At 66.7% G+C, this 55617-nt stretch carries 49 protein-coding genes, 2 pseudogenes and 1 riboswitch (2 of these 52 only partly in view); of the genes and pseudogenes, 16 read left to right on the forward strand and 35 right to left on the reverse strand.

Annotated features, from left to right (window positions below; all coding sequences use genetic code 11):
• The 10 genes from ribD to RDU24_RS06005 form a co-directional block, all read right to left on the reverse strand.
• Window positions 1-1025: the 5' portion of a bifunctional diaminohydroxyphosphoribosylaminopyrimidine deaminase/5-amino-6-(5-phosphoribosylamino)uracil reductase RibD gene (ribD, locus tag RDU24_RS05960; protein ID WP_308734830.1), read on the reverse strand. It extends 136 nt beyond the left edge of the window; only the first 1025 of its 1161 coding nucleotides appear in the window; it begins with the start codon at window positions 1023-1025; its stop codon lies off the left edge, out of view.
• Complete coding sequence (locus RDU24_RS05965) at window positions 991-1455, reverse strand: deoxycytidylate deaminase (protein WP_308734831.1); 465 nt, start codon at window positions 1453-1455, stop codon at window positions 991-993. The genes ribD and RDU24_RS05965 overlap by 35 nt, the downstream gene beginning before the upstream one ends.
• Before the next feature lie 94 nt (window positions 1456-1549).
• The gene (gene glyA, locus RDU24_RS05970) at window positions 1550-2788 is read right to left on the reverse strand and encodes a serine hydroxymethyltransferase (RefSeq protein WP_308734832.1); all 1239 of its coding nucleotides are present in this window, start codon (window positions 2786-2788) and stop codon (window positions 1550-1552) included.
• Between the two features lie 40 nt (window positions 2789-2828).
• The gene (fabF, locus tag RDU24_RS05975) at window positions 2829-4067 is read right to left on the reverse strand and encodes a beta-ketoacyl-ACP synthase II (protein ID WP_308734833.1); all 1239 of its coding nucleotides are present in this window, start codon (window positions 4065-4067) and stop codon (window positions 2829-2831) included.
• A 121-nt stretch (window positions 4068-4188) separates the two neighbouring features.
• Window positions 4189-4419, reverse strand: a complete 231-nt coding sequence (gene acpP / locus RDU24_RS05980; RefSeq protein WP_308734834.1) for an acyl carrier protein — start codon at window positions 4417-4419, stop codon at window positions 4189-4191.
• A 32-nt stretch (window positions 4420-4451) separates the two neighbouring features.
• The gene (fabG, locus tag RDU24_RS05985; protein WP_308734835.1) at window positions 4452-5195 is read right to left on the reverse strand and encodes a 3-oxoacyl-[acyl-carrier-protein] reductase; all 744 of its coding nucleotides are present in this window, start codon (window positions 5193-5195) and stop codon (window positions 4452-4454) included.
• A gap of 105 nt (window positions 5196-5300) precedes the next feature.
• On the reverse strand, window positions 5301-6299 hold the full coding sequence (locus RDU24_RS05990) for a beta-ketoacyl-ACP synthase III (protein ID WP_308734836.1): 999 nt from the start codon (window positions 6297-6299) through the stop codon (window positions 5301-5303).
• An 82-nt stretch (window positions 6300-6381) separates the two neighbouring features.
• On the reverse strand, window positions 6382-7419 hold the full coding sequence (gene plsX, locus RDU24_RS05995; protein ID WP_308734837.1) for a phosphate acyltransferase PlsX: 1038 nt from the start codon (window positions 7417-7419) through the stop codon (window positions 6382-6384).
• On the reverse strand, window positions 7412-7591 hold the full coding sequence (gene rpmF, locus RDU24_RS06000; RefSeq protein ID WP_308734838.1) for a 50S ribosomal protein L32: 180 nt from the start codon (window positions 7589-7591) through the stop codon (window positions 7412-7414). The genes plsX and rpmF overlap by 8 nt, the downstream gene beginning before the upstream one ends.
• Window positions 7592-7647: 56 nt before the next feature.
• Complete coding sequence (locus RDU24_RS06005) at window positions 7648-8169, reverse strand: YceD family protein (protein ID WP_308734839.1); 522 nt, start codon at window positions 8167-8169, stop codon at window positions 7648-7650.
• Window positions 8170-8348: 179 nt separating this feature from the next.
• Here RDU24_RS06005 and rpmB point away from each other — a divergent pair, with 179 nt between their 5' ends.
• The 3 genes from rpmB (at window position 8349) to RDU24_RS06020 (ending at window position 11825) form a co-directional block, all read left to right on the forward strand.
• Window positions 8349-8564: a 50S ribosomal protein L28 gene (gene rpmB / locus RDU24_RS06010; protein ID WP_308734840.1), complete on the forward strand. Its 216-nt coding sequence runs from the start codon at window positions 8349-8351 to the stop codon at window positions 8562-8564.
• Window positions 8565-8800: 236 nt separating this feature from the next.
• The gene (locus RDU24_RS06015) at window positions 8801-9967 is read left to right on the forward strand and encodes a C-GCAxxG-C-C family (seleno)protein (protein ID WP_308734841.1); all 1167 of its coding nucleotides are present in this window, start codon (window positions 8801-8803) and stop codon (window positions 9965-9967) included.
• 1 nt (window position 9968) lies between these two features.
• Complete coding sequence (locus RDU24_RS06020; protein ID WP_308734842.1) at window positions 9969-11825, forward strand: chorismate-binding protein; 1857 nt, start codon at window positions 9969-9971, stop codon at window positions 11823-11825.
• A gap of 528 nt (window positions 11826-12353) precedes the next feature.
• Here RDU24_RS06020 and RDU24_RS06025 read toward each other — a convergent pair.
• The 4 genes from RDU24_RS06025 to RDU24_RS06040 are packed head-to-tail and all read right to left on the reverse strand — an operon-like array spanning window position 12354 to window position 17826.
• The gene (locus tag RDU24_RS06025) at window positions 12354-13826 is read right to left on the reverse strand and encodes a sensor domain-containing diguanylate cyclase (RefSeq protein WP_308734843.1); all 1473 of its coding nucleotides are present in this window, start codon (window positions 13824-13826) and stop codon (window positions 12354-12356) included.
• A 20-nt stretch (window positions 13827-13846) separates the two neighbouring features.
• Complete coding sequence (glmS, locus tag RDU24_RS06030) at window positions 13847-15673, reverse strand: glutamine--fructose-6-phosphate transaminase (isomerizing) (RefSeq protein ID WP_308734844.1); 1827 nt, start codon at window positions 15671-15673, stop codon at window positions 13847-13849.
• A 20-nt stretch (window positions 15674-15693) separates the two neighbouring features.
• Window positions 15694-16326 carry an XTP/dITP diphosphatase gene (locus RDU24_RS06035; protein WP_308734845.1) on the reverse strand — a complete coding sequence of 211 codons (633 nt, stop codon included), beginning with the start codon at window positions 16324-16326 and terminating at the stop codon, window positions 15694-15696.
• Between the two features lie 9 nt (window positions 16327-16335).
• Window positions 16336-17826, reverse strand: a complete 1491-nt coding sequence (locus tag RDU24_RS06040) for a two-component system sensor histidine kinase NtrB (RefSeq protein WP_308734846.1) — start codon at window positions 17824-17826, stop codon at window positions 16336-16338.
• Window positions 17827-17969: 143 nt separating this feature from the next.
• Between RDU24_RS06040 and rimO the strand changes: the two genes are divergently transcribed.
• Window positions 17970-19274 carry a 30S ribosomal protein S12 methylthiotransferase RimO gene (rimO, locus tag RDU24_RS06045; RefSeq protein WP_308734847.1) on the forward strand — a complete coding sequence of 435 codons (1305 nt, stop codon included), beginning with the start codon at window positions 17970-17972 and terminating at the stop codon, window positions 19272-19274.
• Between the two features lie 190 nt (window positions 19275-19464).
• Here the strand turns inward: rimO and RDU24_RS06050 are convergent, their stop codons facing one another.
• The 11 genes from RDU24_RS06050 to RDU24_RS06100 form a co-directional block, all read right to left on the reverse strand.
• On the reverse strand, window positions 19465-19665 hold the full coding sequence (locus RDU24_RS06050; protein ID WP_308734848.1) for a YgaP family membrane protein: 201 nt from the start codon (window positions 19663-19665) through the stop codon (window positions 19465-19467).
• Between the two features lie 152 nt (window positions 19666-19817).
• On the reverse strand, window positions 19818-23114 hold the full coding sequence (locus RDU24_RS06055) for an efflux RND transporter permease subunit (protein WP_308734849.1): 3297 nt from the start codon (window positions 23112-23114) through the stop codon (window positions 19818-19820).
• A gap of 9 nt (window positions 23115-23123) precedes the next feature.
• The gene (locus RDU24_RS06060; RefSeq protein WP_308734850.1) at window positions 23124-24428 is read right to left on the reverse strand and encodes an efflux RND transporter periplasmic adaptor subunit; all 1305 of its coding nucleotides are present in this window, start codon (window positions 24426-24428) and stop codon (window positions 23124-23126) included.
• A 203-nt stretch (window positions 24429-24631) separates the two neighbouring features.
• The gene (gene nhaB / locus RDU24_RS06065; protein WP_308734851.1) at window positions 24632-26134 is read right to left on the reverse strand and encodes a sodium/proton antiporter NhaB; all 1503 of its coding nucleotides are present in this window, start codon (window positions 26132-26134) and stop codon (window positions 24632-24634) included.
• A 205-nt stretch (window positions 26135-26339) separates the two neighbouring features.
• Entirely contained in the window at window positions 26340-27410 is a 1071-nt protein-coding gene (locus RDU24_RS06070) for a formylglycine-generating enzyme family protein (protein WP_308734852.1), read from the reverse strand.
• A complete protein-coding gene (locus RDU24_RS06075) occupies window positions 27410-29641 on the reverse strand; it encodes an ATP-binding protein (RefSeq protein ID WP_308734853.1) in 2232 nt (743 codons plus the stop codon). Before RDU24_RS06075 ends, RDU24_RS06070 begins: the two co-directional genes overlap by 1 nt.
• A 198-nt stretch (window positions 29642-29839) precedes the next feature.
• Window positions 29840-31312, reverse strand: a complete 1473-nt coding sequence (locus tag RDU24_RS06080) for a sigma-54-dependent transcriptional regulator (protein ID WP_308734854.1) — start codon at window positions 31310-31312, stop codon at window positions 29840-29842.
• A 94-nt stretch (window positions 31313-31406) separates the two neighbouring features.
• On the reverse strand, window positions 31407-31775 hold the full coding sequence (locus tag RDU24_RS06085; protein ID WP_308734855.1) for an Hpt domain-containing protein: 369 nt from the start codon (window positions 31773-31775) through the stop codon (window positions 31407-31409).
• 446 nt (window positions 31776-32221) lie between these two features.
• Window positions 32222-33706 (reverse strand): hypothetical protein, encoded by a 1485-nt coding sequence (locus tag RDU24_RS06090; protein WP_308734856.1) that lies wholly within the window; start codon window positions 33704-33706, stop codon window positions 32222-32224.
• A gap of 210 nt (window positions 33707-33916) precedes the next feature.
• Entirely contained in the window at window positions 33917-35194 is a 1278-nt protein-coding gene (serS, locus tag RDU24_RS06095; protein WP_308734857.1) for a serine--tRNA ligase, read from the reverse strand.
• A 100-nt stretch (window positions 35195-35294) separates the two neighbouring features.
• A complete protein-coding gene (locus RDU24_RS06100; RefSeq protein ID WP_308734858.1) occupies window positions 35295-35753 on the reverse strand; it encodes a hypothetical protein in 459 nt (152 codons plus the stop codon).
• 66 nt (window positions 35754-35819) lie between these two features.
• Here RDU24_RS06100 and RDU24_RS06105 point away from each other — a divergent pair, with 66 nt between their 5' ends.
• The 4 genes and pseudogenes from RDU24_RS06105 to RDU24_RS15950 all read left to right on the forward strand — a co-directional run.
• The gene (locus RDU24_RS06105) at window positions 35820-36353 is read left to right on the forward strand and encodes a CinA family protein (RefSeq protein WP_308734859.1); all 534 of its coding nucleotides are present in this window, start codon (window positions 35820-35822) and stop codon (window positions 36351-36353) included.
• A gap of 8 nt (window positions 36354-36361) precedes the next feature.
• A complete protein-coding gene (thpR, locus tag RDU24_RS06110; protein ID WP_308734860.1) occupies window positions 36362-36952 on the forward strand; it encodes an RNA 2',3'-cyclic phosphodiesterase in 591 nt (196 codons plus the stop codon).
• Between the two features lie 478 nt (window positions 36953-37430).
• Window positions 37431-38735, forward strand: a pseudogene (locus tag RDU24_RS15945) (cache domain-containing protein); the annotation flags it as partial.
• 306 nt (window positions 38736-39041) lie between these two features.
• Window positions 39042-39641, forward strand: a pseudogene (locus tag RDU24_RS15950) (methyl-accepting chemotaxis protein); the annotation flags it as partial.
• Window positions 39642-39758: 117 nt separating this feature from the next.
• On the opposite strand, the gene RDU24_RS06120 reads toward RDU24_RS15950, so the two are convergent.
• Window positions 39759-40256: a hypothetical protein gene (locus RDU24_RS06120; protein ID WP_308734862.1), complete on the reverse strand. Its 498-nt coding sequence runs from the start codon at window positions 40254-40256 to the stop codon at window positions 39759-39761.
• 327 nt (window positions 40257-40583) lie between these two features.
• Between RDU24_RS06120 and RDU24_RS06125 the strand changes: the two genes are divergently transcribed.
• From RDU24_RS06125 to cmk, 3 genes are all read left to right on the forward strand, one after another.
• On the forward strand, window positions 40584-41027 hold the full coding sequence (locus RDU24_RS06125) for a universal stress protein (protein WP_308734863.1): 444 nt from the start codon (window positions 40584-40586) through the stop codon (window positions 41025-41027).
• A gap of 215 nt (window positions 41028-41242) precedes the next feature.
• Window positions 41243-42343: a histidinol-phosphate transaminase gene (gene hisC / locus RDU24_RS06130; protein ID WP_308734864.1), complete on the forward strand. Its 1101-nt coding sequence runs from the start codon at window positions 41243-41245 to the stop codon at window positions 42341-42343.
• On the forward strand, window positions 42336-43013 hold the full coding sequence (gene cmk / locus RDU24_RS06135; RefSeq protein WP_308734865.1) for a (d)CMP kinase: 678 nt from the start codon (window positions 42336-42338) through the stop codon (window positions 43011-43013). Before hisC ends, cmk begins: the two co-directional genes overlap by 8 nt.
• 227 nt (window positions 43014-43240) lie before the next feature.
• Here cmk and cobT read toward each other — a convergent pair whose 3' ends face one another.
• Window positions 43241-44308 (reverse strand): nicotinate-nucleotide--dimethylbenzimidazole phosphoribosyltransferase, encoded by a 1068-nt coding sequence (gene cobT, locus RDU24_RS06140; protein WP_308734866.1) that lies wholly within the window; start codon window positions 44306-44308, stop codon window positions 43241-43243.
• A 111-nt stretch (window positions 44309-44419) separates the two neighbouring features.
• A riboswitch (cobalamin riboswitch) is annotated at window positions 44420-44624 on the reverse strand.
• Between the two features lie 289 nt (window positions 44625-44913).
• Between cobT and RDU24_RS06145 the strand changes: the two genes are divergently transcribed.
• From RDU24_RS06145 to RDU24_RS06165, 5 genes are all read left to right on the forward strand, one after another.
• The gene (locus tag RDU24_RS06145) at window positions 44914-45582 is read left to right on the forward strand and encodes a hypothetical protein (protein WP_308734867.1); all 669 of its coding nucleotides are present in this window, start codon (window positions 44914-44916) and stop codon (window positions 45580-45582) included.
• 142 nt (window positions 45583-45724) lie between these two features.
• Window positions 45725-46573: a WcbI family polysaccharide biosynthesis putative acetyltransferase gene (locus RDU24_RS06150; RefSeq protein WP_308734868.1), complete on the forward strand. Its 849-nt coding sequence runs from the start codon at window positions 45725-45727 to the stop codon at window positions 46571-46573.
• Between the two features lie 8 nt (window positions 46574-46581).
• Window positions 46582-47634: a glycosyltransferase gene (locus RDU24_RS06155; RefSeq protein WP_308734869.1), complete on the forward strand. Its 1053-nt coding sequence runs from the start codon at window positions 46582-46584 to the stop codon at window positions 47632-47634.
• 224 nt (window positions 47635-47858) lie between these two features.
• Entirely contained in the window at window positions 47859-49070 is a 1212-nt protein-coding gene (locus RDU24_RS06160; protein WP_308734870.1) for a murein transglycosylase domain-containing protein, read from the forward strand.
• 105 nt (window positions 49071-49175) lie between these two features.
• A complete protein-coding gene (locus tag RDU24_RS06165) occupies window positions 49176-49412 on the forward strand; it encodes a hypothetical protein (protein WP_308734871.1) in 237 nt (78 codons plus the stop codon).
• Between the two features lie 218 nt (window positions 49413-49630).
• Here RDU24_RS06165 and RDU24_RS06170 read toward each other — a convergent pair whose 3' ends face one another.
• From RDU24_RS06170 to argJ, 8 genes are all read right to left on the reverse strand, one after another.
• Entirely contained in the window at window positions 49631-50125 is a 495-nt protein-coding gene (locus RDU24_RS06170; protein WP_308734872.1) for a metallophosphoesterase family protein, read from the reverse strand.
• Between the two features lie 26 nt (window positions 50126-50151).
• The gene (locus tag RDU24_RS06175; protein ID WP_308734873.1) at window positions 50152-50988 is read right to left on the reverse strand and encodes an MlaA family lipoprotein; all 837 of its coding nucleotides are present in this window, start codon (window positions 50986-50988) and stop codon (window positions 50152-50154) included.
• Window positions 50989-51019: 31 nt separating this feature from the next.
• A complete protein-coding gene (locus RDU24_RS06180; RefSeq protein WP_308734874.1) occupies window positions 51020-51643 on the reverse strand; it encodes an MlaC/ttg2D family ABC transporter substrate-binding protein in 624 nt (207 codons plus the stop codon).
• 38 nt (window positions 51644-51681) lie between these two features.
• On the reverse strand, window positions 51682-52125 hold the full coding sequence (gene mlaD / locus RDU24_RS06185; RefSeq protein WP_308734875.1) for an outer membrane lipid asymmetry maintenance protein MlaD: 444 nt from the start codon (window positions 52123-52125) through the stop codon (window positions 51682-51684).
• 86 nt (window positions 52126-52211) lie between these two features.
• Complete coding sequence (locus tag RDU24_RS06190; protein WP_308734876.1) at window positions 52212-53045, reverse strand: ABC transporter ATP-binding protein; 834 nt, start codon at window positions 53043-53045, stop codon at window positions 52212-52214.
• A 10-nt stretch (window positions 53046-53055) separates the two neighbouring features.
• Entirely contained in the window at window positions 53056-53862 is an 807-nt protein-coding gene (locus RDU24_RS06195; RefSeq protein ID WP_308734877.1) for an MlaE family ABC transporter permease, read from the reverse strand.
• A 189-nt stretch (window positions 53863-54051) separates the two neighbouring features.
• The gene (locus RDU24_RS06200) at window positions 54052-54732 is read right to left on the reverse strand and encodes an HD domain-containing protein (protein WP_308734878.1); all 681 of its coding nucleotides are present in this window, start codon (window positions 54730-54732) and stop codon (window positions 54052-54054) included.
• A gap of 20 nt (window positions 54733-54752) precedes the next feature.
• On the reverse strand, window positions 54753-55617 hold the 3' portion of the coding sequence (gene argJ, locus RDU24_RS06205; protein ID WP_308734879.1) for a bifunctional glutamate N-acetyltransferase/amino-acid acetyltransferase ArgJ. 320 nt of this gene lie beyond the right edge of the window; only the last 865 of its 1185 coding nucleotides appear in the window; the start codon falls outside the window, past its right edge — the gene reads right to left on this strand; its stop codon occupies window positions 54753-54755.

Raw genomic sequence — 55617 nt, forward strand, 5'->3', positions numbered from 1 at the left:
ACGCGCGGGGCCAGGTACAGCACGAACTCGTCCACCAGCTGCTGGCGCGCAAGGGAGAGGGCCAGCTGGCCGCCGCCCTCGCACAGGGTGCGGTAACAGCCGAAGTCCTGGCGCAGCCGCGCGAAAGCCCCGGCGAAGTCCAGGCCCTCGCCGTTGCCAAGGCGCATCTCCGGCAGGCCCCAGATGAGCGTGCCGCGCTCGCGCAGCTCGTCGGCCAGCGGGGTCTTGGCCGAGTACTCGCTGGTCCAGAACAGCACCTGCTCGGGCCGCTGGCGCAGCAGGTTGAAGGTGGAGTAGGCCTTGGGCAGGGTGCTGGTGACCACCACCGCCAGGGGCTGGCAGAAGCCTTTCAGCACGCCGTCGCCGTCCAGGCGGCAGGTGAGCTGGGGGTTGTCGCCGTAAAAAGTGTTGCCGCCCACGATGACCGCCTGGACCTGGGCGCGCAGCCTGTGCACGTCGGCCTGGGATTCCGGGCAGCTCACGGGTTGGGGGCGGCCGCCGCGCGCGGCGATCTTGCCGTCCAGCGTGCTCGCCATTTTCAGGATGGAGTAGGGGCGGTTGGTGGTCTGCCAGATGCGGAACTCGTCGATGAGGTCCTGGCACAGGGCTTCCTGCACGCCCAGGACGACCTCGACTCCGGCGGCGCGCAGGGCCTTGGCCCCGCCGCCCGTCACGTGCGGGTTGGGGTCGGCGCAGCCCACGACGACGCGCTTGATCCCGGCGTCCAGGATGGCCTTGGTGCAGGGCGGGGTCTTGCCCTGGTGGTTGCAGGGCTCAAGGGTCACGTAGAGGGTGCAGGCGGAAGGGTCCACGCCCTTGGCGCGCGCGTCGGCCAGGCATTCCACCTCGGCGTGCGGACCGCCACAGGCCTTGTGCCAGCCCTCGGCCTTGATCTCTCCGTCTTTTGCCAGCACCGCGCCCACGCAGGGGTTCGGAGCAGTCGAGCCGCGTCCGCGCAGGGCCAGTCTGGCCGCGCGCAGCATGAACCGGTCATGCGGACCGGTAGTCTCCAGGCAGGTAGGCATGTTCCACCCCCGCTTCTTTGAGCATGTCGTTGGCCAGTTCGTCCGGGTAGCTTTCCGCGAAATAGATGGCCTTGACCTGGCAGTTGATGAGCATCTTGGTGCAGATGAGGCACGGCTCGGTGGTGCAGTAGATCTCCGCCCCGGCCAGCGAGAGCCCGTGCAGCGCGCATTGGATGATGACGTTCTGCTCCGCGTGCAGCCCGCGGCACAGCTCATGGCGCTGGCCCGAGGGGATCTGCATGCGCTCGCGGATGCAGCCGACCTCGGCGCAGTGGGCGACGTTGGTGGGGGTGCCGTTGTAGCCGGTGGCGATCATGCGCTTGTCGCGCACGGCAACGGCGCCCACACGGCGGCGCAGGCAGGTGGAGCGCTCGGCCACCAGGTGGGCGATGCGCATGAAATAGATGGGCCAGGGGACGCGGTCGTTCATCTGCCAAAGCCTCCCGAAGCCGTTGGTTCTCGCCGCCCGGCCCGAAGCCCTCGCTTCAGGCCGGGTGGCGGGGATGGTCGATTACCAGGCCTGTCTACCAGGCAAAAAGGGGGAACTCGCGCGCGAAGTCTTCCACCTCGAGGCGGATCTCGTCCAGCACGGTGTCGTCGTTCATGTTCTCAAGGGCGGCGGTGATGGCCTCGGCCACGGCCTGCATGTCCTCTTCGACCATGCCGCGGGTGGTCATGGCCGGGGTGCCGATGCGGATGCCCGAGGTGATGGTGGGCGGCGTGGTGTCGAACGGGATGCCGTTCTTGTTCACCGTGATGCCCGCCTTCTCCAGCGCCGCCTGGGCGTCCTTGCCGGTGATCTTCTTGCTGCGCAGGTCCACCAGCATGAGGTGGTTGTCCGTGCCGCCGGAGACCAGGTCGAACCCGGCGTCCTTCAAGTAGCCCGCCAGCGCGCCGGCGTTCTTGACCACCTGCTCCTGGTACTGCTTGAAGCCGGGCTGCAGCGCCTCGCCGAAGGCCACGGCCTTGGCCGCGATGATGTGCATGAGCGGGCCGCCCTGGATGCCGGGGAAGATGTTGGAGTTGAGCGCCTTGCCCAGCTCCTCGGTCGACAGGATCATGCCGCCGCGGGGGCCGCGCAGGGTCTTGTGGGTGGTGGTGGTGGTGTAGTGGGCCTGACCGATGCTGGTGGGGTGCAGGTCGGTGGCGATGAGGCCCGCGATGTGCGCCACGTCGGCCATGAGCACGGCCCCGACCTCGTCGGCGATCTTGCGGAAGCGCTTGAAGTCGATGGTGCGCGGGTAGGCGCTGGCGCCCGCGATGATCATCTTGGGCTTGCTCTCCTTGGCGATCTTCTCCAGCTCGTCGTAGTCGATGGTCTGGGTGTCCTTGTTGACGCCGTAGGAGACGATGTTGAACAGCTTGCCGGAGAAGTTCACCGGGCTGCCGTGGGTCAGGTGCCCGCCGTGGGCCAGGTTCATGCCGAGCACGGTGTCGCCGGGCTTGCACGCGGCGAAGTACACGGCCATGTTGGCCTGGGAGCCGGAGTGCGGCTGCACGTTGACGTAGTCGCAGCCGAAGAGCTGCTTGGCGCGGTCACGGGCCAAATCCTCGGCCTGGTCCACGAACTCGCAGCCGCCGTAGTAGCGCTTGCTCGGGTAGCCTTCGGCGTACTTGTTGGTCAGCACGCTGCCGGCGGCCTGGCGCACGGCCGTGGAGACGAAGTTCTCGGAGGCGATGAGCTCAAGGCCGCCCACCTGGCGGTCGATTTCCCCGGCGATGACGGAGGCTATTTCCGGGTCCTGAATGAAAAGTTCTTCCATGGCGTTGGTTCCTCGTGAAGTCCGTTGTGCGTGCTGGGCCTTAGCCTTCGTAGCGCTTGAAGAGCATGCAGGCGTTGGTGCCGCCGAAGCCGAACGAGTTCGACAGCGCGAACTCGGCCTGCTTTTGGCGTGCGCCGCCCGCGCCGTAGTCCAGGTCGCACTCCGGGTCCGGGGTGATCTGGTTCACGGTGCCGGGGATGATGCCGGTGTGAAGGGCCATGACGCTGAACACCGCCTCGACGCCGCCGGCGGCGCCCAGCAGGTGGCCTATCTGGCTCTTGTTGCCGCAGATGGCGATGTCCTTGGCGTGGTCGCCGAACACGGTCTTGATGGCCCGGGTCTCGCCCAGGTCGCCCAAGTGGGTGGAGGTGGCGTGGGCGTTGATGTGGTCCACGCGGCTGGGCTCAATGCCCGCTTCCTCAATGGCCTTGCGCATGGCGATGACCGCGCCGGAGCCGTCCTCGGGCGGGGCGGCCATGTGGTAGGCGTCGCCGCTGGCGCCGGCTCCCACCACTTCGGCCAGGATGGTGGCGCCGCGCTTCTGCGCGTGCTCCAGGCTCTCCAGCAGCAGCAGGCCGCAGCCCTCGCCCATGATGAAGCCGTCGCGTTCCTTGTCGAAGGGGCGGGAGGCATGCTCCGGGTCGTCGTTGCGGGTGGAGAGCGCCTTCATGGCGTTGAACCCGGCGAAGGCCAGGGGCGTGATGGTGCTCTCGGCCCCGCCGCAGATCATGACGTCGTTGCGGGCGAGCTTGATCTCGGAAAAGGCGCTGCCCACTGCGTGGGTGCCCGAAGCGCAGGCCGTGGTGGTGCAGATGTTTGCTCCGCGCGCGCCGTGCTCGATGGAGACCATGCCCGCGGCCATGTTGGCGATGATGGTGGGGATGAAAAACGGATTGATGCGCCCGGGACCGGCTTCCACGAGCTTCTTGTGCTGGGTCTCGATGCCTTCGAGCCCGCCCAGGCCGACGCCGATGATGACTCCGGCGCGGTGGGCCTCCTCCGGCGGAATGCTCCAGCCGGCCTGCTCCATGAGCATCTTGGAGGCGGAAATGGCGTACTGGGTGAATTTCTCCATGCGCCGCGCGGCCTTGGGGTTGATGTACTTGGACGGGTCGAAATCCTTGACCTCGCCCGCAATCTGCGTGTCATGGCCGGTGGCGTCGAAGCTCGAGAGTCTGGCGATGCCGCTCTTCCCGGCCAGCAGGTTGGTCCAGCTGGTCTCAAGATCGTTTCCAAGGGGGGTGATGGCGGCCAAAGCCGTGACGACAACCCTGTTCATGGGCAAAGTCCGTGGTTCGGGTTCATCCCTGGCGGGAAAAGACGGAGCGCTCCGCAGGCGCGCGGGCCGGGAGCGCTCCGGACAGGTCTAAGGAGATAAGGCGGCCCAGAGGGCGGCCTTCCTACTTGTTCTTCTCGATGTACTCGATGGCGTCCTTGACCTTCAGGATCTTCTGGGCCTCTTCGTCGTCGATCTCGATGTCGAAGGCCTCTTCCATGGCCATGATCAGCTCGGTGAGGTCCAGCGAGTCGGCGCCCAGGTCTTCGACAAAGGAGGCCTCGGGCTTCACTTCGTCGGCGGACACGCCCAGCTGCTCAACGACAATGGCTTTAACTTTCTCGGCTACAGACATATTCCCTCCAAAAGGTGTTTTTGACGTGATGGTTACATGTACATGCCGCCATTGACAGCCAGGATCTGGCCCGTGACGTAGCCTGCGCCCTCGCCCGCAAGGAACGAGACGGCGCTGGCGATGTCCTCGGGTCCGCCCAGGCGGCCAAGGGGAATGTTCTCCAGCATTTTTGAAACTATGGCTTCCGGCAATTCGGCGGTCATATCGGTCTGGATGAAGCCGGGGGTCACGGCGTTCACCGTGATGCCCCTGCTGGCCAGCTCGCGCGCGGCGCTCTTGGTGAGCCCGATCAGGCCCGCCTTGGCGGCCACGTAGTTGGCCTGGCCCGCGTTGCCCATCTGCCCGACCACGGACGCGATGTTCACGATGCGGCCCCGGCGCTGCTTGACCATGATCTTGGCGGCCTCGCGCAGGCAGGCGAAGGCGCCGGTCAGGTTCACCTGGATGACGCGGTCCCAGTCCTCGTCCTTCATGCGAATCAGCAGGCCGTCCTTGGTGATGCCGGCGTTGTTCACCAGCACCTCAAGGCTGACCTTGTCCTTGATTTCCTCGGCAAAAAAGGCCGTCATGGCCTCGCGGTTGGAGGCGTCCAGGCGGAAGGCCTTGGCTTCGCCGCCGGCCTCGTTGATGGCGGCAACGACCTTTTCGGCCTCCTCGGGCCTGCTGACGTAGGTCAGGTAGACCTCGAAGCCGTCCTTGGCCAGCCTTTCGGCGCAGGCGCGGCCGATGCCGCGGGAACCGCCCGTGACCAGCGCAACCTTGGGCAAGTCGCTCATGTTATCCCTCGCTCGCGGCGGATTCTTCCGCCGAGTTGATCGCTCGCCATTACCCGAATTCGCGCCGGACTGCAAACGTCCGCAGGCCAGCGCGGCGCCTTGGTTCTAGAAGCGGACCAGGGCCGAGCCCCAGGTGAACCCGCCGCCAAAGGTGCTCAGCAGCACCATGTCACCGTCCTTGACGAAGCCTTCCTCGCGCGCCTCGGAGAGGGCGATGATCACCGACGCGGCGGAGGTGTTGCCGTATTTCTGAACATTGGTGAAGACTTTCTCGGCGGGCATTTCCATGCGGCTGCCCACTGCGTCGATGATGCGCATGTTGGCCTGGTGCGGGATGAACACGTCGATCTGGTCATTGTTCAGGCCGTGCTTGGCCATCATGGTCTGGCAGATGCCGCTCATGGCGCGCACCGCGTACTTGTATACTTCGCGGCCGTTCATCTCCACGAAGAAGCTGCGGCCCACGGTTTCGCCGGGCTTCACGGGCGAGCCGGAGCCGCCGCCCTTGACGGTCAGGAGGTCGTTGGCCGAGCCGTCGGTGGCCAGCAGCACATCGAGCACGCGGCCGCTGCCGGTCGGAAAGTCGGCGCCCGCGCCGGTGATGACCGCCGCGCCCGCGCCATCGCCGAAGAGCACGCAGATGCTGCGGTCGGAGTAGTCCACCCGGGAGGAGACCACGTCGGCGGCGGTGACCAGGATCTTGGCCTCGGGGTGCAGGCACACGAAGGCCCGCGCCGTCTCAATGGCGAAGAGGAAGCCGGAGCAGGCGGCGGAAATGTCCATGCACGTGCGGCCCTTGATGCCCAGGCGGTCGGCCAGCATGCACGCGGCGGAGGGGATGTAGGCGTCCGGGGTGAAGGTGGCCACCAGGATGTGGGTCAGTTCCTCGGCCGCGATGCCCGCATTGGCCAGCGCCTTGAGGGCGGCCTGGTGCGAGAGGCTGACGGTGGTCTCCCCGGCAGAGGCGATGCGCCGTTCCTTGATGCCCGTGCGGGTGGTGATCCACTCGTCGTTGGTGTCGCACATGCGCTCAAGGTCGGCGTTGGTGAGACGCTTCTCCGGCACACAGTGTCCCAGTCCGCGGATGATGCAGGATGTTGTCATGGGGCTCGCTCGGTGTGGTGTTTGCCGGTGCTTACCGGCGGTTATCCTCGGTCCGGCCTTTGGGGCGCCGGGCCGGGGCGCATCAGGCCTTGTGCCTGCTGAACTGCGCGAGTTCCGTGTGGGCGGTAAGCTCCGCCGCCAGATGCTCGTGGGACTTGCGCTCCACATAGGTCGCGGCCATGCGGATGGCGTTGGTCACGGCCTTGAGGTTGCTTGAACCGTGGCAGACGATGAGGATGCTCTTGAGCCCCAGAAGCGGCGCTCCGCCATACTCGGCGTAGTCCATCATCTGTGCGAAATTCTTGAGCGAACGCATGGAAAGGGCGGCCCCCATGCGCGAGAGCATGTGGCGCTTGAGCTCGCGCTTCAGGACCCGGCCGAAGGACCTGGCCAGCCCTTCGGAGAGCTTCAGGCAGATGTTGCCCACGAAGCCGTCGCACACGGCCACGTCCAGGTCGCCGGTGAAGATGTCGCGGCCCTCGACGTTGCCCACGAAGTTGAGCGAGGTGCGCTTGAGGAGGTCGTACGCCTCCTTGACCATGACGTTGCCCTTGCCCTCTTCCTCGCCGATGGAAAGCAGGCCCACGCGGGGCTTTTCCACGCCGAGCACGTCGCGGGCGAGCACGTCGGCCATGATGCCGAACTGGGCCAGGTGGAAGGGCTTGGAGTCCACGTTGGCGCCCACGTCGATGAGCACGACGGGCTCCTTTTCCGTGGGCATGATGGTGGCGAGCGCCGGGCGCTCCACACCCTTGATGCGGCCAAGCACGAAGATGCCGCAGGCCACGGAGGCCCCGGAATTTCCGGCGCTGACCACGCCGTCGGCCTTGCCTTCCTTCACCAGCTGGCAAGCCACCTGGATGGAGGAGTCCTTCTTGCGGCGCAGGGCGTCGGAAGGCTTCTCCTTCATCTCCACCACCTGGGAGGCGTGGACGATGTCGATGGGCAGGCTGGCTGGGGCTTCCAGGCGCGAAAGTTCGCCACGCAGGACATCCGCATCGCCGACAAGGGTGATGCGGATGCCTTCGCGGGCGGCCTGAACGGCTGCAGCAACGTTGATGCGGGGGCCTATGTCCCCCCCCATGGCATCAACGGCGATGCGGGGCGGGGTCTCAGGCATTCGCGGTGCTGACGGCCTGGCGGTCCTTGTAGTTGCCGCAGGCGGAGCAGGCGCGGTGCGAGAGCACGGGCTCGCCGCACTTGCACAGAACAACGTTGGGCGTGGCGCAGTGGTCGTGGGCGCGACGCATGTTCTTGCGGGACTTGGAGGTCTTTTTCTTCGGTAAGGCCATGAGGCACTCCTTATTTATGCTTGCCGAGCGGGGGAGGGACTCCTCCGGCGCGCGGGCTATTGTATCTTCAAATTGCGCAGGACCGCAAGCCTTGGATCGCCCGTGTCCTGGACGCAGCCGCAGGTTTCCTGGTTGCGGTTCACACCGCACTTGGGGCACAGGCCCTTGCAGTCCTCGGCACACAGGGGGCTCTCCGGCAGGGCCAGCATGAACTGCTCCCAGAGATAGCCGCTCGCGTCGAGATCGAGCACGCCCTTGGCGCGCCGGATGCGACACTCGTCCAGGGGGTCGTCGTCCTTGGAGCGGGGCTCCTCGAAACTGTCGAACTCGCCGGACAGCGGAATCTCGAATTCCTCGGCGCAGCGGCCGCAGGCGGCCATGACCGACCCGGAAAAGCTCCCGGACACGAGAAAGCCGTCATCCTGCGGGGTGATGAACATGCTGGCCTCGAAATCCTTGCCGGGTTTGACCGGAAGGCCGAGCTCGCGCATCGGGCCGGTCCACAGGGACTGGTCCGTGAAATGAAATTCCCGGCCCTCGGCCGGGATGTCCTTCAGCGCTATCCAGAGTTCAAACATATCGCCTCGCAGGCCGCATCTCTATCCGCATGGGTTTTTGTTTGTCAAGAAAAAAGCACTTGCGTTTTTCCGTGGTCGGGGCTACAAGTCCTCTTCCCTGATGCCGGGGAGCCCGGTTTCAGGCCTGCGCGGCTTTTTCGCGCACTGACAGAGCCAGTTAGTTTCAGGAGGATTCCAATATGTCCCAGACCTGCGATATCTGCGGTAAGCACCCCAGCTCCGGCAACAACGTGAGCCACGCCAACAACCGCACCAGAAGGCGTTTCCTGCCGAACCTGCAGCGCGTCCGCGCCCTGCTGCCCTCCGGTGAAGTCCGCGCCCTGCGCGCCTGCACCCGCTGCATCCGCAGCGGCGCCGTGGTCAAGCCTCCCGTTCGCGTCATCCCTGCCGCTTAGGCCCAACGCCTCAGCTTGCCGAGCCAGGCCGACGGCCTGCGAAAGAGCCCCGGAGAGATCCGGGGTTCTTTTTTCGCGTCCGCCACCCTGCCCTCCCCGCCCTTCCTGTCGGTCATCAGGAATTCTGAACGCCTCCTTCCGAAGTCGCCATTGGACCTTGGCCCGCGTCTCTGGCATATGCAAGACGTGGACGCAGGGCGCTGCATGGGCGGCGCCTATTAGATAAGGAGGGGGACATGTCGAGCCAAGAATATTTCGCCCAGGTGGCCGGAGACTGGGACCGGCTGCGCGCAGGATTCTTTCCTGAGGCCGTGCGCGTGCGCGCGCTTGAACTCGCCGGAATCGGGGCCGAGGCGGCGCACGGCCGCCAGCCGGTCGTACGCACCGCCGCCGATCTGGGCGCGGGCACCGGCTTTCTCACCGAGGCCCTGCTCGGCGCCGGTTTGTCCGTGGTCGCCATCGACCAGTCGCCGCAGATGCTCGCCGAGCTGCGCGCGAAGTTTTCCGCCAGTGGGCGCGTCACCCTTCTGGAAGGCAAGGCCGAGGCCCTGCCCCTGCCGGACGCCTCGGTGGACTATGTTTTCTCCAACATGTTCCTGCACCACGTGGACGACCCGGCCAGGGCCATCGCCGAGATGGCGAGGGTGGTGCGGCCCGGCGGGCGCGTGGTCATCACCGACCTGGACAGCCACACCTTCGACTTCCTGCTCACCGAGCACCACGACCGCTGGCCCGGCTTCGCCCGCGCCGACGTGGAGGCCTGGCTGCGCGCCGCCGGTCTGGCCGAGGCCAAGGTGGACTGCCTGGGCGAGAACTGCTGCGCCAGCTCCTGCGCCGACCCCTGCGGGGAAAATTCCCAGGCGCAGGTCTCCATCTTCGTCGCCCACGCCCGCAGGCCTCTGGTCCGGGCGTCCGGCCTGGCCGATCCTTCCGCCGTGGGCGCGCGGGCGCGGTCCTTCTTCGCGGATGCCGCGCCGCTGCTGTGCGCCGAGTCCGTGCTTCTGGCCGTGAGCGAGGCCCTGGGCGTGTCCTCGCCGTTGATTCCACGCCTGGCCACGGGCTTTTGCAGCGGGCTTGCGCGCACCTCCGGGCCGTGCGGGGCGCTTTCCGGCGGGGTCATGGCCCTTGGGCTGGCCCTGGGGCGCGGCTCGGGCCGCGAATCCCTGGACCCGGCCTACGCGGCTGTGCAGGAATATCTGGAGTATTTCCGCGCCACCTTCCCGGCGGAGGACTGCCTGGGCCTCACGGGCTGTGATCTCGGCACGCCCGAGGGCCAGCGCTGCTTCCGCGACACCGAGGCCAAGCAGCGGGTCTGCCTGCCTGTGGTGGAGGCCGCGGCGGCGCAGGTGGCGCGCATGCTGGCGGAGCATCCGGCCCTGGCGGAGACGCACCGGAGCAGCTGACATGGAAGGCCGCGCCATATTCCTCGACGCCACGCCAGACGGGAGCGGCTGGGGCGCAAGCCTGCGCTTCGGCGCGCCCATCGCCGTGCGCCGGGCAGAGACCCTGGACGGGGTGCTCGGCGTGGTGGACTGGGCCGAGGAACAGTCACGCGCGGGATGCTGGGTGGTGCTGGCCCTGGCCTACGAGGCAGCCCCGGCCTTTGACGCGGCCCTCTCGGTCCACCCGCCGGAGCCCGGCTCGCCCCTGGTCTGGGCCGCCAGCCACGAGGGCCCGTGGCCGCTGGAGGCAGGGCGGAAGGCCGAGCCCGGCGCGTACACCCCCGGTCCGTGGCGCGCGCTGATCGAGCCCCGGTCCTATGCCGAGAGCTTCGCCCGGCTCAAGCGCGAGATCGCGGACGGCGAGACCTACCAGGCCAACTACACCATGCCCTTTGAGTGCGGCTTCGCCGGCCTGGAAGGGGATGCCGACGCAAGGGGCGACGCTGGCGGGGACGGCGACCGCGCCTGGTTCGCCGAGCTCGCGCGGGCCCAGGCCGGTGGCTTCTGCGCCTGGCTGGACATGGGCAGGCACCGGGTGCTGTCGCTCTCGCCGGAGCTGTTTTTCCGCGTCACCCCCGGCGCTCGCGGGCGCGAGGCCTTGACCCGGCCCATGAAGGGCACCGCCCCGCGCGGGGCGACGAAGGCGGAGGACGCGGCCCTGCGCAAGGCCCTGGCCGAGAGCCCCAAAAACCGCGCCGAGAACGTCATGATCGTGGACCTGCTGCGCAGCGACCTGGGCCGCGTGGCCAAGCCCGGCAGCGTGCGCACGCCCCGGCTGTTCCACGTGGAGGAGTACCCCACGCTGTTCCAGATGACCTCGGACGTGCGGGCCACCCTGAAGGAGGGCGTCGGCCTGGCCGAGCTGCTTGCCGCGCTGTTCCCCTGCGGGTCCGTCACCGGCGCGCCCAAGGTGCGCACCATGCAGCTCCTGCGCGAGCTGGAGCCCTACCCGCGCGGGTTCTACTGCGGGGCCATAGGCCTGCTGGAGCCGGGCAGCCCGTCTTCCGAAGGGCGCATGGCCTTCAGCGTGCCCATCCGCACCCTGGTGCTCAACCGCGCCACCGGCCTGGCCCGCTTCGGGGTCGGGGGCGGCGTGACGCATGATTCCGAGGCCGCCTCGGAGTACGCCGAGTGCCTGACCAAGATGCGCTTTCTGATTCCGCCGGAGAGCGATTTCGAGCTGCTGGAATCCCTGCTTCTGGTGCGCGGCCGCTACCCGCTGCTGGAATCACATCTGGCGCGGCTGAAGCGCTCGGCGGCGCATTTCGGCTTCGCCCTGGACGAGGCGGCGGCGCGCGAGACCCTGATGGCCCTGGCCCGCTCCCATCCGCCGCAGAACTCCCTGTCCGGCCGCTACAAGGCCCGGCTCACCTGCGCCCGCGATGGCCTGCTCATGGCCGAGGCCGCCCCCATAGCGGGCGGCCGAGCGCCCCGGTTGCGCCTGGGCTTCGCCCGCGAGGCCGTGGACTCCGGCGACGAGCTGCTGCGCCACAAGACGACGCGCCGGGAACTTTACGACCGCGCGCTCAAGTCCGCCTGCTCCGGCCCAGGCGGGCCGGGCTGCGACGACGCGCTCCTGGTCAACGAGCGCGGCGAGGTCACGGAGTCCACGCGGGCGAACCTGGTGCTGAAGCTTCAGGAAGGGTTGGTGACGCCGCCGGTGTCCAGCGGGCTGCTGCCGGGGGTGTTCCGCGAGCGCCTGCTCGCGCGCGGGGTGGTGCGGGAGCGGGTCGTCACCCCCGCCGACGTGCTGCGGGCGGAGCGCATCTGGCTGGTGAACTCGGTGCGCGGGTGGATGGAGTGCGAGGTGGCGGGGTAGGTCGACGTGGAGGTGAACTATGCTTTACGTTAAGCGATGCTGTGACGGTTTATGAGGAATGATCTCTAATGATTTGCAGGAGCAGTCCAAATGCTGCTAACCAGATGCCACAGTATTTAGTAATACGACTTGATATTAGAGTATAAACTTCAGGGTTGTGAGCTTTGCTCGAATTACTGTCATTGAAGAGATTGGAGTCAGTTAGGAAGAATAGGATAGTCCCGAAAAATCCGAGCACTGAACCATATTCTTTTAACGTCAACGTTGGCATTTTGTTTATTGAATAAAGAATGTCGAATGGAAGGCGTACAGTTAATGCAAAAATAGCCAGCAAAATGCATATAAATATTTTTTCTGAGAGGGATGTTTTGTCTATGTTATAAACATCTGCTTTTGAATATACATTGAAAAGGATAGTAAGATTAATCCAGCACCCCATAAAAATGACCAAAACAAAAAGCGCTAAGTATCCGATGATCTGAAAAATACCCATAAATTGTTCCCATTCTTGACTGCAATTCACACGTATCAGCCCAGCCGCACGCAGTCGCGCCCGGCGTCCTTGGCCGCGTACATGGCCGCATCGGCCCTGCCCACCAGCGTCTCCGCGGATTCCTTGGGCTGAAGCTCGGCCACGCCCAGGCTCATCGTCACCTGGCCCGTGGTCCGCTCAGCCAGGTCGAGGTTGTCGGCGATGGCCTTGCGCAGCTTTTCGGCCAGCAGCAGGGCCGCGGTGGCGTCGCAGTCCTGCACGATCATCAGGAATTCCTCGCCGCCCCAGCGGCACACCGTGTCCGACTCGCGCAGGTGCTCGCGCAGGTTCGCGGCCACGCGCCTCAAGACCTCGTCGCCCACCAGATGTCCGTAGGTGTCGTTGATGGACTTGAAATGGTCCACGTCGGCCAGCAGCACTGACAGCGGAGTGCCTGCGCGCCGGGCGCGGGTAATGGCCTGGTGCAGCAGCACGTCCAGCGACTGGCGGTTCAGCAGGCCGGTGAGCTTGTCCGTGGTGGCCAGCTCCTCCATGCGCACCTGGTAGCGGCTCAGGACCAGCCCGGTGATGCCCACCACCAGCAGGGTCACGAAGGCGCACACGGCCAGGTTCACGTACAGGGTGTGGCGGATGCCCGCCAGGGCCTCGCCCTCGGTCTTCTCCACGAACAAAAACCACTTGAGTTCCGGGATGAAGCGCACGTTGAGCAGGTGCGTGTCGCCGTTGCGGACATACTGGTAGCTGCCAGCGCCCTGGGCCAGGATCAGGCGGGCCTGGTCGCGCAGGCCGGGTACCTCGTCGATGTTTCCCGCTTCCATGCCCTCGCCGTTGCCGTAGAGCACGATGCGCCCCGTTGTGTCCACGAAGCTGATGGTGCGGCCGAAGCGCTGCTGGTAGGCCCTGAGCGCGCTGCGCACGGAGTCCATGGCCAGCCCCACTCCGGCGACGCCCAGGAAGTTTCCCCGGTAGTCCAGCACCCGGTAGTTGATGAAGATGGTCAACAGGTTGCGGTTGGCCAGGTCAGGGTCGACGTTGATCTCGTAGGGCTCCATGAGCCTGCGCACGCGGAAGTACCAGGCGTCCAGCGGCTCGTCCTCGTGCACGGTCTTGAGCACCCCCGAGGGGTGGTAGTAGTTGCGCGTGGCCTCGGACACGAAGAAGCTGGTGAAGGCCCCGTAGCGGGCCATGATCTCCCGCAGGTAGCGGACCATCTCCGAGGGGTCGCGCTCGCCGCGCAGGGTCCAGTCGCGCAGGAAGGTGTCGCTGGCCATCATGGAGGAGATGAACACCGGCCGCACCAGGTCCTTCAGTATCTCGGAGTAGATGTTGTCCGAGGTCAGCGGCAGTTCCTGGGTCAGGATGGATTCGCGGATGGAGCTGCGCGAGACATGGTAGCTGATGAGGGTGGTGCTGAAGAAGCCCACGCACAAGAGCAGGCTCAACCCCAGCAGCAGAACCCGCTTTCTGGGGATTGAGGCGTTCCGTGCTGAAGGCTTGGGACTCGGCATCCTGGTTTCCATCCTGGGCGCTACTCCACAGTGACGCTTTTGGCCAGGTTGCGCGGCTGGTCCACGTCCTTGCCCAGGTAGTCGGCCATCTCGTAGGCGAAGAGCTGCAGGGCAGGCAGGGTCAGGAAGGCCGACAGCGGCCCGGTGGCGCGGGGCAATATCCAGGGGTGCTCCACCTTCAGGTCCACGCCCTCGTTGGTGAGCGCCACGATTTCGCCCGCGCGCGCCTGCACCTCCACCAGGTTGCTCTTGACCTTGGGGAAGAACTCGTCGTCCAGCGCGATGGCGAAGGTGGGGAAGCGCGGGTCGATGAGCGCGATGGGGCCGTGCTTCATCTCGCCCGCGGCGTAGCCCTCGGCGTGGATATAGCTGATTTCCTTGAGCTTGAGCGCGCCCTCCAGGGCCAGCGGGAACGACGGCCCGCGCCCCAGGTAGAGGAAGCTGGTCGTCTCGGCGAAGTGCTTGGCCAGGCGCAGGGCCTCTTCGCGCAGGGAGGGCAGGGCGTCCTCGAGGATTTTCGGCAAGGTCAAAAGCTCGCGCACCATCTCGGCGCAGGCGGCCTCGGTCATGGCGCCATTGCGTCGGCCCCAGTACAGGGTCAAGAGCAGCAGGGCGGCCAGCTGGCTGCACATGGCCTTGGTGGAGGCCACGCTGATCTCCGGCCCGGCCTGGCTGTAAACCACGTAGTCGGACTCGCGCGAGATGCTCGACCCCACCACGTTGCACAGGCCGATGACCGGCAGGCCGCGGCTCTTGGCCAGCTTGATGCCGGCCATGGTGTCCATGGTCTCGCCGCTTTGGCTGATGGCCAGCACCACGCCGCCCGCGGGCAGGATGGGGTCGCGGTAGCGGAACTCCGAGGCGATTTCGGCCTGGACCGGTATCTTGGCGTACTTTTCCAGCAGGTAGAGGCCCCACAGCCCGGCGTGGTAGCTGGTGCCGCAGGCCACGATGTGCAGGCGCTCGGGCACGGGAAGCTGGTCCAGCTCCGGCAGGCGCACCTGGCCGGTGGCGGCGTCGATGCGGCCCAGCAGGCAGTCGCGGATGACCTTGGGCTGCTCGAAGATTTCTTTCAGCATGAAGTGCTTGTTGCCGCCCTTCTCGGCGGCCTGCACGTCCCAGTTGATGCGGTGGACTTCCTTCTTGAGCGGCTCCAGGGTGTCGGTGCGGAAGACCTCCCAGCTCGAAGCCGTGAGGCGCACCAGCTCGCCGTCCTCCAGGAAGACCACGTCGCGGGTGTAGGGCAGGAAGGCCGGTATGTCCGAGCCCAGGAAGTTCTCGCCGGTGCCCACGCCCATGACCAGCGGGCTGGCCACGCGGGTGGCCCACAGGGTGCCGGGGTGGTCCGCGCTCATGAGCACAATGGCGTAGGCGCCCTCGGCCCGGCCAAGCGCCTGGGACAAGGCTCTCATGACGTCGCCGCCGGTACCCTTCAGGCATTCGGCGATGAGGTTCACGAGCACCTCGGAGTCGGTGTCGGAGCGGAACTCGTAGCCCTTGGCCAGCAGTTCGGTCTTGATGGCTTCGTAGTTCTCGATGATGCCGTTGTGGATGATGGCCAGGCGGCCTTCGTGGTCGCGGTGGGGGTGGGCGTTGCGCTCCACGGGCACGCCGTGGGTGGCCCAGCGGGTGTGGCCCATGCCGGTGGTGGCGGAAAACACGTTCATGGTGGCGAGTTTCTGCGCCAGGTTCGAGAGCTTGCCCTCGGCCCGCAGCACCGAGAGCGTGCCCGCCTGGATGAAGCTGACCCCGGCGGAGTCGTAGCCGCGATATTCAAGACGGCCCAGGCCCTCCATCACGAGGGGGACAGCCGGGCGATGCCCGCAGTAGCCGATGATGCCGCACATGATTTGCTCCGTCGTATTGTTTAGGCCGAGGCCTTGGCCCAGAAGGCGGGCCAGTCATTCAAGAGGGCGCGCAGGGCCTGGCCCCGGTGCGAGCGCGCGTTCTTTTCGGCGGGGGCGAGCTCGGCAGCGCTTTTGCCCAGCTCCAGGTCCAGAAACAGGGGGTCGTAGCCGAAGCCGCCCGACCCGCGCGGGCGCTCCAGCACTCGGCCTTCCCAGCGGCCTTCGGCCAGCGCCTCGGCGCCGTTCGGCGCATGCGCCGCCACCACGCTGTGGAAGCGGCAGCCGCGCCCGCTCTCGGGCACGTCCTTCAGGGCGTCGAGCAGCTTGGCGTTGTTGGTGGCGTCGGTGGCGTTTTCGCCGGAATAGCGGGCGGAGTACACGCCGGGCGCGCCGGAAAGGGCGTCCACGGCCAGGCCGGAGTCGTCGGCCAGGGCCACAAGCCCGGTGGCCTGGGCCACGGTGCGGGCCTTGAGCCGCGCGTTCTCGGCGAAGGTGGTGCCGGTTTCCTCGATTTCGCCGATGTGGGCGAAGGCGTCCAGGCCGACGACGTGCAGGCCGTATCCGGCCAGCAGGGCCTCGAGTTCGGCGACCTTGCCCTTGTTTCTGGTGGCCAGGACTACGGTGTTGGCGGGGGGTGTGTGCTTCTCTGGCATGCCGGGAGTTTACCCGGTTGCCTCCGGTTTCGCAACCGCCAGATGCGGGGGCAGGAGCAGGGTCACGCGGGTGCCCTCTCCTGGGATGCTCGTCAGGTCGACCGTGCCGCCCATGTCGTCGAGGAACTTCTTGATCATGGCCAGGCCCAGGCCGGAGCCCTTGCCCTTGGTGCTGAAGAAGGGGCTGAAGACCTTGTCGCGCAGCTCCGGGGGGATGCCCACGCCGGTGTCCTCCACCTCCAGGAACACGTGGGACGGCGCCAGGCCGGTGCGCACGATGAGAAGCCCGCCCGACGGCATGGCCTCCACCGCGTTCTTGACCAGGTTGATGAGGCCCTGCTTGATGAGCTCCGGGTCGGCCTTGACCAGGGGGATGTCCTCGGTCAGGGCCAGGATGGGCTCGATGCCCTGGTTCTCGCAGGCCATGCCCATGAGCTCCATGGTGCCGCGCACGATGTCGTTCACGTCGGCCAGGCCCGGCGCGGACTCCGTTGGGCGGGCGAAATTCAGGATGCTTTTCAGGATGCCGTCCAACCGGCGCGACTCGGCCACGATGATGCCGAGCTTCTCCTTGCTCTTCTCGTCCGGGGCGTCGCGCAGGAGCTGGTTGGCGAAGCCGCTGATGGCGAAGAGCGGGTTTCTGATCTCGTGCGCGATGTAGGTGGACATCTCGCCGATGGAGGCCAGCCGCTCGGACTGCTGCAGGCGCAGCTCCATCTGGGTGCGGCTGGTGATGTCGCGGCGGATGCACAACAGGCTCGCAAGGTTGCCGCCGTCATCCATGATGGGGTAGATGTATTCGCGCACGTAGTGCATGCGGCCGTCGTCATCCACCTGGGCCAGGGTGGCCTCGGCCGTCTGGCGGGTGGCGATGGCCTCCTCAAGGGGCGACGGGGCGCTGGGCTCTCCGCCGCCGTTGCCGGTGACGGTCTCGGACGGGCTGAACAGCTCGCGCAGGTGCCGCCCGGCGATGCCGGCCTTGGAAAGGCCCGAGCGCTCCAGCACGGCCTTGTTGCAGTCCAGCACCAGGCCTGCCTGGTCGGTGAGGACGATCTCCTCCTTGAGCTGGTCGATGACGTTCTTCAGCAGGGTCTGGGTGTGCAGCAGGTCGATCTTGCAGGCCACCCACATCTGGTCGGAGGAGAGCAGGCGCAGGAAGAAGCTGGCCGCCGCGCGCTCCACCAGGGCCACGGCGTCCGGCAGGCCCAAGCGCAGCTCGTGGATCAGCTCGGCGCGGCCCGTGGTCTCGATGACCATGTTCAGCTCGGGGTGGGCCTTCAGCATCTCTTCCCAGCTCGCAAAGACGGGAAGGCCCAGGGTGGCGGAGAGCCGCTCGCCCGCGGGGGCCTGGTCGTGCAGGGCCAGGGCCATCAGGCCGAGATTGCCGAGGATGCGCTCGTTGCCCAGGTTGGCGAAAAGCTCCCAGAAAGGCACCAGCGACGACTTGTCGCCGATGATGCCTATGCGGTATGGCTTCTCAGCCCGCAACGATTCGACCATGATGCTGTTGCTCCTTGCGCCGTGAGGGCGGCCTCGCAGCAAAGACGTAGGGCTATCCTACAGGAGTTTTTGCAAAGCGCAACACCTCGTTACTTCAATTTTTGTAATACACCGTAATCCCGCAGAAGCGCAAAGGAAACCAGATGTCCAAAGTCCGCGTGCACACCATCAGCCTGGGCTGCCCGAAAAACCGCGTGGACACCGAGCGCCTGCTCGGGGTGCTGGGCCGCAACTTCACCCCGGCCGAGGACGTCGCCGGTTCTGACCTCGTGCTCATCAACACCTGCGGGTTCATCCGTCCGGCGGTGGAGGAGTCCATCGAGACCATCCTGGCCGCCATCCGCGACGCCGCCGAGGCCGACCCGCGCCCCACCGTGGCCGTCGCCGGGTGCCTGGTCTCGCGCTATGGCCAGGCCGACCTCGCAGCCGACCTGCCCGAGGTGGACCTCTGGCTCTCCACCCGCGAGCTGGCCAGCTGGCCCGGCCTGGTGGGCGCCGCCCTGGGCAGGAAGAACCTCGAGGCGCTGGGGCCGCGCCGCCTGAGCACCGGCCCCGCCTACGCCTATCTCAAGGTCAGCGAGGGCTGCTCCCACAAGTGCGCCTTCTGCACCATTCCGAGCATCCGCGGCAAGCATGTGAGCCGCCCCCTGGACGAGCTGGAGCGCGAGGCGCGGCTTTTGGTGGAGCAGGGCGGCGTGCGCGAGCTGGTCATCGTGGGACAGGACGTGACCTCCTACGGCCACGACCTGGGCCTGAAGGACGGCCTGAAGCACCTGCTGGACCGGCTCATGCCCATCAAGGGGCTCAAGTGGCTGCGGCTCATGTACCTGTACCCGGCGGGCCTCACCGACGGGCTGCTCAAGCACATGGCGGGCCTGGGCCAGCCCCTTTTGCCCTATTTCGACATCCCCCTGCAGCACGCCCACCCGGACATCCTGTCCGCCATGGGCCGCCCCTTCGCCAAGGACCCCTCCCTGGTCATCGAGCGCGTGCGCAAGCACTTCCCCGAGGCCGCCCTGCGCACCAGCCTCATCGTGGGCTACCCCGGCGAGACCGACGCGCACTTCAAGGCCCTGAAAGCCTTTGTGCAGCGCACGCGGTTCGCGCACCTGGGCGTGTTTCCCTATCACCAGGAAGAGGGCACCCCGGCGGCGGCGCTTCCGGGCCAGGTGGCCCAGGGCGTCAAGACCCGGCGCAAGAACGCCCTCATGAAGCTGCAGGAGTCCATCAGCCGCGAGCGCCTGTCCGCCCTGGTGGGTTCCCGCCTGGAGGTGCTGGTGGAGGAGCCGAGCCCGGAGTGGCCGGGCCTGCACGTGGGTCGCGCGTGGTTCCAGGCCCCGGAGGTGGACGGCGTGACATACGTGAGCGGCCCCAAGGTCAAGCCCGGCAAGATGGTCCTGGCCGACATCGAGCAGGCCCAGAGCTACGACCTGGTGGCGCTGGCGTAAGGCGGGAGACGTTCCGCTGACCGCACCCGGCAAAATTTTCCAGATAATTTCTAGACTGTCCGCCGCGTGCGCAAGAATTGCCGGGTGGCCTGCCGCGCCGCCGCCAGGGGGAGCAGCCTGTGCCCCCCGCGATGTGAGGAAAGGGCTGGATCGGGGGGAACCTGATCCAGCCCTTTCGGCGTGTGCGGGCCTATTTCGTCGGGCAGGTGCTGATGCCGAGCAGGGTGTAGAGCATGCAGTGGCCCATGAGGCCCGTGGCCAGCGGCGCGATGCCGATGAGTCCCCACCACCACAGCCCGTCCTCGGTTTTCAGGACGAAGACGAGGGAGAGCAGGACGACCCCGGCGACAATGCGCAAGATCTTGTCGATTCCACCAACGTTCGGCTTCATGCCCACCTCCAGCGGTTACAGGGTTGGGGCGACTTCCCGCCATGCGACACAGCCTCTTGAAAATTGGGCAACCCCGCGCGCATTGCCGACGCCCGGCCAAGGCTTCCGCCTTCGTCGCCGCGGCCCAGGCCCCGCGGGGTTTCCAACGGGCCTCAGGTCCTTTGGCCGCCGGGGGCCTCTTCTCCCCCGGCAGGGTGCTCGTGCCGGTACTGGTCCAGGTAGTACATCACCGGCACCACCATGCGCGAGAACAGCGTGGCGGCGATCTCTCCGGCCAAAAGCGAAATGGCCAGGCCCTGGAAGATGGGGTCGAACAGGATGACGAAGGCCCCGGCCACCACGGCCAGCGCGGTGAGCACCATGGGCCGGAAGCGCACGGCCCCGGCCTCGATGACCGAGTCCTCCAGGCTGAACCCCTCGCCGCGCTTCAGGTTGATGAAGTCCACCAGGATGATGGAGTTGCGCACCACGATGCCCGCCCCGGCGATGAAGCCGATCATGCTGGTGGCGGTGAAGAACGAGCCGGAGAGGGCGTGCGCCGGGATGATGCCGATGAGCGAGAGCGGGATGGGCGACATGATGGCGATGGGCGTGGTGTAGGAGCCGAACCAGCCCACCACCAGGATGTAGATGAGGATCATGACCACGCCGAAGGCCAGGCCCATGTCGCGGAAGACCTCGTAGGTGATCTGCCACTCGCCGTCCCACTTCATGCTGAAGTCGGCGCTGGAAAAGGGCATGCCGGTGCGCAGGCGCGGCAGCTCGCGCCTGTCGGAGGCCGAGGTCTGCCACGCGCCCTGGCCCTTGGCGGCCAGCTCGTCCAGGGCCGTGTCCATGCGCGCCATGCCGTACACCGGGCTTTCCTCGCGTCCGGCCATGTCGCCGGTGACGTAGACCACGGGCAGCATGTTCTTGTGGTAGATGTTCCCGGGCGTGACGGCCTGCTCCAGCGTGGCTAGCTGCCCCAGCGAGACGACCGCCGCGCCCCCGCCGGAGAGCGAGCCGCGCACCGGGATGGCCGCCAGCTCCGCCACCGAGGCCCGGCGCGAAACCGGCAGGCGCACCACGATGGGCACGTCCTCGCGGGAATTCACGTCGTGCAGCAGCCCGGCCCGCTCCCCGCCGATGGAGGCGGCGATGACGCGCCGCGCGCGCTCCGGGTCCACCCCGTTCTTGAGGGCCTTGTCCGTCTGCACGTTGATGCGCGTCTCGGTCCTGGGGTCGTTCACCAGCCAGTCCACGTCCACCACGCTCTTGGTGGAGGCGAAGACCTGCTTCACCTGCCGGGCCACGGCCTCGCGCCCGGCCTGGGTGGGGCCGTAGATCTCGGCCACCAGGGTCTGGAGCACCGGCGGTCCGGGCGGCACCTCCACCACCTTGATGCGCGCGCCCAGCTTCTCGGCGATGGGCAGCATGGCCTGGCGGGTGCGCCCGGCGATCTGGTGGCTGGAGGCGCTGCGCTTGCCGCGGTCCGTCAGGTTGACCTGGATTTCGGCCACGCCTGGTCCCTGGCGCAGATAGTAGTGGCGCACCAGGCCGTTGAAGGAGAAGGGCGCGGCGGTGCCTGCGTAAATCTGGGCGTCGGTGACCTCGGGCTGGTCGAGGATGACGCGTGAGAGCTGCTCGGCGGCGCTGGCCGTGGCTTCCAGCGGCGTGCCGTCGGGCATGTCGATGACCACCTCGAACTCGCTCTTGTTGTCGAAGGGCAGCATCTTCACCAGCACGGCCTTGAGCGGGAACAACGCGATGGAGGCCACGAGCAGCCCGCCCACGGAGAGCAGGAAGCGCCTGCGGTAGCCCGGCTCGGTGATGAGCCGGCGCATGATTTTGCGGTAGAGTTGGGTGAAGCGGTCGTCGTGCTTCTCGTGCTCGTGGGCCTCGGCGGGCTTGAGCAGCCGAAGCGAGGTCCAGGGGGTGATGACGAAGGCCACGGCCATGGACAGCAGCATGGCCACGCTTGCGCCCACGGGCATGGGCCGCATGTACGGCCCCATGAGTCCGCCCACGAAGCCCATGGGCATGATGGCCGCGATGACCGTGAAGGTGGCCAGCACCAGGGGGGCGCGCACCTCGTTCACGGCCTCGATGATGATGCGCGCGAACGGCCTGCCCTGGGAGCCGGGCAGCCGCGTGTGGCGCACGATGTTCTCCACGTCCACGATGGGGTCGTCCACCAGGATGCCGATGCAGAAGATGAGCGCGAAGAGCGTCACGCGGTTCAGGGTGTAGCCCAGGAACCAGTAGGTGGCCAGCGTCACCGCCAGCGTCACCGGCACGGCCACCATGATGACCCAGCTGGCGCGCAGGCCCAGGAACAGCGCCACGATGGCCCCCACCGAGATGGCCGCCAGGAGCAGGTGCTGGAGCAGCTCGTCGCTCTTGTGCTTGGCTGTCTGGCCGTAGTCGCGCACCACGGTGGTGTGCAGGCTGGCCGGGATGACGCGGCCGCGCAGGGTTTCGATCTTTTTCAGGGCGTCGTCGCAGAGCTGCGTGGCGTTGACCCCGGCGCGCTTGGCCACGCTCAAGGTCACCGAGGGCAACAGCCGCCCCGGCGACTCCTTGATGCCCTTGGCCGCGGCCTTGGCCCCGGGCGCGAAGAACACGTAGTCCGTGGGCTCCAGGAAGCCGTCGCGCACTTTTGCCACGTCGCCCAGGTACACGGGCCTGCCCTGGCGCATGGACACCACCACGCGGCCCACGTCGTCCGGGGTCTTGAGGAAGCTGTCCAGCCGCACGCCGAAGCTCTCGCCGCCGCTGGTGAAGGCCCCGCTCTGGGCGGCCTGGTTCTGGGCGCGCAGGGCGTCGGCCACGTCCAGGGCGTCGAGCCCCAGCGCCCGCAGGCGGTCCGGGTCGGCGTCCACCGTGACGCTGCGGGTGCGACCGCCGGTGAGGGTGACCTCGCTGACGCCGGGCAGGGTGCGCACGGCCTCGGCGGCCTCGGCGGCCACCTGGCGCAGGGCGCGGCCGTCGAAGCCGTCGCCGTGGAAGCTCACGGCCAGCACCGGCACGTCGTCGATGCTGCGCGGCTTCAGGATGGGCTGGGAGCAGCCGGGCGGGATCCAGTCCAGGTGCTGGTAGAGCTTGGCGTAGGTCTTGACCACGCTCTTCTCGGTGTCCTGGCCCACGTAGAAGCGCACGATGGTCAGCGCCTTGCCGTCCATGGCCGTGGAGTAGACGTACTCCACGCCGGGGATTTCCCAGAGCAGCTTCTCCATGGGGCCGACGACGCGGGTCTCGATCTCCTTGGGCGTGGCGCCGGGCATCTCCACCATGACGTCGATCATGGGCACGATGATCTGCGGCTCCTCCTCGCTCGGGGTGCGCAGCACGGCGAACACGCCCAGGAGCAGCGAGCCCAGGATGATGAGCGGCACGAGCTTGGAGCTCACGAAGCTTGCGGTGATGCGGGAGATCAGGCCCTCGTCCGGGCTTTCGCCGGGTGCGTTCATGGCCCGGTCCTAGCGCTTGGCCGCGAGGCGGTCGCCTTCGCGCAGGGTTGCCGGGCCGCCCACGACCACGGTTTCGCCTTCCACAAGGCCGGAGAGCACCTCCACCATGGTGCCGGAGACGTCCGCGGCGTTCGCCTGGCTGCCGCTTTCCGGCAGCGCCTCGGTCTGGGCCTGCACGATGTAGCTCTGGCCGTCCAGCTCGGCCTTGAGGTAGGCTCCGCCGAGCTTCACCAGCCGCAGGCGCAGCACGCCCTTCTCGTCCACCACCAGCGCCGTGGTCAGCTCGCCCTGCTGGCGGATGACGCCCGCCGGGACAAGCAGCTTCTTGGCGCGGGCCACGGGCACGCAGACCTTGCCGAACATGCCCGCCCGGGGCCGGATGTTCCGGCCGGAGTCCTGCGTCGCGTCGGCCTGGGTGGCGTTGTCTTGAGGAGTGTCCGCCGGGGCGGGCGCGGGGGCCTTGTAGTCGGCGCGGAGCTTGAAGGTGCGGGTGGCCGGGTCCACGCGGCCCACGACGGTGGTCAGCCGTGTGACGAAGGGCGCGTGCGAGAGCGAGGGCACCAGCCCCAGCACCTGCATGCCCACGCTGACCATCGGCAGCATGCTCTCGTCGGCCTGGGCCTCGATCTCGTAGCCGCCCTGGGCGTCGCCGCCGGGGGCCATCTCGTCCACGGAGGCCAGGGGCGCGCCCGCGTTCACAAAGGCCCCCTGGTCCACGAAGCGGCGCGAAAGCACGCCCCTGAAGGGAGCGGTGATGAGGCTGTAGCCCAGCAGGCTCTTGGCCTCGGCCCCCATGTGCCCGGCGGAGGCCGCGCTGGCGGCCAGGGCCTGTTCCTGCTTCTTCAGGGCCTGATGCTCCGTGCGCGCGCGGTCCAGCTCGTCCTGGCTGATGGCCTGCTGGGCGAAGAGCTTCTGCATGCGCTCCAGGTTGACCTTGGCCAGGGCCGAGCGCGCGGTGAGCGCCTGGCGCTCCAGCCCGGCCTGCTGGGCCGTGGACTGCACGGCCTGCACCCGCTGCTTGAGCTCGGTGTCGTCGATGCGCAGGATGGGCTGGCCCTTCTCGACCACGGCGCCCTCGGCGGCCATGACCTCGACCACGGTGCCGGAGATTTTGCTGGAGAGCACCACGCTGTTCTGGGAGCGCACCTCGCCGGGCAGGCTGCGGCACTCGCGGGCGTCGAACAGGGCCACGCGCGCGGTGGGCGCGCTGACGGTCTGGGGCTCTGGGGCTTTGTCACCGCCGCCGCAGGCCGAGGCCAGAAGCGCGGCGGCCAGGAGAAGGGCCGGGACGAAAATCTTCTTACGCTGGGGCATGGGCCCTCCTCGCTGCATGTTCGACGGCAGGCGCCAGGGCTGGGGAAGCTTACGTATTTCTACTCAGCAGGGGGGGGGGCGTCAAGGATGGGGCGGAAAATGACGTGATTGGTCGGAAATGGCGGGCGCCGGGAAGCTGCCGGGAAACGGCCCGGACCGCCACCCGTTGTTCGGATGCGCGGCCCGGGCCGGGAGGATTCAGGCTAGATCATGAACCAGGTGGCGATGAGCCCGGTGATGGTCATGGTCACCGTGTAGGGCAGGGCCAGCACCACCATGCGCCCGTAGGAGAGCCGGATCACCGGCGCCAGCGAGGAGGTCAGCAGGAACAGGAAGGCCGCCTGGCCGTTGGGCGTGGCCACGCTGGGGATGTTGGTGCCGGTGTTGATGGCCACGGCAAGGAGCTCGAACTGCTCGCGGGTCATGCCGGTGAGCCCGGCGTCGAAGACCTTCTTGGTCTCCGAGATGTACACCGTGGCCACGAACACGTTGTCGCTGATCATGGAGAGCAGCCCGTTGGCCAGGTAGTAGGCCGCAAGCTGGGTGCGGCCGCTCAAGGCCAGCACCATGTCGATGATGGGCTTGAACAGGTGCTGCTCGTGGATCACGGCCACCACGCCGAAGAACACCACCAGCAGCGCGGTGAAGGGCAGGGCCTCCTTGAAGGCGTTGCCGATGCGGTGCTCGTCGGTGACGCCGTTGAGCGAGGTCAGCAGGATGATGACCGACAGGCCGATGAGGCCGACCTCGGCCAGGTGGAAGGCCAGGGCCACAACCAGCCAGATGCCCGCCGCGGCCTGAACCAGGAGGCTCATGCGGCCGCGGTCGTCGAGCTTGGCGTCGCGCTTGGCGGCCTCGTCGACCAGCACCTTGCGCACGTTGATGGGCATCTCCAAGCCGTAGCCGAAGAGCTTGAAGCGCTCCACCATCACGCAGGTGCAGAGCCCAACGGCCAGCACCGGCAGCGACACCGGCGCCACGTGCCGGAAGAACTGCACGAAGTTCCAGCCCATCTCGCTGCCTATCAGCAGGTTCTGGGGCTCGCCCACCAGGGTGCACACTCCGCCGAGCGCCGTGCCCACCGCGCCGTGCATCATGATGTTGCGCAGGAAGCCGCGGAAGTTCTTCAGGTCGTCGCGCGCGGACTGGTTGAAGGCCTCCTCTTCGAGCAGGCAGCGCTTCTCGCCCGCGCCGGAGACGTGGCGGTGGTACAGGTCGTAGAAGCCGTAGGCCACGGTGATGATGACCGCCACCACGGTGAGGGCGTCGAGGAAGGCCGAGAGCACGGCCCCGGCCACGCAGAACATGAGCGAGATGAGGGTCTTGGAGCGCATGCGCACCAGGATCTTGGTGAACACGTAGCGCAGCATGTCCTGCATGAAGTAGATGCCCGCCACCATGAACATGAGCAGCAGGATCACCGGGAAGTTGTGCAGGGTCTCGTTGTAGACGGTCTGCGGGCTGGCCATGCCCAGGGCGACGGCCTCAATGGTCAGCAGGCCTCCCGCGGGCAGGGGGTAGCATTTTAGTGCCATGGCCAGGGTGAAGATGAACTCGAGGATGAGCGCCCAGCCGGCGATGAACGGCCCGGCGGTGTGGAGCAGAATCGGGTTCAGGACCAGAAAGCCCAGGATGGCGAGTTTGTACCAGCGTGGCGCGTTGCCGAGCAGGTTCGACTGGAAGGCCTGGGCCAAGTTGCGCTGCATTGTTGTTCTCCGGGGGGGTTGGGTGTTGATATGCCCTGGCGGGAGGCTGCCCCGCCGGGGGCTTGGCGCTCACGTTTATAACTGGCTTTGTCGCGTTGCGCCAGTGGGTGCTTTTCAGGGAGAACCGCTGGCGCGCAGCCCGATGGGCAGGCCGCGCGCCAGCGGCGGGGGATGAGGCAACCGCTCGTGCCGGCAAGCGGAGACCTCAACGATTGGAAATTCTGGCCGGTTTGTCCTTGTCGGCCTTGTCCTTGTCGGGGGCCTTGGGGCGCACCAGGCGCAGGCCGTAGAAGGGGGTGCGCAGGTCGGGCCAGCCCCTGCTGCGGTTGGCCGAGCGCAGGGTCGAGGCCTTGGTGACCCAGGAGCCGCCACGCAGCACGCGCGATTCGCCCTCGCCGCCGCTCACGGGATTGGCCAGCGTGGAGTTGGAGTAGAACTGCCCGGCGTACACGTCCTGGCACCATTCCCAGACGTTGCCGTGCATGTCGTGCAGCCCCAGGGCGTTGGGCCGGAAGCTGGCGGTGACGTTGGTGTGCATGTTGGGCCAGATGCGGGGCTTTGGCCTTGCCACCTTGCGTCGCGACTTGCGGGACTTGCGCTTTGCGGAGGGCAGGTCCGCGGGCAGGCTGAAGCGCTTCTCGAAGCAGGCCTGGTCCTGGCTGATGGTGTCGCCGAAGGCGTAGGCCGTGGTGGTGCCCGCCCGCGCGGCGTATTCCCATTCGGCCTCGGTGGGCAGGCGGAAGCTTTGGCCGGTCTTCTTGCCCAGGGCCGCGGCGTACTCCTTGGCCATTTCCCAGGAAACCCCGTCCACGGGGTAGTCGTCGCCGTTGGCGATGAGCGAGGGGTTCTTGCCCATGACGGCCTTCCACTGGCCCTGGGTGACCTCGGTCTTGCCCAGCCAGAAGCCGGTCAGGCAGACCTGGTGCTGCGGGCCTTCGTCCGGATTGCGCTCCGGCTCTGTCTCCGGGCTGCCCATGACGAAGCAGCCCGTGGGCACCCAGAGGAAGGTCATGCCGGTCTTGGGCTCGGTCCAGGCTGCGCCGGGCCGCGGATCGCCGGGGGCGGGCCGGAACTCCGGCGGGGCCGGTTCGAGGAGGACGGCGCGGGACTTCGTCGAGTTGGCCTGCGTTGCGCTGGCCTGGGTGGCGTTGGCCTGGGCGGGAGCCGTCAGGACTTCGCACAGGCCAGGGGCCGCCAGGGCCAGGCTCAAGGCGCAGGCCAGGGCGAAGGGCAGCGGCAAAGCGGCCAGGCGTTTCAGGAAGGAAGCGGCTTGCATCAGCGCCCGGTCCCTGTTCGCGGGGTCTTGGGCAAAAGCACCGTGACCGTGGTCCGGCCGGGGGTGGAACAGTCGAGGCTGACGCCCCCGCCGTGGAATTCGGCGATGCGCCGGGCCGAGTAGGTGCCCAGGCCGGTGCCGTTCTCCTTCCCGGCGGTGACGAACTTGTCGAAGAAGCGGTCGCGGATGGACGCGGGCACCTCGCCCTGGTTGCGGATGGTGACGCGCACCGCGTCGTCGCCCGCTTCGGCCAGGTCCACCTCGACCACGCCGCCTTCGGGCGAGGCCTCCAGGGCGTTCTTCAGCAGGTTGCCGAGCATGGTGGAGCAGAGCGTCTCCTCGCAGGAGAGGGAAAGCCGCGCGTCCGGGGCCAGCTGCTCGCCGTTCAGGGTCAGCAGCACGTGCCTGTCCTTGAGCTGCGGCAGCAGCGCAATGTTTTCCTTGGCCTGGAGCGCCAGCTCAACGAGGTCGGCCTGCACCGGCTCCAGCGCAAGCCCGCCGCGCTCGATGCGCGAAAGCTTCAGGTAGGCGTCGATGATGCGCAGCATGTTCCCAGCTGCCGCGCCGAGCCGGGTGATCCAGCCGCGCTGCTCGTCGGTGAGGTTCTGCTGCGTGAGCAGCAGCCGGGGCAGGCTGCTGAAGCCCACCAGCGGGCTGCGCAGGTCGTGGCGCATGATGTGCTCCACGCTGTCCCTGGCCTGCTCGCGCTGGGTGCGCTCGGTGATGTCCTCCATGACCACGATGACCGCGCGCAGGTTGCTGTCCTCGTCGCGCAGGGGGATGGCGGCGCAGTGGACCACCGCGCGCCCGGTCCCGTCGGGCGATTGGATGTCGAGCACCTGCGTGGGGCCGGGCTCGGTTTCGCTGGCGGCCTCGCCGACGGACCAGTTGAGGGCCTGGGCCAGGACGAAGTCCTCGGCGCGCAGGGCCTCCCCCGTGTCATGGCGCCAGGCCCGGAGATCCCGGCTCAGGTCGGGCGTTCCCTGGCCGAAGCCCCAGATGCGGCGGCTGGCCTGGTTGGCGTACAGGATGCGCCCGCCGGGGTCGGACATCCACACGCCCACGGGCAGCGCCTCCATGATCATGCGCAGCAGGGCCTCGCTCTTGCGCACCTCCACCTCGGCGGCCTCGCGCGCGGTGATGTCCTCGGACAAGGCCTCGGCCATGTCGTCCAGCGTCTTGGCCAGCAATGCCAGCTCGCCGAACTCTTCGGGCGCGCCGCTGCGGGCGTCCAGGTCGCCGCCGCCCAGGCGCCGGGCCACGGCGGCCAGCCGCTCCACGGGCCTGCTGATGACGACGCCGCCCACCACCCAGGCCACGAGCACGGCCAGCAGCGCCGCTCCGGCCAGGAAGGAGAGGTCGCGGTACAGGGTGTCGATGGCTCCCGCCAGGGCCTGGTGCTCGGGGATGCCGATGGTGATGTAGAGGTAGGGCTGGGCGTCGGGCTGGAGGCGCAGCTGCGTGTAGGCCACGATGCGGCGCACGCCGTCGGCGAAGTTCACGGTGGCCGTGCCCAGGTGCTTCGGCCCGCTGACCTCGTTCCAGAGCTCCATGACGATCTTCTGGCCCGGGGGGCTGGTGTCCTGCGAGGCGGGATAGCGGTAGAGGCGCGTGCCCGAGCTGTCGGCTATGGACAGCACCGAGCCCTGCGGCAGGGAGGCCACGCCGAAGATGCGCTCGAAGCGGTCGGGCCGGAGCGCCGTTGCCAGCAGGCCGAGCGTCTGGCCGTCGGCGCCGGTGATGGGATGGGCGAAGTGCAGCAGGGGGCCGGGGGGCGAGCCGGGCAGGCCGAGGGCGAAGTCGCCCACGGTGAACTCTCCGCTCTCCAGCGCGGCGCTGAATTGCGGGCCGGGCTTGAGGGTGGCGGGGCGCTCCAGGTGCAGGGCCGAGCCGAACACCCGGCCCTGGGCGTCTGCGGCCACGATGTTGGCGAAGACGGAGTTCTGCCTGCGCAGCCTGCGCAAAATCGAGCTTGTTGCGGGGCCGTCCAGGCTTTTGACCTGGGGCATCTGGGCCAGCAGGGAGAGCAGCTGTTCGGCGCGCACGGTGATGAGCTGCTGCTCGCTGGCCAGGAACTGGGCGGCGCGCATGGCCTCGGCCTGGGCGTCCTTGAGGGCGCGGTCGCGGTTCTCCAGGCTTGAATGCAGAATGACCCCCAGCGCCGGGAGCACGGCGATGAGCGACAGCGTGAGCAGGCTGTTGCGCAAGGAGCTGAAGAAGAGGTTCCGCACTATCGTTTCCTGGGCCGCTGCCGGTCTGTTGCTGGAGGTTGTGTCCGGGCGTCATGCCCGGCCGCTTGCCTGGTTATTGGAGGCCACGGGGCGAACCCCGTGGCCTCCGGTTGATGATGGCGTCCGGCGTGCAGGATGGGCCTGCGGAGGGTCAGGGGAGTCACCACACCCCCCCTGCCTCGGGCCGGACGCGCTTGGTCACCGTCCTTGGGAGATTTTTTCGCCTCCGGGGCTGTCCTTTTGTCCCGTTTTCGTTCCGCCTTTCTGGCCGCACTTTCCGCCCAGGGAGCGGCCATGCTTGGACAGCAGGCCGTACAGGCGCGAGGGGCTTAAGCCCGAAATTTCCAGCGCGCGCCGCAGCTCTCCGCCGCTGAGGCTGATGAGCCCGTCCACGTAGGCCAGCTCGATGCGCTCCTGCTCCTGCTTCTTGTACTCGTTCCAGCTGCCCAGCGGGCCTGCGGGCTGCTCCGCCTGGAGGGCCGGGTCCGCATGTCCGGCGCGGCCCACGCGGGCGCGCAGCATCTGGATGCGCAGCTCCTGGGGCAGGTGCGCGGGCAGGAGCATCTCCTCGTCCGGGGCGCTGGCAACCATGGCCTCCAGCACGTGGATGAGCTCGCGCACGTTGCCTGGCCACGCGTACTCCTTGAGGAAGCTCTTGAGGTCGCAGGACAGGGTCTTCTGGCCGAGGCGGGAGTCGCGGCAGATGCGCTCCAGGTGGTGGTTGGCGATGACCACGATGTCGTCGCCCAGCTCGCGCAGGGGCGGCAGCTGCAGCACCGCCGCGCGGATGCGGTAGAACAGGTCCTCGCGGAAGGTGCCCGCGGCCACCATGTCGGCCAGGCTCTTGTTGCTGGCGCAGACCAGCCGGAAGTCCAGGCGCAGCTCGCGAGTGTCGCCCAGGGGGCGGAAGGTGCGCGTCTCCAGCAGGCGCAGGAAGCTCTTCTGGAGCTCCAGGGAAAGCTCGCTGATCTCGTCGAGGAACAGGGTGCCGCCGTCGGCGCGCTGGAGCACTCCGGCCTTGTCGGACACGGCCCCGGTGAAGGCGCCCTTGCGGTGGCCGAAGAGGTCGCTGCCCACGAGGGCTTCCTGCAGGGAGGCGCAGTCCACCACCACGTAGTTCTTGTTCCTGCGCGGGCTGTTGGCGTGGATGGCCCGGGCGAAGATCTCCTTGCCGGTGCCTGTCTCGCCCTGGATGAGCACGCTGGCCGAGCTGCGCGCGGCGGTGCTCATCTGCCGCAAGGCTTCCAGGATGCGCGGGCTCTCGCCCACGATGCCGCGCCGCTCCACGGGCTGCGCCGACTGCTTGTTGCGGCGGAACTCGAGCGCCCGCTTGAAGGAGAGCTGCAGCCCCTCGGGGGAGCCTGTCTTCTGGATGTAGTCCCAGGCGCCGTTGCGGATGGCCAGCTCCGCCCCGTCGGGGTCGCCCAGGCCGGTCATGATGATGAGTTCCGGGGCCGAGGCCAGGTCCTTGATCCGGGGCGCCAGATCGAGCCCGCTGCCGTCGGGCAGGCGCACGTCGAGGAACACCACGTCGAAGTCCGACTCCGAGAGCAGGGCTTCGGCCTGGGCCAGGTCGCGGGCCACGGCGCAGTCCACCTCCGGGCCGGAGAGCAGCGACGCCAGCAGGCGCCCGAAAAATTCGTCGTCGTCGATGATGCAGACCCTGGTCACGAGTGGCCTCACAAGGTTCATGGGGTTGGTGTCGCAGCGGACAGGAGAATAACCTGCTGCCACCATACCCAAGGGGCCAGATTCAAGCAAATCGTCACGAAGCATTGGGCTCAAAGCCTTTGTCGCGCAGCTTGGCGAAGATCCAGCCCAGCACCAGCGACAGCCGCTCAAAGGCGTGCCCGGCCGAGGGCAGGTCGGCCTGGTCTCCGGCGGCGTAGATCTCCCGGGCGTAGGAGGCCAGCGCCTGCACCGGCACCAGCCCCGTCAGGCTGGCCAGGGAATGGGCCGCGTCCATGACCGCCTTGGCGTCGCCCGCGCCCATGGCTTGGCTGAGCTCGCCCAGGCGCTGCTCCCCGGCGGCCAGAAACAGGCCGCCCACCCGGGCGGGCAGGCGCTCCAAAGCCTTGTCGAAGTCCACGCCCCGGCATTCCGCGGGCACGGCGTCCAGTCCCTGCATGGTCATGCGCTCCTCATTCTAGATCAGGCGTGTGCACCGGCTTTGGGGGCGCCGGGAACATGGCGCGCCGACGGAACGGGGCCGTCGGCGCGCCTTTCGTGCAGCGCCGGAAGTCGCCACACCCACTGCCCTATCAAAAAGCCTGCCAGGATTGCATGAAGCGTAACAGTTTGAAATTAAACAACGATTAATTTTCTGCGGGACGCTGAGGGGAGATATTCCTAAAAATCAGGAGTTGCCGCGCAGGAGCGGCGCTGAAATCCGGTCTCTCGGAAACCCGCGGCGGCTTGCCAAAACGAACGAGCGGAGCGCGCCCGGCCTTCCGGTCACGCCCCGCTCGCGCAGGGGATCGCCATGCTGGCGGTGATGTGCGTACCCTATTTCGGCTCGATGCGCTCCAGGCCCTTCATCTACGGCCGGAGCGCCTCGGGCAGCACCACGGAGCCGTCGGCCTAGTCTACCTTCTTCGTCGCCTTGGCCATTTCCGCAGTGGCCTTGGTCGTCTCGCGCAAGGTCTGCATCATCTCCTTCATTACCGTGCCCCACGGGGCCTGGGCGTCTGGATTGATGTTGGAGAACGCGTTGTCCGGGTTGGAATTCCAGTTGAAGGCCTTCTCCATCTCGTCGATGGACAGCCTGCCGCCGTTGAGATGCACGAACATGCGCCCCTGCCGCAGGGCGTGCCGCCTGTCCTTGATGCGTTCGGACTGGTCGATGAGCGCCTTGGACATGCGGTAGCAGTAGACCGCGATGAGTACGATGAGTCCGTAGAACGTAAAAGCCTTAATAAACTTGCCGATCAGCTCAAACATGGCAATTGTGACAGCGCTACCTACAAGGCGCATAAGGATTGGTTCAATATTGTTTTCGTTAACCTTTTCCTTGAGGTGAGAATCGTTAATAATACTCGACAGTGTGGCATTAACGTTTTGGTACAATAAATGATTGTTATTTGTACCTGCCTTTATCGTCGTTATGTAAGGTATGGTCCAATCGTCTGTCAGATTCTCTGAAATAAAGAGTTTTGCGGACACAGCCACCGCCAGAAAGACGGCAAGCATTGCAATACCGAAGAAAAACTTCCCAGAACGCTCATAGCCTCTGGCCTTCCTGCTCAGATAGGCCAGCGCCTTCTCGACGAAGAGGTCGGTGACGGCGAGGTTGTAGGCCCGAATGTCCGCCGGGAGGAAATCGTGGGAGTGCCTGTGGTGGGCGCCGCCCGCTCCCTGCCCGCTGGCCGAGACCGTGGTCTCGGTCTCCAGCTCTGTCGGGCCGCCTTGCCCCGCTCCCCCGGATTGTGTTGCTGTCACCGTCGCGGTGGTGGAAGCCGGGGCGCCCCCCTGGGGCGGGGCAGGCGTTCCCTCCCAAAGCTTTGGATTCCAGAAAAGCCGGTGGACATCATGGCATTTCGTCAGGTGTTCAACCTGATTGAGGACTGCATGCCTGAGGTTGAGCCTGCGGAACACCTTCTTGGTTATGTCATCGTGGTGGGGGTCACTGTTTGGATACCAGAACTTGAAGAGGCGTCTATTGAGGATGGCCCATCCGTTTTTGTTGTCTTTAGTGAACTGTGTGTCAGGAAACGTATGGTCAAGGGCTTCCAAGCTCTCTTGTATGTCTTCGCAGCAGGGCTTTGGTCGGCTGCGGCGAGTTGTGCCGTTTTCCCCGGCCGTGCCACCATGGCTCAGGCCGGACTTGTCGCCGTCCTGGGTAGGTACGGCTGCCTGGTCTTCTGTATGGGGTCGAGTTGCGCCGCCTGCGTCGGGTTCGGGACAGGCGTTTTTCTGTGTACCGCCATGGCTCAGGTCGGACTTGTCGCCGTCCTGGGTAGGTGCGGCTGCCTGGTCTTCTGTATGGGATCGAGTTGCGCCGCCTGCGTCGGGTTCGGGACAGGCGTTTTCCTGTGTGTGCTTGGCGCTGGAGTCGTCATCTGCCATGTCCGGCAATGCCCCCGTGCTGAAAGGATCAGCAGAGGTATACGCATCTGTATTTTTCGTCAAGTATCTTGCGGTATTTTATCCCTTGTGCTCGCCGACTGGCGCTGTCCGCAAATATGGCCCCCAAAACGAACGAGCGGAGCGCGCCCGGCCTTCCGGTCACGCCCCGCTCGCGCAGGGGATCGCCATGCTGGCGGTGATGTGCGTACCCTATTTCGGCTCGATGCGCTCCAGGCCCTTCATGTACGGCCGGAGCGCCTCGGGCAGCACCACGGAGCCGTCGGCCTGCTGGCCGTTCTCCAGCACCGCCACCAGCGCGCGGCCCACGGCCAGGGCCGAGCCGTTCAGCGTGTGCAGGTATTCGCTCTTCTTCGCGCCCTTGGCCTTGAAGCGGATGTTCGCCCGGCGCGCCTGGAAGTCCAGGAAATTGGAGCAGGACGAGATCTCCCGGTACTTGTTCTGCCCGGGCAGCCAGACCTCGATGTCGTAGGTCTTGGCCGAGGAGAAGCCCAGGTCGCCGCCGCACAGCGCGATGACGCGGTAGTGCAGGCCCAGGCGCTTCAATATCTTCTCCGCGTGGCTGGTCAAGAGCTCCAGGTCGGCCATGGACCTTTCGGGATGGCTGAAGCGCACCAGCTCGACCTTGTGGAACTGGTGCTGGCGGATGAGGCCCTTGGTGTCCTTGCCGTAGCTCCCGGCCTCGCTGCGGAAGCAGGGGGTCAGCGCGCAGTAGCCCAGGGGCAGCTGGTCCTCCTCGAGCACTTCGCCGGAGTGCAGGTTGGTCACCGGCACCTCGGCCGTGGGGATCAGGAAGTACTCCTGGCCCTCGATCTTGAACAGGTCCTCGGCGAATTTCGGCAGCTGGCCGGTGCCGGTCATGGCCGCGCGGTTGACCATGAAGGGGGTCAGCACCTCGGTGTAGCCGTGCTCGGCCGCCACATCGAGCATGAACGCGCCAAGCGCGCGCTCCAGCTTTGCTGCCCAGCCGAAGCTGACGCAGAAGCGCGAGCCGGTGATCTTGCCCGCGCGCTCGAAGTCCAGCCCGCCCAGGGCCTGGCCCAGCTCCCAATGTTCCTTGGGCTGGAAATTCAGCACAGGCTTTTCGCCCACAACGCGGATCACCGGGTTGTCGTCCTCGGTGCAGCCGTCGGGGGTGGTCTCGTGGGGGATGTTCGGCACCTTGAGCAGCCAGTCGGACTCCTGCCCCTCGATGACCGCCAGCTCGGCGTCCAGCTCCTTGATGCGCTCGCCCATCTTGGACATGGCGGCCATGAGCCCGCTCGCGTCCTGGCCGGAGCGCTTGAGCTTGGCCACCTCGGCCGAGCCCTGGTTGCGCTCGGCCTTCAGGCCCTCGGCCTCGCGGATCAGCGCGATGCGCGCCTCGTCCAGGCGGGCGAACTCGGCCACGTCCGGCTCGGTTTTGCAGCGCTTGGCCAGGCCCTGGCGCACGGCATCCAGATTCTTCTGCACGAACTTCAGATCAAGCATGGTCGTCTCCTCGAAAGATCTGCCCGCGCCGCTGAACGCGACCAGGCTCCCCGCCGTGTACCCAAAGCCGGGGCGGGAAGGAAGCGGAAAAATGGGCGGGTCACGGCTGGATGCCGTCCTCCATGTTCTTGCGGCGCACGCGCAGCAGGTAGGCGGCCATGACCACGATCCCGAGGGGCGCGAAGTCCCGTTCCCACAGCAGCCAGCCCGAGAGGGGCGCGCCCAGGACGAGGAAGGCGATCTGGCGCATCTTGCGGTTGTCCAGGGGGTGGGCCAGCCAGGCGCATTCCAGGCCGATGAGCCGTTCCACGCCGGGCAGCAGGCGCTTGAGCTCCGTCTGCTCCATGGGCGGCAGGGGCAGCTCCAGGCAGCCCGCGACGATGCCGAGGGCGGCTAGGGTGAGCAGGGCCATGCTGTGCAGCACGAGCCCGACGGGCAGCAGGGCGAGACCTGCCGTTTGCAGGCTCCAGTTCCAGGGCTGCCGGCGGCGCAGGCGCAGGCGCTGCACGATGTTCCAGGCCCGCTCGCGCAGGCCCCGGTTGGCTTGGCCGATATCCATGCCCTGCAATTGCCACGGGCGGGGCCATCCTGTAAACAGTGGCGAACGAAAGCCGGGGGTGTGGGCATGAAAAAGGTGGATTTCCAGCATCAGCTGGAGCACGAGGGCGCCGAACGCCTGGGGGCCCTGGCTTCCGAGGCCGCCCGGCACGTGCGTGGCCAGGGCTGGATGCTGGCCACGGCGGAGTCCTGCACGGGCGGGCTTCTGGCCCATACCCTGACCAACATGGACGGCAGCTCGGCCTGGTTTCACGGCGGGGTCGTCTGCTACGCCAATGAGCTCAAGACCGGGCTTCTTGGGGTGGCTCCGGCCATTCTGGCCGAGCACGGCGCCGTGAGCGAGGCCACGGTGCTGGCCATGGCCAGGGGGGCGCTTCTGCTGCCGGGCATGCCGGAGGGCCGTGGCGTGAGCGTGGCCGTTTCGGGCATTGCCGGTCCCACCGGCGGCACGCGGGAGAAGCCCGTGGGCACTGTCTGGATCGCCTGGGCCTGGCCCGGCGGGGAGCGCGCCGAGCAGTTCCTGTTCCGGGGGGCGCGTTCCGCCGTGAAGTCCCAGAGCGCCGCCGGGGCGCTGTTCGGCCTGTCGACCTTTACCCGCTAGGAGCTGCCGTGGCGGGCGTGCGCTGTTTCGTGGGCCTGCCCCTGCCGAAGGACGCGCAGGCCGGCCTTGAGCGCGTGGTGTTGCGGCTCTCCGGTCAGCTCGCCTCGCGCATCAGCTGGACGCGCCCGGGCAACTGGCACCTGACCCTGAAATTTCTTGGCGACGTGGCCGAGGAGCGCCTGCCCGGGCTGATCCAGGCCCTGGGAGGCGTTGCCTTCGCGCCCCTGCCCCTGGCCGTGGGCCGGGCGGGCTTCTTCCCGTCGGCCGGGCGTGGCGGTCCCAAAGGGCTTTGGGCGGAGCTCCGGCTGGGCGGGCCGGAGTGCGCGCGGCTGGCGGCGGCGGTGGAGCGGGCGCTTGAACCCCTGGGCTTTGCGCCGGAGAAGCGGCCCTTCGCACCGCACCTGACCCTGGGCCGCGTGAAGGATGCGGCTCCGGGCGACGACTGGACGCTGGTGGACCGCGCCCTGGCCGCGGAGTCCTGGCCCGTGGGCGAGGTCGACCGCTTCGTGCTCTGGCGCAGCGCGCTCGGCCCCGGCGGCCCGCAGTACTTCAGGCTGGCGGAGTTCGGTGTCGGGCGCGGCGCGTCTGGGATCCTCTAAGGTGCTTCCAGTGAACCAGGGCCAGCCGCCTGGCTGGGCACGTCTCGTCCTGTTCCGCATCTCCACCAAGTAGGCCTCTGCCTCTCAAGGAGAGACGTCGGCATCCGTTGCCGCGGGACATCGTCAGAATCTGAGCAATCGAGATTACTTTGTCTTCCCCCCTTGGCAGTATCGAATTCTTTGTCTATAGTTCTTTATTGTCCTTTCTGTTTCGCCGTCAGGGCGACGGGCGTTTTGATCACCTTTGTGCGCACCGGGTGTAATGTGCCGCACACTATCAACCGAAGACGCTCTACAGGGCATCCTGCCGCCTGACCAGTGGCCGGGAGGCTTCCTCACCAAATTGTGTTTGAAAATTGATTTTGGGGGAAATATGTTCCGCAAAAGCATCAGCAGCGTGCTCATCGCATCCGTGACGCTCGCCATCGCGGTGGCCGTGGTAGCGATCATCGTCTATGTCTCCAAGTCCTCGAACGACATGACCCTGGCCTTGCAGCAGCAGTCCATGCAACATGTCTCCGAGAGCACGCAGGCTGCGCTGGACAGTTATCTCGACAACACCAGGACCATGGTGGAGACCCTGTCCGCGCAGAAAGCCATCCAGGAGGCCTTCGAAGGCGAGCCGAAGCGCGCCAAGGAGCGCCTGCTCAACTACATCAAGACCAACAAGGACTACTGGGCCATCTTCCTGTTCGACGCCAACGGCGTCATCCTTGCCGGCTACAACGCCAACGAGGCCGACCTTGCCGGGCAGAGCCGGGCAGAACGCGACTACGTCAAGGCCGTGCTCGGCGGGCAGGACATGTTTGTGGCCAAGGAGATTCTCAAGGCCAAGAGCGGCGAGGGGGAAATCTTCATCTTCTCGCTGGCCAAGGCCGTCAAGGACGGCAGCGGCAAGGTGCTGGGCGGTGTGGCCGCTTTCCCCCGGTGGGAGTCCTTCACCAAGGCCTTCATCGACCCGCCGCGCTTTGGCGCCCGGGGCTACGGCTTCATGCTGGACTCCAAGGGCCGCATCATCGCCCACGCCGTGGACAAGACGCTGATGCTCAAGGATTTGAGCGAGCACGAGTTCATCCGCAAGGCCCTGGCGCTTAAGAGCGGCAACATGTTTTATGAGTGGAAAGGGGAGCAGAAGTACCTGACCGTTTCCACCGACGCGGATACGGGCTGGGTCGTGTGCATGAGCGCCTATGTCTCGGAGCTGACGGCCACGGCGACCATGCAGCGCAACATCCTCATAGGCATCGGGCTCGGCGTGATCCTGCTGCTGGTGGCGGTCATCAGCCTCATCGTCAAGCGCCTGGTGGTGCGGCCGCTCTCCGACATCGAGGCCTTCACGCACCGCATCGCCCAGGGCGACTTCAAGGCCGAACTGCGCACCGGGTTCAAGTTCGAGCTGGCGGACCTGGCCGACAACATCCGCGTCATGGTGGCCGAGATCAAGAACAAGCTCGCCTTCAGCCAAGGCGTGCTCCAGGGCATCCCCACCCCGTGCGGCATCGTCGGCCCGGACTTCAAGATGCTCTGGGTCAACCAGCAGGTCTGCGAGCTGCTCGAAAAGACCGACCCGCCCTCGGCCTATATCGGCCAGAAATCGGGCGAATTCTTCTGGAACGACCCCAACCGCGAAACCCGGTCCGACGTGGCCATCCGCAAAAATGCGAAGCAGACGGGGAAAACCGTCTGGACCGGCAAGAGCGGCAAGCAGGTCCACGTTGACGTGGTCACCACGCCCTTCTACGACATGGACGGCGCCATCCTCGGCTCCATCTCCTTCTGGATAGACATCACCGAAATAATGGACAACCAGGCGCGCATCGAGCGGCAGAACGAGAAGATCGCCCGCGCCGCGGAAGCCGCCACCAACATCTCCGACCAGGTGGCCTCGGCGTCCGAGGAGCTCTCGGCCCAGATCGAGCAGTCCAGCCGCGGCACCGACGCCCAGCGCGCCCGCACCAGCGAGGCCGCCACGGCCATGGAGGAGATGAACGCCACGGTCATGGAGGTGGCCTCCAACGCCTCCGGCGCGGCGGAGCTGGCCGAGCAGGCCAAGCACAAGGCCCAGGACGGCGCGCGCCTGGTGGACGAGGTCGTTGCCAACATCAGCCAGATCAACACCCGGGCCGAGGCCCTGAAGGTGGACATGGGCGAGCTGGGCAAGCAGGCCGAGGGCATCGGCGCCATCATGAACGTCATCAGCGACATCGCCGACCAGACCAACCTGCTGGCGCTCAATGCCGCCATCGAGGCCGCGAGAGCGGGCGACGCCGGGCGCGGGTTCGCCGTGGTGGCCGACGAAGTCCGCAAGCTCGCAGAGAAGACCATGACCGCCACCAACGAGGTCGGCGCGTACATCAAGGCCGTGCAGGACAGCGCCAAGAAAAACATCGAGGGCACCGAGGCCACCACCAGGGCCATCGTGGCCAGCACCGCCACGGCGGGCAAGTCCGGCGAGGCCCTGCGGGAGATCGTGGGCATGGTGGACCGCACGGCGGACCAGGTGCGCTCCATCGCCACGGCCAGCGAGCAGCAGTCCGCCGCCAGCGAGGAGATCAGCCACACCACCGACGACATCAACCGCATCGCCAGCGAGACCGCCGACGCCATGAACCAGTCGGCGCATGCTGTGTCCGACCTGTCGCGCCTGGCCCAGGAGCTCAAGCGGATCATCCGCGACATGCAGCACTAGCGGAAGCGTAAAACGGAAAAGGCCCCGCCTTGCGGGGCCGAGGCAAGAAATGGCAAAGGGCAGGAAGCGTCTTCCTGCCCTTTGTCGCGTGGGATGGCTAGAGGTTAGCGGCGGGGTCTACGAGAGGTAGTCCCCACGGTTGAACTTGATGCGTTCCGTCACCGCCAGCACTTCCAGTTCAGAGACCACGCCTTGCAGAGTCGGGGACTGCTGCGCAAGGTTCGGGTTCTCGCCCTTGATCTGCTGCACGGTTCCGTCGATGTCCTGGAGAACGCCATAGGCCTTCTTGAGGTCCACCTGGCCGGAACTGCCTTGCAGGTTTTGGGCGTACTGGTCCCATTTGTCGAGCAGGTTCTCCACCTTTTCCATGATCGCTTTCTCCGCCTGTTGTGTCGGGGCCACGGATTCGACTGCATTGACGCCCATGAGGGCGCTCAAGGCTCCGAGTCCGCCCGGCGGGGGCAGGAGGGCGCTGGTCTTGGCGGTGTCGGTGCCCGATTTGGCGACTTCCTGGGTCAGGAGATCGCCGAACGCGGTGCTGGCCGGCTTGGCCTTGTTCGTCTGCGACAAGCTGTCCGGACGAACTCCTTCCAACTGGTCAGGATGGATCTTCATGGTTGCTCCTCATCCTGTGGTTTCTCTCTGATGTGCAGAGACCATGCCAAGGCGCTCTCGCCGTATTTGACCGCAATCATTCGTCTTTTATTGTTCAGGCAGGGGGAAAATCTTGCCCGCCCGCTCCGGAAGCGGCCCGTGCCGCGCCTTTCGGATATCCCATGGCCTGGTGCTTGTCCATGCCCGTGCGGATTATGATCCGCCAGCTGTCATTTCGGTTGGTTTTGCCCTTGCGTTAAGGATGCTAAGTGACTATTTTCACATTGTTCCCTCATCCCCCTGGCCCCAAGGGGGGGCAACCGAAGTCGATCCTTGAGGAGGAGAGCCATGGCCGAGATCAAGAAGATTCTTTGCGCAGTGGATTTTTCCGAGCACAGCCCGGCGGTGGCCGAGTACGCCAGGATTATGGCCCAGGGGCTTGGCGCCAGTGTGGAGTGCCTGTACGTCGCGCCCTCGCTCAGCCAGTATGTCGGGTTCCATGTGCCGCCGAGCTCCATCGAGAACTTCGTGGGCGAGATCGTCACCGGCGCCGAGGCCACCATGAGCGCCTTCCTGAGCGAGAACTTCCAGGGCGTTAAGGCAGTGGGACATGTGGTCACCGGCTATGCGGCCGAGGAGATCTTCGGCATGGCCATCAAGGAGGACGTGGACCTCATCATCATGGGCACCCACGGCCGCAAGGGCATCGACCGCATCCTGTTCGGCTCCGTGGCCGAGAAGGTGGTCAAGGGCGCCAAGTGCCCGGTGCTGACCATCCGCCCGAACAAGTAGCCGGGTCGCCCGGCGCGGCGGCACGTAATCGCGGGATTGCGTAGTCGGCCGGACACGCAGGCGCCCGGAAACGCAGGCGTTCCGGCGCGCCGTTGCCCGCTCCGTCGGTTGCGCCGGAGGCCAAGTCCGGCTATAGGCATGGCAAATGGCTGCGCGCCGGGATAGCCTCGGGCTTTCTCGCGCGCGGTCGCGTCCAGATCAAGAAGGGGTGCGCCATGCCGAGCCAGAGAGTCCGACCGGAGATCCTCACGTTCACGCCTTATGTCCCCGGCCTGACCATAGAAGAAATCAAGGAAAGATACGGGCTGTCCACGGTCATCAAGCTCGCCAGCAACGAGAACCCGCTGGGCGCTTCGCCCGTGGTCCAGCAGGTGCTCGCGCGCTCCCTGGGTCAGGTCTTCCGCTATCCCCAGAACCACAGCCCGCGCCTCTGCCAAGCCATCGCCAAGTCCATGGGCGTGCGGGCGGAGCAGGTGGTGGCGGGCAACGGCTCGGATGAGATCATCGACCTGCTCATGCGGGTGGTGGCCAAGCCCGGCCAGGACAACGTGGTCTGCTACGAGCATTCCTTCAGCATGTACGCCATGATGGCCCGGCTGTGCGGCGTCGAGTATCGCGAGGTGCCGCGCGGCGGAGACTTCCGCCTGCCGTTGGAGTCCCTGGCCGAGGCCGTGGACCACAACACGGCGCTGGTCTTCGTCACCAGCCCGGACAACCCCACGGGCCTGGCCGCCAAGGCAGAGGAACTCATGGTCCTCTCCGGCGTGCTGCCCGAGGGCGCGCTGCTGGTGGTGGACGAGGCCTACATGGACTTCACCTGGCCGCCGGAAGAATATTCCATGATGAACACGCTGAGCGAGCTGGGCAACGTGGTGGTGCTGCGCACCTTCTCCAAGGCCTACGGCCTGGCCGGGCTGCGCCTGGGCTACGGGGTCATGCCCGAGTGGCTGGCCGACCACCTGCGCCGCGCCCGCCCGCCCTTCACCGTGAATCTGCTGGCCGAGGAGGCGGGCATCGCCGCCCTGGAGGACGACAGCTTCTACAGCGCCACCCTGGAGGTGGTCTTCGCCGGGCGCGAGCGCCTGTTGAAGCGCCTGCCGGAGCTGGGCTGCAGGGTGTGGCCCTCCCAGGCCAACTTCGTCATGTTCAGCCCGCCCTATCCCGCCGGGCAGGTCTGCGAGGAATTGCTGAAGCGCGGCGTCATCGTCCGCCACCTGAAGAGCTTCGGCCTGTCGGACAACATCCGCGTCAACGTGGGCACAGGCCCGGAAACCGAGGTCTTCCTGAAGACCCTCGAGGAGATTCTCCATGCCTAGCGCCCCCGCCGCCTCCCCCCTCATCGTCACCCTGGACGGTCCCGCCGGCGTGGGTAAAAGTTCCATCGCCTCGCGCCTGGCCGGGGAGCTGGGCATCGCCTTTCTCGACACCGGGGCCATGTTCCGCGCCGCGGCCTACACCCTGGGCGAGGGCTCCTGGGACTGGACCCAGGGCATCCTGCAGCAGAAGCTGGGCGACTTCGAGTTCACCCTGCGCGGCAGCGGCAAGGACACCGAGCTCCTGCTGAACGGCCAGCCCCTGCCGGGCGACATCCGCTCCGAGCAGACCGGCCTGTGGGCCTCGCAGCTGGCCGTGGTGCCCTCGGTGCGCGCCTACATGAAGATGGCCCAGATCTTCCTCGGCCAGACCACCTCCCTGGTGGCCGAGGGCCGCGACATGGGCACCGTGGTCTTCCCCGGCGCGCAGTTCAAGTTCTTCCTCGACGCCGACCCGGCGGAGCGCGCCCGCAGGCGCTTCCTCCAGCTGCAGGCCCAGGGCAAGCCCGCCGATCTCGACGCCATCCTGGCGAGCATCACCCAGCGCGACGACCAGGACCGCAACCGCAGCATCGCCCCCATGAAGCCCGCCCAGGGCGCGGTGGTCATCGACACCACGCACATCAGCGAGGGCGAGGTGCTGGCGCAGGTGCTCGGCACCGTGCGCCAGTAGGCCTGCCTCTAAAAGTGTCTTTTGTCCCCTGGCATCGTCGGGATCCGATTTTGAGCCAGGGCTGTACCATTGGAGTACTATCCCTGGCTCCTAATCGGCTCTCTCCTCGCCAGGAAACAACATCCATCTTTTGGAGACAGGCCTAATATCTTTGCCGACACAACAAGAACGCCCGCCCCGGCAAATTTACCGGAGCGGGCGTTTTCTCGCGTGGGCGTCGGCTCGAACTAGTGGGACTCGCTGACCCCGGCGGAGGCGAAGGAGGCCATCTCGTTGAAGATGGCGGCGGCGCTGCGCAGCAGGAACATGGCGATGGCCGCGCCGGTGCCCTCGCCCAGGCGCAGGCCCAGGTGCAGCAGCGGGGCCTTGCCCATCTTCTCCACCGCGAACTTGTGGCCGGGCTCGGCCGAGGCGTGGGCCAGCACGGTGTAGTCCGCCGTGGCTGGGCAGAGCTTCCAGGCCGCCACGCAGGCCGCCGTGGAGATGAAGCCGTCCACGCAGACCAGCTGGCGGTTCTTGGCCCCGCCCAGGATCAGGCCCGCCAGGCAGGCGATTTCAAAGCCGCCCAGGGCCGCCAGGATGGAGAGCGCGTCGCCCGAGGCGACCGTCGCGGCATTGGCCGCGAGCCCGCGCTTGATGACCTCGGTCTTGTGGCTCACGCCCTTGCTGTCCAGTCCGGTGCCGGGGCCGGTCATGTTGGCGGGATCAAGCCCCAGGTAGGCGCAATAGAGCGCGGTGGAGGGCGTGGTGTTGCCGATGCCCATGTCGCCGGTGCCGAGCACGCGCACCCCGTCGGCGTGGGCGCGGTCGGCCAGGCTCACGCCCAGCATGAGGGCCTGCTCGCACTGCTCGATGGTCATGGCCGGGCCCTGGGCCAGGTTGGCCGTGCCGGGGGCCACCTTGCCCTGGATGAGGTTCGGGTGCTCGTCGAAGGCTCCGCCCAGGCAGCCCGCGTCGACCACGAACAGCTCGGCTCCGGTGGTGCGCGCCAGCACGTTGATGCCCGCGCCGCCGCCCACGAAGTTCAGCACCATCTGGCGGGTGACCTCCTGGGGGAACAGGCTCACGCCCTCGGCCACCACGCCGTGGTCGCCTGCCACGGTGTACACGCGGCAGGGATCGGCCTGGGGCTTCGCGCCGCCCTGGACGAGGTACATCTGCAGGGCCAGCTCTTCCAGGCGGCCCAGGCTCCCCTGGGGCTTGGTCAGCATGTCCAGGTGGGCCTGGCCCGCTGCGGTGAGGGAGCGGTCCACCGGGGCAATGGCCTGCAGCACGGCGCTAAGGGATGCGTTCATATGAATTCCTTTTTTTTAAGTTCTTGCGCGGGGTGGTCCGCCCCGCGGGGCAATAAAAAAGGGTTCCGGCAGACGCGCCAACGCCCGCCGGAACCCTTTGCCATCACGTTCCAGAGTCAGGCCGACGCGGACAGGTCTTCCGGCTTCCAGATCACTCGGGGGAGACGGCCTTCCCGGCGGGGTGAACCCCGGCAGTGGCTGGGCTGACGCGCCCTGTGTCTCTCCCCGTCCCTGGTTACGGCGGCGGGACCGCCACGGAATCGCACCGTGTTCCGAGATGTCCGCTCGGTCTACTTCCACTTCTCTCTACATTCAACATGCGGGAATCATTAGCCTTAGGCTAGCTGCCCCCCCCGTTGGTGTACCAGCAAAAACTACCACCCTTGGTACATCAGGTCAACGAGGATAACTCCCCGCAGACCGGTGAGTCTGACCATTCATCTGCTGCCCTGAAGCCTCTTGCCCAAGGTGGCAAGGGGGGGGCCTGTTCTCTGCTTCATATCTCTTGCAGGCTTGCTGCAACCTGGATAGTGTCAGGCATCAAAATGGCTCGGACGTCTGGCGCTTTCGCAATCCGACTGTGCCGTGAACCCGTCCGGGGAGCCATGCCCATAGACCACTGGCTAGACACGTTGCCGCAGAATAACCATGGTTTCGTTGATGGCGATCTGGCGGCGCTGACCGCGCCGCATCCGTTTCTCAGCGATCAGAGCGCCAGCAATCAGATTGAGCGCCTGAGCAGCCACCTCGGCGGACTGAAGAGCCCGGTGCGCCGCATGATCATTTCCTACTCCCTCTACATCCGGCAACTGGACATAATCCTTGATGCAGGGCCGCGCAACCTATGCGCAGGAGACTGCCCACGGCCTCCTGTCGGCTGTTGCGTCAATGACTACTTCGTCATCCTGAGATTCATGGACCTCATGAACGCGCAGCAATCCCCCGTGGCGCTGCAAATGGCACATGTCATAGGCCTGCTGCAGAAGAACGAGTCAGCACACAATCTGGCCCAGGGGCGCAGACTCCAGAACGGCTATTGCAAGTGCCTGGCCGAGGACGGCTGCACCCTGCGCCTGTTCAAGTCGCCACGTTGCGCACACTATCTCTGCGAGGGTGTCGAGCAAGCCATGCAGGACTTCCACAAGGGGCAAGCCACAGCATTTCTTGCGGCCATGCACTTAACCGTGAGCAGCTCCATCTCCTCGCCCAGCGACTTCATGAACGCTGATTGCCTCACCGAAGCGATGCCGCTGTTCGGAGCGCTTCTGGCCTAGTGTCGCGTCCTCGAAAGTCGTCCACGCTACTGGCTGGGCGAGGTCGCATAGGGCCACGGCTCCTGACCTGTCCCGCATTTCAAGAAAGGGTGGGGACCTGCCGCTGGGGCTGTTCCGGCACGGGCATTGCAACGCCTTTCGCGTGGACAAGCGCACAGCCATCCTGCACGCCAACTGCCAGGGCGAACCCCTGGCCGCGCATCTCCTGGCCAGCCCGGAGTTCGCCCGGGCCTATGCCCCGCGCGTGTACCTGAACTATGCCCGGGAGGCCCTGCCCGAGGCCGAGCTCTCGTCCTGCGGCCTGTTTATGTACCAGCACCTCGGCCCGGAATGGGGCGAGCTGTCCTCGGCGGCGCTGCTGGCAAAACTCCCGGCGGACTGCCCCCGGTTGTGCATCCCCAACATGTTTTTCCGGGGGCCGTGGCCGCTGTGGTCCGGCGCGCCCGGCTTCGACTACCGCGACGTCTTCCTCGACCGGCTGCTCGACATGGGCCTGCCCGGGGCGGAGATTCTGCGCGTGTACCTGACCATGCCGCTGGAGCGGAAGTTCGACCTGGACGCGCTGCTGGCCGAGACCGTGGCCCGCGAGGCCGAGCGCCAGGCCCACACCCCGGTCAAGTACCTGGACTTCGTGGTGGAGCACTGGCGAAGCCGCCCGCTGTTCCTGTCGGTGAACCACCCCGGCCCGGAGCTGCTGCGGCTGGCCGCGGCGGGCATTCTGCGCGAGCTGGGCCTCGCGCCGCCGGATTATTCGAAACAGGCGGACCCCGGCCTGCTGCCCGGCGCCATTGACCTGGGCGAGGGCTACGCGGATTTCGAGCTGCCGGTGCACCCGCAGGTTGCCGCCTTCTACGGGCTGGGTTACGGCGGGGAAGGGCGCGCGTACAACGTCTACGGCAAGGCCAAGTCCTCCGCCCAGTATGCGGCGGCCTACGTGGAATGCCGCCTGGCGGGCATCGACGACTTCATCGGCTACCTGCACGTGAGGTGAGCGAGGGCATGGGCGAGAACGGAACATTGCTGGCCTGGGTGGGCGGCGAGTTCTTCATGCACCACATGGAGGCCGAGGGGTTCCGCGTGGTGCGCCTGCCGCTGACCAGGCCCGGCGCCTTCTCCTGGGAGGAGATCTGCGAGCGCTGCGGGGCCGCCCCGGACGCCGTGGTCTACACCGACCGCAGCCTGCCGCCGCCGCTGCTCGGCCTGGAGCGCTACCCGTGCCTCACGGCCTTCTACTGCATCGACTCGCACATCCACGGCTGGTACCCGCTCTACGCCGGGGCCTTCGACCTCTGCGCCGTGAGCCTCAAGGGCGATGTGGAGCGCTTCCGCGCGGAGCTGCCGACGGGCCATGCGCCTGAGCGCGTGCTCTGGCTGCCGCCCTTTGCCGAGGACCGCTACCGGCCCAGGCCTGCCGGGGATCAGGCCGTCGCCAAGGACTTCGACCTCCTGTTCGTGGGCACGGTGGACCCGGAGACAACCCCGCAACGGCACGACTTCCTGGCCCGCCTGGGACGCGAGTTCCCGGCCCTGGCCGTGCGCCGGGGCGACTTCGCCGAGCTGTTGCCCCGCGCCAAGGTGGCCCTGAACATCGCCGAGCGCGGCGACCTGAATTTCCGGGTGTTCGAGGCCCTGGCCTGCGGGGCCTGCCTGCTCACGCCGAGGATCGCCAACGGGCAGGACGAGCTCTTCGAGGACGGGGTGCATTTCGTCACCTATGAGGCCGACAACGAGACCGACTGCGCCGTCAAGGCCCGCGGGCTGCTAGCCGACGGTCATCCGGCTGGCGACGACCGGCGCGAGGCCTACGCCCGGGCCGGGTTCGCCCGTGTGGACGCGGCCCACCGGCCCCGGCACCGGGCGGCGGCGCTGGCCGCGCTCTTGCGCCAAGGTTTTGACGAAGGCCTGCCCTCCTGGCGCCTGTCAAACCCGGACCGCGCCAGAATTTCCACCCTGCGGCTGTTGTTTCTGCATTGGGCCGAGCACTGCGGCGAGGCCGACCTGTCCGCACTCTATCTCGCGGAGGCCCGCAGGCTCTCGCTTTCCGGGCTTTAGTAAGAATAATTATCGCCAGCCTGCTGACTTTGGCACAGGACATGCTTATCTTCAAAGTACCCTGGACGACAGGTGAGAGCCAGAACGGCATCGGGAACCAACATTACAAGAAGTGAAGGGCAGTGCCCATTATCACAAAGGTTCCGATCCACTGCCCACGGTCAACTGGGGTTTTTTAATGCCCGGCGTCCGGCCGCAAGGCCAGGAACGCAAGGAGGCCGCCCATGCCCGCATCACCGCCCAGTCCCCCTTTCCGACATACAGCCCGCTTGCGCCCGCTTCCTTGTGCCCTCTGCGTGCTCGGCCTGGCCCTGCTGGTGGCCTCCTGCTCCGTCAGCGACGCCGTGAGCATCGCCCGGGTTGCCAGCGGCGACACCAGCGCCGCCGTCAGCATGGCGCGCAACAAGGCCATCCACTACGCCACACACCCCAGCGCCATCGAGGCCGACTACAAGCGCTTCAAGAGCCTGGTGGCCAGTTTTCGCCGCGCCGTGGGCGGCACCTGGGGCGAACGCGATGTGCGCGAACCGGAACCCAAGAAGTACGTCAAGTACACCCAGAACTACCTGTCCCGCGCCAGCGTGGACTTCGAGCGCGGCCTGATCCTGGTGGAGACGCTCGACCAGGACACCCCGCATGCCAGCCTTCGCGCGGCCATCGCCACCATGCTCCTGACTCCGTACGACCCGCGCGCGGTGGACCTCTATTCCGCCGGGCCGGTGCGCCTTGGCGGCAAGCCTTTCCTGCTGGGCGAGGTCAAGGACTCGCGCGGGCGCGACATCGCGAGCGAAGCCCAGGCCGAGGAGTTCGCCCGCGACGTCGTGGAGCGCAGCGTGCAAAGGCGCGCCTCCGAGAACGCGGGCAAGACCGTCAGTTTCGTGGTCATCCCCATGATCAACGACCACATGCAGGTGCGCGCGGCCAAGTTCCGCCCGCAGGTGGAGCAGGCCGCGGCCCGTTTCCACGTCAGCCGCAACCTCATCTACGCCATCATCCGCGTGGAGAGCGACTTCAACCCCTACGCCATCAACTCCATCCCCGCGGTGGGGCTCATGCAGGTGGTGCCGCAGACCGCCGGGGCCGACGTGCAGGAGTACCTCACGGGCAGGCCCGGCGAGCCGAGCAAGAGCTACCTGTTCGAGCCCGCGCACAACATCACCTACGGCACCGCCTACCTGCGCCTGCTGGCCACCCGCATGCTTTCCGACGTGGGCGACGAGCTCTCCCGCGAGTACTGCGTCATCGCCTCCTACAACGGCGGCGCGGGCGCGCTGCTGAAGACCTTCAGCCGCGACAAGCGCCAGGCGTTCAGGCTCATCAACGCCCGCCCCCCCATGGCAGTTTACGACACCATCGTGGAGCGCCACGCCGCGCAGGAGACGCGCGACTACCTGAAGAAGGTGCTGGCCGCCAAGAAGGAGTTCGTGGGCATGTAGCCCGCGCATTTCCGCAGACCCTTGCAAGCCGCGCGCGCCTGTTGTAGTGGCGAAATCAGGAAGCTCCCCCCGCAGAGACAACGCATGACCTCTTGGAGGTGCCGCATGCGCAGGGTGTTCACGACATTCGTGGCGTGTCTGTGTCTGTTGCTGGCCGTTCCCGCCCCGCTCCAGGCCGGCATCGGCAGCAAGGTCAAGGGCAAGGCCAAGTCGATCGCCGGCCAGGGCAAGAAGATGGCGGAGAAGGCCGAGGACTCCGCCCCGAAACCGGTTCAGAACGCGGCGGAACGGGCCAAAAGCGGCGCGAAGAAGGGAGTTGAGAAGGTCAAGCCCAAGGCCTAGGAGGCGGGTCGGCAGGGCAAGGCAAAGGCCAACCAGCTGGGGGATGTCGTCGAGAAGCTCTAGGCGGTACCCGGCCTAGCGCCACTCCTCCCCGCTCATGAGCCGCCAGGCGTTCCTGAAGGCGATGGCCCGGCCACGGGCCTGTTGAGGCGCGCCAGCACAAGCCCCAATGGGGACAACAGAGGGGCACGCCAGTCTGGTCGCGGAGCGCGGGGGGGCTAGTCGTCCGGGGCAACGTCCACGAAGGTGCAGGTGAGAGCGCCGTCGTCGGCCACGTCGATGTAGGCCATGGAGCCTTCGGCCAGGCTGCCGGGGTTGAGCAGGTGCGCGCCTTGGTGCTCGGTCCAGGCGCGGCGGTGGGTGTGGCCGAAGCAGATCAGGTCGTGCGCGGGGAAGGTGTCGGCCACGCGTTGCCAGACGGTGGAGCGTTCGCCCCAGCCGTGGGCCATGCCGATGCGCAGCTTCCGGCCAGAGGCCAGGGGCAGCTCGGCGCTCAGCGTCTGCGGCAGGTCGTGGTCGAGCAAGAAGTGGTCGCAGTTGCCGCGCACGGCCAGCAGGCGCGGATGGCGGCACAGGGAGTGGTAGAGCGCGGCGCTGACCATGTCGCCGCAATGCAAGAGCGCGTCTGCGCCGGAGAGGTACCGGTCGTAGACGCGCTCGAAGCGGTCATCAGGAATGGACAGGTGCGAATCGGAGATGACGGCCAGTCGCATGGTGTGGAAACTGGCCGCGGCCTGTCCTAGTCGTTGATCTTCTTGTAGCGGTTGCGCAGGTAGGCGTCGCGCACGGCCTCGTACGGGTCGATGGACGCTTCCTTCAGGGTCTCGTAGTCGCCGATGCGCATGGAGACCTCGTTGATCTTGTCATAGCCCTTGGTGGCGATGGACCAGTACCAGGGGTGGATGTAGGAGATCGGGGTCAGGAAGTAGTCTCCCGCATAGCCCACGGTGTCGCGCGCGGAGGAGGGGCCGATGAAGGGCCACACCAGGTACATGCCGTTGCCCGCGCCCCAGTAGCCGAAGGTCAGGCCCAGGTCCTTTTCGGTGGAACCGATGGGCTTGTAGGGCTTGCTGTCGGCGGTGACGTCGGCGAAGCCGCCCAGGCCGAAGGCCGTGTTGCCGATGAAGCGCGAGGTCTCCACGGCGGCGGCGTCGGGCTTGCCCTGGAGCATGAGGCTGACGAAGCGCACCGGGAACATGAGGTTGTGGAAGAAGTTGCCCACCCAGATGCGGGGACGCTCGGGGATCACGGCTCCGTAGCCCTGGGCCACGGGCTTCAAGGCCCAGAAGTACAGCTTGTCGTTGAAGCCGAACCACATGCGGTTCCAGCCCTCAAGGGGGTCCGGGGTCTGGGCGGCGATGTCCGACTTGGTCAGCTTGTCGCCGTTGGCGGGTTTCTTGATGATCTGGCCGGTCTCGTCCCAGATGTCCACGTCGCCATAGGCCAGGAGCATGTTCGTCGCGGGCTTCTCGGCCAGGCTTGCCGGGCCGGTGGGGGCGGTGGCGGCCAGAGCCACCACGCAGGAGAGCAGCGTCAGGGCAACGGTTGCCAAGAGAACTCGGGTCAATCTGTGCATGCGTACCGCCTTGTGACTCATCGGCGTTGTGCTAGCTGGCCACGTCGTCGACGTTCTTGCCCGCGTCCAATGCCGCGATCTTGTCCTTGATGCGCTGGATGAGCGTGTCCGGGGTTTCCCTGGACAGAATCTTGGCGAACTGGGTGCGGTAGTTCTTGACCAGGCTCACGCCCTCGACCACCACGTCGTAGACCATCCACTGGTCATGCTTGATCATGACGTAGTTGATGGGGATGGTCTTGTCCTTCATGGCGACCTGGGTCTTGAGGAAGGCCTGGTTGTCGGCGATCTGCTCGCCAAGATAGTTGACCTTTTCGTTGTTGTACTTCTCAAGCTTGCGCACGTACGTCTTCTGCAGCAGCTCCGAGAAGCTGGTCACGAAGTCGTCCTGCTGCTTGGGGGTGAACTTCTTCCAGCCCTCGGCCGCGGCGCGGCGAGAAAGCTCGCGCCAATCGAAGAAGCCGTCGGCCACGGTGCGCAATTTGTCCTGACGTTCGGCGCGCTTGGCGGGACCCTTCATGGCCGGGTCGGACAAAATCGCGATGACCTTGTCGATGCCGGATTTCAAACGGTCCTGCGGCTCGCCAGCCAGCGCGGCGGAACAGAAACAGGCCAGGATGGCCAATGTGGTAAGGATAATTGAGATTTTTTTCATCTTCAAAAGTACCGCCAATGGGTTATGGGCCGCGTTATTTACACGCCGCCGAAAACATACTTACTGATTAATTCCTCAAGGTCAATAGCCGATTCCGTATCCCGCAGGATGGCTCCGGCCTTGATGGTGTCGCCCCCGCCGCGCGAGAGTTTCACGTACTTGTCGCCGATGAGGCCGCTGGTCTTCACCGAGGCGATGGTGTCGTCAGTCAGCTGGATGTCCTTGCGGATGCGCAGGGTCACCGAGGACATGCCCGTGTCCTGGTCGATGCCGATCTTCTCCACGAAGCCCATCTCCACGCCGTACATCTGCACCGGCGCGTTCAGCTTCAGGCCCGTCACGTCGTTGAACTTGGCGACGATGGGGTAGTAGTTGTCGGAGAACAGGTGCACGTTCCCGAGCTTGATGCTCATGTAGGCGATGGCCATGAACCCCAGCAGCACGAAAATGCCCACCTGGGTTTCCTTCGAATATTTGTTCATCTTGCACCTCCCGTGGCCTGGCTGCAGGTCCGTCGATACCCTTGGACCCAGCCCATGTGACGCGTCGGCCTTTGCCTGTCGACGCGCTAGCCTTCTTCCAGATATTTGGAACAGTCGCGTTTCATGACCTTGAAGTCGAGCGCGGGCATGGTCAGCCTGGGGCTGGTGCGCGCCTGCGCCTGGCGGTCGAGGAAGCGCCGCAGATACTCGTCCGTGGTGGCCTCAAGCCCTTTCAGGTCGCCGTTGTAGAGCACCCGGCCCTCGCCCAGCACCATCACGTGGTCGGCGATGGTGCGCATGCTGTTCAGGTCGTGGCTGACCACCACCATGGTCATGTCAAAGCTCTTCTTGAGTTCCAGCAGCAGCTGGTCCAGCTCGGCCGCCGTCACCGGGTCGAGTCCGCTGGTGGGCTCGTCGCAGAACAAGAGCGGCGGGTCCATGACCATGCCGCGGGCCAGCCCGGCGCGCTTGCGCATGCCGCCGGAGAGCTCGTTGGGGTAGTAGTCGTAGAAATCCTCCAGCCCCACCAGGGCCAGCTTGGCCAGCACGCGCTCGCGGATTGTCTTCTCGTCGAGCCTGGTGTGTTCCCTCAGGGGCAGGGCCACGTTGTCGCCCAGGGTAAGCGAGCCGAGCATGGCGCCGTCCTGGAAGAGCACGCCCATGCGCTGGCGCAGGCAGTGCATGCCCCTGCGGTCCAGCTCGGCAAGGTCGTGCGCGCCGATCATGATGCGCCCGCCAAGCGCCGGCTGGAGCATGAGGATGTGCTTGAGCAGGGTGGACTTGCCGCAGCCAGAGCCTCCCAGGATCACCGAAATCTTGCCGCCGGGCAGCACCGCGTTGATGTCGCTGACCACGGCGGTTTTGCCGTAGCCGATGGTGAGCCCTTCGAGGCGGATGTCCGGGGTGATTTCCTGCGTCATTTCGTGCCGCCTAGAACAGAAGCGAGGTCATGATGTAGTCGGACAAAAGGATCAGGATGCAGGACGTCACCACCCCGGCGGTGGTGGCCTGGCTCACGGCCTCCGGGCCGACGGCGTCGCGCCGGGTGTGGGTGTAGTAGCCCATGAAGCAGCACACGGTGCACACAACGATGGCGAAGACCAGGGACTTGTAGAAGCCGCCGGTGACGTCGCTTAGCTTCATGTAGGCCTGGATGCGGTAGAAGTACACGCCGCTGTTGCCGCCCAGGAGCAGCACGCCGGTGAGGTAGCCGCCGGCCATGCCCACCAGGTCGAAGAAGGCGGTGAGGATGGGGAAGCAGAGGATGCTGGCCGCCAGCTTGGGGCTGACCAGGTAGCCCACGGGATTGATGTCCATGACGCGCAGGGCGTCGACCTGCTCGCTGATGCGCATGACGCCGATCTCGGCGGTCATGGACGACCCGGCCCGGCCGGTGATCATGATGGCGGTGAGCACGGGGCCGAGCTCGCGCACAAGCGACAGGGCCACGGCCGCGCCCAGGAAGCCCTCGGCCCCGAACTTGGCCAGGGCGTAGTGCATCTGCAGGCCGATGACCATGCCCGTGAACAGGCCGATGAGCGTGATGACGCTTAGGCTTTTGACGCCGATGAAGTAGATCTGGCGGACGGTCTTTTGGAACTGGCCGAGGGAGGAGAAGATGCGGGCGGTGGATTCCAGCAGGAACAGGAACATGGCCCCCGTGTCGCCCACAAAGCGCAAGGTGGCGTCGCCCAGGTGGGCGATGGGCGAAAGCTGCGGGCGTCTGCCGTGTATCATTGCTGCGGAGTCCCCCTCTCAAGCCGTGCCAAGCCAAGCCTGCCAAGGCTCCCCTCTGTGTCCGCAAAATGACGCCGCCGGGCGCACGCTGCCCCCCTGGCGACCCGCATTGACTAGCACAAGGCCGGGCTCCGCGCAATCCCCAGGGGCGGGAGGCCCGGCATTTAAAACAAAAACGTGATTCCGGGGCTACTGGCCGTCCTCGTCCCCGCTGTCCTCCGCCTCGGGGGCGGCTTGGCAGTGGGGCGAAATCTTTGGCAGATCCTTGCGCGAGCCGTTCTTCTTCTCCCACCAGGACTCGTCCGGCCCCAGGAACCACCAGTCCGTGTGGTCGGTCTCCATGACGGCCTTGGCGAGCTTCTTGCCCTCGGGCGTGCGGATGCGCTTCACCGCGGCGCTGAGCCACTTGTCGGCGTAGGCGTTGCCCAGGTCCGACTGCTCCTTCAGGTTCACGATGAGGTCCAGCTGGTCCGCGTCCTGGGCCAGGCGCGCCTCCACGCTCTCGGTCTCCTCCAGCTCGCGCCACAGGGGCATGAGGTCGTCGTCCAGGCCGGTGCCGGAAAGCGCGTCGGCCAGGGCGCGGGTGCGCTGGCTGGCGTTGTACATGTGGGCCACGTAGTTGAAGTCGCCGGTGCGCGCCTCGTGCAGGTCGTGGAACAGGCACATCATGGCCGTGCGCTCCTTGTTGGCCCCGGCCATCTGGGCCAGCACGAAGCCGATGACCGCCGTGCGGAAGGAGTGCTCGGCCACGTTTTCCGCGCCGGTGCCCAGGAACTGGTAGCCGGTGCGCGGGGTCTTTCTGAGCATGCCGCACTCGAACAGGAAGTCGGCCAGGCGCGTGAGGCGAGAACGTTTTTTCAGGCGGGACATGGGGGTGCGTGCCTCCCGCCTTAGGTCCGGTAGTCCGCGTTGATCTCGACGTAGCGCTTGGTCAGGTCCGAGGCCAGCAGCGTGAACTCGCCGTTGCCCGGCCCGATGCACAGCTCGATCTTCACGTCCTGGTGGCGCATGCACGGCGCGAGCAGGGCGTCCAAATCTTCGGGCGAGGGCTGGCCCTTCTCGAACACCAGGATCCCGCCGATCTTGAGCACCACGTCCATGGGGTTGAAGTCCGCGCCGCTGCGGCCCAGCGCCGCCACGATGCGCCCCCAGTTGGGGTCGCAGCCGAAGAGCGCGGTCTTGACCAGGGGCGAGTTGCCGATGGCCCGGGCGGCCAGTTCCGCCTGGGGGTGGCTCTTGGCGCCCGTCACCGCGATGTGCGCCACCTTGGTGCCGCCCTCGGCGTCCTGGACGATGCGGTAGGAGAGCTCCTGGCAGACCTCGAGCATGCAGGCGCGCAGCAGCGCCAGGTCGGCCTTGGACTCCGCCCGCACGCGGGAGGCGCCGTTGGCCAGGGCGATGACCGTGTCGTTGGTGCTGGTGTCGCCGTCAACCGTCAGCGCGTTGAAGGAGCGGTCGGCGCAAAAGGAGAGCATCTCGCGCCAGGCCTTGGGCTCCACGTCCACGTCGCAGATGACGAAGCCGAGCATGGTGGCCATGGTCGGGCAGATCATGCCCGCGCCCTTGCACATGCCGAGCAGCCGCACCTCGCCGCCTTCGAGCTGCACGCTCCGGGTCGAGAGCTTGGGGAAGGAGTCGGTGGTCATCATGGCCTTGGCCACGTCCATGGCCGTGGCGCGGCCCAGGCTCCCGCCGAGCTTGAGGGCGGCGGATGCCCAGAGGTCCATCTTGAGCTGCGCGCCGATGACGCCGGTG

Origin of the sequence: Humidesulfovibrio sp. (assembly GCF_031082295.1) — a bacterium.
Taxonomy (GTDB): Bacteria; Desulfobacterota; Desulfovibrionia; order Desulfovibrionales; family Desulfovibrionaceae; genus Humidesulfovibrio.

Excerpts from the sequence above, each read along its gene's own strand:
- RDU24_RS06050 (WP_308734848.1), bottom strand. The coding sequence starts at position 19,665 with ATGAAGCCGAACGTTGGTGGAATCGACAAGATCTTGCGCATTGTCGCC.
- rimO (WP_308734847.1), top strand. The coding sequence starts at position 17,970 with ATGTCCAAAGTCCGCGTGCACACCATCAGCCTGGGCTGCCCGAAAAAC.
- RDU24_RS06060 (WP_308734850.1), bottom strand. The coding sequence starts at position 24,428 with ATGCCCCAGCGTAAGAAGATTTTCGTCCCGGCCCTTCTCCTGGCCGCC.
- glyA (WP_308734832.1), bottom strand. The coding sequence starts at position 2,788 with ATGGAAGAACTTTTCATTCAGGACCCGGAAATAGCCTCCGTCATCGCC.
- RDU24_RS06090 (WP_308734856.1), bottom strand. The coding sequence starts at position 33,706 with ATGGCAGATGACGACTCCAGCGCCAAGCACACACAGGAAAACGCCTGT.
- RDU24_RS06035 (WP_308734845.1), bottom strand. The coding sequence starts at position 16,326 with ATGCCAGAGAAGCACACACCCCCCGCCAACACCGTAGTCCTGGCCACC.
- RDU24_RS06070 (WP_308734852.1), bottom strand. The coding sequence starts at position 27,410 with ATGCAAGCCGCTTCCTTCCTGAAACGCCTGGCCGCTTTGCCGCTGCCC.
- RDU24_RS06100 (WP_308734858.1), bottom strand. The coding sequence starts at position 35,753 with ATGGATATCGGCCAAGCCAACCGGGGCCTGCGCGAGCGGGCCTGGAAC.
- RDU24_RS06190 (WP_308734876.1), bottom strand. The coding sequence starts at position 53,045 with ATGACGCAGGAAATCACCCCGGACATCCGCCTCGAAGGGCTCACCATC.
- RDU24_RS06085 (WP_308734855.1), bottom strand. The coding sequence starts at position 31,775 with ATGACCATGCAGGGACTGGACGCCGTGCCCGCGGAATGCCGGGGCGTG.
- RDU24_RS05990 (WP_308734836.1), bottom strand. The coding sequence starts at position 6,299 with ATGACAACATCCTGCATCATCCGCGGACTGGGACACTGTGTGCCGGAG.
- RDU24_RS06195 (WP_308734877.1), bottom strand. The coding sequence starts at position 53,862 with ATGATACACGGCAGACGCCCGCAGCTTTCGCCCATCGCCCACCTGGGC.
- mlaD (WP_308734875.1), bottom strand. The coding sequence starts at position 52,125 with ATGAACAAATATTCGAAGGAAACCCAGGTGGGCATTTTCGTGCTGCTG.
- cobT (WP_308734866.1), bottom strand. The coding sequence starts at position 44,308 with ATGAACGCATCCCTTAGCGCCGTGCTGCAGGCCATTGCCCCGGTGGAC.
- fabG (WP_308734835.1), bottom strand. The coding sequence starts at position 5,195 with ATGAGCGACTTGCCCAAGGTTGCGCTGGTCACGGGCGGTTCCCGCGGC.
- RDU24_RS06125 (WP_308734863.1), top strand. The coding sequence starts at position 40,584 with ATGGCCGAGATCAAGAAGATTCTTTGCGCAGTGGATTTTTCCGAGCAC.
- RDU24_RS06040 (WP_308734846.1), bottom strand. The coding sequence starts at position 17,826 with ATGGTCGAATCGTTGCGGGCTGAGAAGCCATACCGCATAGGCATCATC.
- RDU24_RS06175 (WP_308734873.1), bottom strand. The coding sequence starts at position 50,988 with ATGCACAGATTGACCCGAGTTCTCTTGGCAACCGTTGCCCTGACGCTG.
- RDU24_RS06055 (WP_308734849.1), bottom strand. The coding sequence starts at position 23,114 with ATGAACGCACCCGGCGAAAGCCCGGACGAGGGCCTGATCTCCCGCATC.
- rpmF (WP_308734838.1), bottom strand. The coding sequence starts at position 7,591 with ATGGCCTTACCGAAGAAAAAGACCTCCAAGTCCCGCAAGAACATGCGT.
- RDU24_RS06200 (WP_308734878.1), bottom strand. The coding sequence starts at position 54,732 with ATGTCCCGCCTGAAAAAACGTTCTCGCCTCACGCGCCTGGCCGACTTC.
- RDU24_RS06015 (WP_308734841.1), top strand. The coding sequence starts at position 8,801 with ATGTCGAGCCAAGAATATTTCGCCCAGGTGGCCGGAGACTGGGACCGG.
- RDU24_RS06160 (WP_308734870.1), top strand. The coding sequence starts at position 47,859 with ATGCCCGCATCACCGCCCAGTCCCCCTTTCCGACATACAGCCCGCTTG.
- plsX (WP_308734837.1), bottom strand. The coding sequence starts at position 7,419 with ATGCCTGAGACCCCGCCCCGCATCGCCGTTGATGCCATGGGGGGGGAC.
- RDU24_RS06025 (WP_308734843.1), bottom strand. The coding sequence starts at position 13,826 with ATGCCGAGTCCCAAGCCTTCAGCACGGAACGCCTCAATCCCCAGAAAG.
- cmk (WP_308734865.1), top strand. The coding sequence starts at position 42,336 with ATGCCTAGCGCCCCCGCCGCCTCCCCCCTCATCGTCACCCTGGACGGT.
- RDU24_RS06170 (WP_308734872.1), bottom strand. The coding sequence starts at position 50,125 with ATGCGACTGGCCGTCATCTCCGATTCGCACCTGTCCATTCCTGATGAC.
- nhaB (WP_308734851.1), bottom strand. The coding sequence starts at position 26,134 with ATGCAGCGCAACTTGGCCCAGGCCTTCCAGTCGAACCTGCTCGGCAAC.
- serS (WP_308734857.1), bottom strand. The coding sequence starts at position 35,194 with ATGCTTGATCTGAAGTTCGTGCAGAAGAATCTGGATGCCGTGCGCCAG.
- RDU24_RS06155 (WP_308734869.1), top strand. The coding sequence starts at position 46,582 with ATGGGCGAGAACGGAACATTGCTGGCCTGGGTGGGCGGCGAGTTCTTC.
- hisC (WP_308734864.1), top strand. The coding sequence starts at position 41,243 with ATGCCGAGCCAGAGAGTCCGACCGGAGATCCTCACGTTCACGCCTTAT.
- RDU24_RS06005 (WP_308734839.1), bottom strand. The coding sequence starts at position 8,169 with ATGTTTGAACTCTGGATAGCGCTGAAGGACATCCCGGCCGAGGGCCGG.
- RDU24_RS06120 (WP_308734862.1), bottom strand. The coding sequence starts at position 40,256 with ATGAAGATCCATCCTGACCAGTTGGAAGGAGTTCGTCCGGACAGCTTG.
- RDU24_RS06180 (WP_308734874.1), bottom strand. The coding sequence starts at position 51,643 with ATGAAAAAAATCTCAATTATCCTTACCACATTGGCCATCCTGGCCTGT.
- RDU24_RS06165 (WP_308734871.1), top strand. The coding sequence starts at position 49,176 with ATGCGCAGGGTGTTCACGACATTCGTGGCGTGTCTGTGTCTGTTGCTG.
- RDU24_RS06105 (WP_308734859.1), top strand. The coding sequence starts at position 35,820 with ATGAAAAAGGTGGATTTCCAGCATCAGCTGGAGCACGAGGGCGCCGAA.
- rpmB (WP_308734840.1), top strand. The coding sequence starts at position 8,349 with ATGTCCCAGACCTGCGATATCTGCGGTAAGCACCCCAGCTCCGGCAAC.
- glmS (WP_308734844.1), bottom strand. The coding sequence starts at position 15,673 with ATGTGCGGCATCATCGGCTACTGCGGGCATCGCCCGGCTGTCCCCCTC.
- fabF (WP_308734833.1), bottom strand. The coding sequence starts at position 4,067 with ATGAACAGGGTTGTCGTCACGGCTTTGGCCGCCATCACCCCCCTTGGA.
- RDU24_RS06020 (WP_308734842.1), top strand. The coding sequence starts at position 9,969 with ATGGAAGGCCGCGCCATATTCCTCGACGCCACGCCAGACGGGAGCGGC.
- acpP (WP_308734834.1), bottom strand. The coding sequence starts at position 4,419 with ATGTCTGTAGCCGAGAAAGTTAAAGCCATTGTCGTTGAGCAGCTGGGC.
- RDU24_RS06145 (WP_308734867.1), top strand. The coding sequence starts at position 44,914 with ATGCCCATAGACCACTGGCTAGACACGTTGCCGCAGAATAACCATGGT.
- RDU24_RS05965 (WP_308734831.1), bottom strand. The coding sequence starts at position 1,455 with ATGAACGACCGCGTCCCCTGGCCCATCTATTTCATGCGCATCGCCCAC.